This is a genomic window from Flavobacterium sp. HTF, assembly GCF_003105115.1.
Classification (GTDB): domain Bacteria; phylum Bacteroidota; class Bacteroidia; order Flavobacteriales; family Flavobacteriaceae; genus Flavobacterium.
In genome coordinates this window covers 1-57,671 of record NZ_QETH01000022.1, presented here as the reverse complement: position 1 = coordinate 57,671, position 57,671 = coordinate 1, and the positions used below count along the sequence as shown (strand labels likewise).

55 protein-coding genes (1 of these 55 running past the window's edge) are annotated in these 57,671 nt (G+C 34.1%); 32 read left to right on the top strand and 23 right to left on the bottom strand.

Features of this window, described 5'->3' with window-relative positions:
- Window positions 1-2,161: the 5' portion of a T9SS type A sorting domain-containing protein gene (locus DCO46_RS09245; RefSeq protein ID WP_116752269.1), read on the bottom strand. It extends 110 nt beyond the left edge of the window; only the first 2,161 of its 2,271 coding nucleotides appear in the window; its start codon is at window positions 2,159-2,161; its stop codon lies beyond the left edge, outside the window.
- A 163-nt stretch (window positions 2,162-2,324) separates the two neighbouring features.
- Window positions 2,325-3,668, bottom strand: a complete 1,344-nt coding sequence (gene gdhA / locus DCO46_RS09240) for an NADP-specific glutamate dehydrogenase (protein WP_116752268.1) — start codon at window positions 3,666-3,668, stop codon at window positions 2,325-2,327.
- A 324-nt stretch (window positions 3,669-3,992) separates the two neighbouring features.
- Between gdhA and DCO46_RS09235 the strand changes: the two genes are divergently transcribed.
- Entirely contained in the window at window positions 3,993-4,781 is a 789-nt protein-coding gene (locus tag DCO46_RS09235) for a THC0290_0291 family protein (RefSeq protein ID WP_116752267.1), read from the top strand.
- Between the two features lie 58 nt (window positions 4,782-4,839).
- Here the strand turns inward: DCO46_RS09235 and DCO46_RS09230 are convergent, their stop codons facing one another.
- A complete protein-coding gene (locus DCO46_RS09230) occupies window positions 4,840-5,982 on the bottom strand; it encodes a cystathionine gamma-synthase (RefSeq protein ID WP_116752266.1) in 1,143 nt (380 codons plus the stop codon).
- A 105-nt stretch (window positions 5,983-6,087) separates the two neighbouring features.
- Between DCO46_RS09230 and DCO46_RS09225 the strand changes: the two genes are divergently transcribed.
- A complete protein-coding gene (locus DCO46_RS09225) occupies window positions 6,088-6,831 on the top strand; it encodes a DUF3298 and DUF4163 domain-containing protein (RefSeq protein ID WP_116752265.1) in 744 nt (247 codons plus the stop codon).
- A 33-nt stretch (window positions 6,832-6,864) separates the two neighbouring features.
- Here DCO46_RS09225 and DCO46_RS09220 read toward each other — a convergent pair whose 3' ends face one another.
- From DCO46_RS09220 to DCO46_RS09210, 3 genes are all read right to left on the bottom strand, one after another.
- On the bottom strand, window positions 6,865-8,004 hold the full coding sequence (locus DCO46_RS09220) for an ATP-binding protein (RefSeq protein ID WP_116752264.1): 1,140 nt from the start codon (window positions 8,002-8,004) through the stop codon (window positions 6,865-6,867).
- Between the two features lie 100 nt (window positions 8,005-8,104).
- Window positions 8,105-8,860, bottom strand: coding sequence for an SDR family NAD(P)-dependent oxidoreductase (locus DCO46_RS09215; RefSeq protein WP_116752263.1), 756 nt, complete (start codon window positions 8,858-8,860; stop codon window positions 8,105-8,107).
- 87 nt (window positions 8,861-8,947) lie between these two features.
- On the bottom strand, window positions 8,948-9,823 hold the full coding sequence (locus DCO46_RS09210; RefSeq protein ID WP_116752262.1) for an aldo/keto reductase family oxidoreductase: 876 nt from the start codon (window positions 9,821-9,823) through the stop codon (window positions 8,948-8,950).
- Between the two features lie 223 nt (window positions 9,824-10,046).
- On the opposite strand from DCO46_RS09210, the gene DCO46_RS09205 reads away from it, so the two are divergent.
- The 8 genes from DCO46_RS09205 to DCO46_RS09170 all read left to right on the top strand — a co-directional run bounded on the left by DCO46_RS09205 (window position 10,047) and on the right by DCO46_RS09170 (window position 19,309).
- Window positions 10,047-11,051, top strand: coding sequence for an AAA family ATPase (locus DCO46_RS09205; RefSeq protein ID WP_115887541.1), 1,005 nt, complete (start codon window positions 10,047-10,049; stop codon window positions 11,049-11,051).
- Window positions 11,052-11,131: 80 nt separating this feature from the next.
- The gene (locus DCO46_RS09200; protein ID WP_116752261.1) at window positions 11,132-11,995 is read left to right on the top strand and encodes a DUF58 domain-containing protein; all 864 of its coding nucleotides are present in this window, start codon (window positions 11,132-11,134) and stop codon (window positions 11,993-11,995) included.
- A gap of 64 nt (window positions 11,996-12,059) precedes the next feature.
- Window positions 12,060-13,691 carry a hypothetical protein gene (locus tag DCO46_RS09195; protein ID WP_116752260.1) on the top strand — a complete coding sequence of 544 codons (1,632 nt, stop codon included), beginning with the start codon at window positions 12,060-12,062 and terminating at the stop codon, window positions 13,689-13,691.
- Window positions 13,691-14,692: a vWA domain-containing protein gene (locus DCO46_RS09190; RefSeq protein ID WP_116752259.1), complete on the top strand. Its 1,002-nt coding sequence runs from the start codon at window positions 13,691-13,693 to the stop codon at window positions 14,690-14,692. Before DCO46_RS09195 ends, DCO46_RS09190 begins: the two co-directional genes overlap by 1 nt.
- 152 nt (window positions 14,693-14,844) lie before the next feature.
- Complete coding sequence (locus DCO46_RS09185) at window positions 14,845-15,879, top strand: vWA domain-containing protein (RefSeq protein ID WP_116752258.1); 1,035 nt, start codon at window positions 14,845-14,847, stop codon at window positions 15,877-15,879.
- A gap of 39 nt (window positions 15,880-15,918) precedes the next feature.
- Complete coding sequence (locus DCO46_RS09180) at window positions 15,919-16,695, top strand: tetratricopeptide repeat protein (protein ID WP_116752273.1); 777 nt, start codon at window positions 15,919-15,921, stop codon at window positions 16,693-16,695.
- Between the two features lie 38 nt (window positions 16,696-16,733).
- Entirely contained in the window at window positions 16,734-18,482 is a 1,749-nt protein-coding gene (locus tag DCO46_RS09175) for a BatD family protein (protein ID WP_116752257.1), read from the top strand.
- Window positions 18,483-18,562: 80 nt separating this feature from the next.
- Window positions 18,563-19,309 carry a tetratricopeptide repeat protein gene (locus DCO46_RS09170; RefSeq protein ID WP_116752256.1) on the top strand — a complete coding sequence of 249 codons (747 nt, stop codon included), beginning with the start codon at window positions 18,563-18,565 and terminating at the stop codon, window positions 19,307-19,309.
- 341 nt (window positions 19,310-19,650) lie between these two features.
- On the opposite strand, the gene DCO46_RS09165 is transcribed toward DCO46_RS09170, so the two are convergent.
- Entirely contained in the window at window positions 19,651-20,220 is a 570-nt protein-coding gene (locus DCO46_RS09165; protein ID WP_116752255.1) for a 5-formyltetrahydrofolate cyclo-ligase, read from the bottom strand.
- Entirely contained in the window at window positions 20,207-21,190 is a 984-nt protein-coding gene (locus tag DCO46_RS09160; RefSeq protein ID WP_116752254.1) for a succinylglutamate desuccinylase/aspartoacylase family protein, read from the bottom strand. Before DCO46_RS09160 ends, DCO46_RS09165 begins: the two co-directional genes overlap by 14 nt.
- A gap of 137 nt (window positions 21,191-21,327) precedes the next feature.
- Between DCO46_RS09160 and uvrC the strand changes: the two genes are divergently transcribed.
- The 11 genes from uvrC (at window position 21,328) to DCO46_RS09105 (ending at window position 37,500) form a co-directional block, all read left to right on the top strand.
- A complete protein-coding gene (gene uvrC, locus DCO46_RS09155; RefSeq protein WP_116752272.1) occupies window positions 21,328-23,121 on the top strand; it encodes an excinuclease ABC subunit UvrC in 1,794 nt (597 codons plus the stop codon).
- 11 nt (window positions 23,122-23,132) lie between these two features.
- Window positions 23,133-25,502 carry a patatin-like phospholipase family protein gene (locus DCO46_RS09150; protein WP_116752253.1) on the top strand — a complete coding sequence of 790 codons (2,370 nt, stop codon included), beginning with the start codon at window positions 23,133-23,135 and terminating at the stop codon, window positions 25,500-25,502.
- A gap of 212 nt (window positions 25,503-25,714) precedes the next feature.
- Complete coding sequence (locus DCO46_RS09145) at window positions 25,715-26,872, top strand: homogentisate 1,2-dioxygenase (RefSeq protein WP_116752252.1); 1,158 nt, start codon at window positions 25,715-25,717, stop codon at window positions 26,870-26,872.
- Window positions 26,873-27,041: 169 nt separating this feature from the next.
- Window positions 27,042-28,202, top strand: coding sequence for a 4-hydroxyphenylpyruvate dioxygenase (gene hppD / locus DCO46_RS09140; RefSeq protein ID WP_116752251.1), 1,161 nt, complete (start codon window positions 27,042-27,044; stop codon window positions 28,200-28,202).
- 298 nt (window positions 28,203-28,500) lie between these two features.
- Window positions 28,501-29,271 carry a DUF3108 domain-containing protein gene (locus DCO46_RS09135; RefSeq protein ID WP_116752250.1) on the top strand — a complete coding sequence of 257 codons (771 nt, stop codon included), beginning with the start codon at window positions 28,501-28,503 and terminating at the stop codon, window positions 29,269-29,271.
- The gene (locus tag DCO46_RS09130; protein WP_116752249.1) at window positions 29,271-30,212 is read left to right on the top strand and encodes a tryptophan 2,3-dioxygenase family protein; all 942 of its coding nucleotides are present in this window, start codon (window positions 29,271-29,273) and stop codon (window positions 30,210-30,212) included. Before DCO46_RS09135 ends, DCO46_RS09130 begins: the two co-directional genes overlap by 1 nt.
- A 23-nt stretch (window positions 30,213-30,235) precedes the next feature.
- Complete coding sequence (locus DCO46_RS09125) at window positions 30,236-31,456, top strand: M23 family metallopeptidase (RefSeq protein ID WP_116752271.1); 1,221 nt, start codon at window positions 30,236-30,238, stop codon at window positions 31,454-31,456.
- Window positions 31,457-31,603: 147 nt separating this feature from the next.
- On the top strand, window positions 31,604-33,247 hold the full coding sequence (pgi, locus tag DCO46_RS09120) for a glucose-6-phosphate isomerase (RefSeq protein ID WP_116752248.1): 1,644 nt from the start codon (window positions 31,604-31,606) through the stop codon (window positions 33,245-33,247).
- Window positions 33,248-33,563: 316 nt separating this feature from the next.
- On the top strand, window positions 33,564-36,395 hold the full coding sequence (locus tag DCO46_RS09115; protein ID WP_116752247.1) for a TonB-dependent receptor: 2,832 nt from the start codon (window positions 33,564-33,566) through the stop codon (window positions 36,393-36,395).
- 105 nt (window positions 36,396-36,500) lie between these two features.
- Window positions 36,501-36,926: a hypothetical protein gene (locus tag DCO46_RS09110; protein WP_116752246.1), complete on the top strand. Its 426-nt coding sequence runs from the start codon at window positions 36,501-36,503 to the stop codon at window positions 36,924-36,926.
- Window positions 36,927-37,008: 82 nt separating this feature from the next.
- Entirely contained in the window at window positions 37,009-37,500 is a 492-nt protein-coding gene (locus DCO46_RS09105) for a septal ring lytic transglycosylase RlpA family protein (protein WP_116752245.1), read from the top strand.
- Between the two features lie 30 nt (window positions 37,501-37,530).
- On the opposite strand, the gene DCO46_RS09100 is transcribed toward DCO46_RS09105, so the two are convergent.
- Window positions 37,531-37,986 carry a DinB family protein gene (locus DCO46_RS09100; RefSeq protein ID WP_116752244.1) on the bottom strand — a complete coding sequence of 152 codons (456 nt, stop codon included), beginning with the start codon at window positions 37,984-37,986 and terminating at the stop codon, window positions 37,531-37,533.
- A 76-nt stretch (window positions 37,987-38,062) separates the two neighbouring features.
- Between DCO46_RS09100 and DCO46_RS09095 the strand changes: the two genes are divergently transcribed.
- The 6 genes from DCO46_RS09095 (at window position 38,063) to nadD (ending at window position 41,700) form a co-directional block, all read left to right on the top strand.
- Window positions 38,063-38,413, top strand: a complete 351-nt coding sequence (locus DCO46_RS09095; RefSeq protein ID WP_116752243.1) for an arsenate reductase family protein — start codon at window positions 38,063-38,065, stop codon at window positions 38,411-38,413.
- A 207-nt stretch (window positions 38,414-38,620) separates the two neighbouring features.
- Complete coding sequence (locus tag DCO46_RS09090; RefSeq protein ID WP_116752242.1) at window positions 38,621-39,481, top strand: YicC/YloC family endoribonuclease; 861 nt, start codon at window positions 38,621-38,623, stop codon at window positions 39,479-39,481.
- A gap of 3 nt (window positions 39,482-39,484) precedes the next feature.
- Window positions 39,485-40,087, top strand: coding sequence for a hypothetical protein (locus tag DCO46_RS09085; protein ID WP_116752241.1), 603 nt, complete (start codon window positions 39,485-39,487; stop codon window positions 40,085-40,087).
- Between the two features lie 21 nt (window positions 40,088-40,108).
- On the top strand, window positions 40,109-40,681 hold the full coding sequence (gene gmk, locus DCO46_RS09080; protein ID WP_116752240.1) for a guanylate kinase: 573 nt from the start codon (window positions 40,109-40,111) through the stop codon (window positions 40,679-40,681).
- Window positions 40,682-40,784: 103 nt separating this feature from the next.
- The gene (locus DCO46_RS23055) at window positions 40,785-41,087 is read left to right on the top strand and encodes a four helix bundle protein (RefSeq protein WP_317048046.1); all 303 of its coding nucleotides are present in this window, start codon (window positions 40,785-40,787) and stop codon (window positions 41,085-41,087) included.
- A 31-nt stretch (window positions 41,088-41,118) separates the two neighbouring features.
- Window positions 41,119-41,700 (top strand): nicotinate (nicotinamide) nucleotide adenylyltransferase, encoded by a 582-nt coding sequence (gene nadD / locus DCO46_RS09065; protein ID WP_116752238.1) that lies wholly within the window; start codon window positions 41,119-41,121, stop codon window positions 41,698-41,700.
- An 86-nt stretch (window positions 41,701-41,786) separates the two neighbouring features.
- Here nadD and DCO46_RS09060 read toward each other — a convergent pair whose 3' ends face one another.
- From DCO46_RS09060 to DCO46_RS09020, 9 genes are all read right to left on the bottom strand, one after another.
- Complete coding sequence (locus DCO46_RS09060) at window positions 41,787-43,253, bottom strand: nicotinate phosphoribosyltransferase (protein ID WP_116752237.1); 1,467 nt, start codon at window positions 43,251-43,253, stop codon at window positions 41,787-41,789.
- 84 nt (window positions 43,254-43,337) lie between these two features.
- A complete protein-coding gene (locus DCO46_RS09055; RefSeq protein ID WP_116752236.1) occupies window positions 43,338-44,414 on the bottom strand; it encodes an adenylosuccinate synthetase in 1,077 nt (358 codons plus the stop codon).
- Window positions 44,415-44,417: 3 nt separating this feature from the next.
- Window positions 44,418-45,272, bottom strand: coding sequence for a hypothetical protein (locus DCO46_RS09050; RefSeq protein WP_116752235.1), 855 nt, complete (start codon window positions 45,270-45,272; stop codon window positions 44,418-44,420).
- Between the two features lie 2 nt (window positions 45,273-45,274).
- Window positions 45,275-45,610, bottom strand: coding sequence for a hypothetical protein (locus DCO46_RS09045; RefSeq protein ID WP_035681459.1), 336 nt, complete (start codon window positions 45,608-45,610; stop codon window positions 45,275-45,277).
- Between the two features lie 32 nt (window positions 45,611-45,642).
- Window positions 45,643-46,188: an RNA 2'-phosphotransferase gene (locus DCO46_RS09040; RefSeq protein ID WP_116752234.1), complete on the bottom strand. Its 546-nt coding sequence runs from the start codon at window positions 46,186-46,188 to the stop codon at window positions 45,643-45,645.
- Window positions 46,189-46,193: 5 nt separating this feature from the next.
- Window positions 46,194-46,664, bottom strand: coding sequence for a macro domain-containing protein (locus tag DCO46_RS09035; protein WP_116752233.1), 471 nt, complete (start codon window positions 46,662-46,664; stop codon window positions 46,194-46,196).
- A gap of 17 nt (window positions 46,665-46,681) precedes the next feature.
- Window positions 46,682-47,515 carry a ribose-phosphate diphosphokinase gene (prs, locus tag DCO46_RS09030; protein WP_116752232.1) on the bottom strand — a complete coding sequence of 278 codons (834 nt, stop codon included), beginning with the start codon at window positions 47,513-47,515 and terminating at the stop codon, window positions 46,682-46,684.
- A 74-nt stretch (window positions 47,516-47,589) separates the two neighbouring features.
- The gene (locus DCO46_RS09025; protein ID WP_116752231.1) at window positions 47,590-48,282 is read right to left on the bottom strand and encodes an NUDIX hydrolase; all 693 of its coding nucleotides are present in this window, start codon (window positions 48,280-48,282) and stop codon (window positions 47,590-47,592) included.
- A 2-nt stretch (window positions 48,283-48,284) separates the two neighbouring features.
- Window positions 48,285-49,190 carry a LysR family transcriptional regulator gene (locus DCO46_RS09020; RefSeq protein ID WP_116752230.1) on the bottom strand — a complete coding sequence of 302 codons (906 nt, stop codon included), beginning with the start codon at window positions 49,188-49,190 and terminating at the stop codon, window positions 48,285-48,287.
- Between the two features lie 86 nt (window positions 49,191-49,276).
- On the opposite strand from DCO46_RS09020, the gene DCO46_RS09015 reads away from it, so the two are divergent.
- From DCO46_RS09015 to DCO46_RS08995, 5 genes are all read left to right on the top strand, one after another.
- Window positions 49,277-50,038 (top strand): type 1 glutamine amidotransferase domain-containing protein, encoded by a 762-nt coding sequence (locus DCO46_RS09015; protein ID WP_165828890.1) that lies wholly within the window; start codon window positions 49,277-49,279, stop codon window positions 50,036-50,038.
- Between the two features lie 171 nt (window positions 50,039-50,209).
- On the top strand, window positions 50,210-51,367 hold the full coding sequence (locus tag DCO46_RS09010; RefSeq protein WP_116752229.1) for an iron-containing alcohol dehydrogenase: 1,158 nt from the start codon (window positions 50,210-50,212) through the stop codon (window positions 51,365-51,367).
- Window positions 51,368-51,759: 392 nt separating this feature from the next.
- The gene (locus DCO46_RS09005; RefSeq protein ID WP_116752228.1) at window positions 51,760-52,755 is read left to right on the top strand and encodes an NAD(P)H-dependent glycerol-3-phosphate dehydrogenase; all 996 of its coding nucleotides are present in this window, start codon (window positions 51,760-51,762) and stop codon (window positions 52,753-52,755) included.
- Window positions 52,756-53,022: 267 nt separating this feature from the next.
- Complete coding sequence (locus DCO46_RS09000; protein WP_116752227.1) at window positions 53,023-53,607, top strand: Crp/Fnr family transcriptional regulator; 585 nt, start codon at window positions 53,023-53,025, stop codon at window positions 53,605-53,607.
- A gap of 62 nt (window positions 53,608-53,669) precedes the next feature.
- Window positions 53,670-54,293 (top strand): FMN-dependent NADH-azoreductase, encoded by a 624-nt coding sequence (locus tag DCO46_RS08995; protein WP_116752226.1) that lies wholly within the window; start codon window positions 53,670-53,672, stop codon window positions 54,291-54,293.
- Window positions 54,294-54,394: 101 nt separating this feature from the next.
- Here the strand turns inward: DCO46_RS08995 and DCO46_RS08990 are convergent, their stop codons facing one another.
- The 5 genes from DCO46_RS08990 to DCO46_RS22655 form a co-directional block, all read right to left on the bottom strand.
- On the bottom strand, window positions 54,395-54,802 hold the full coding sequence (locus DCO46_RS08990) for a hypothetical protein (RefSeq protein ID WP_116752225.1): 408 nt from the start codon (window positions 54,800-54,802) through the stop codon (window positions 54,395-54,397).
- Window positions 54,803-54,898: 96 nt separating this feature from the next.
- Complete coding sequence (gene pheS / locus DCO46_RS08985; protein ID WP_116752224.1) at window positions 54,899-55,918, bottom strand: phenylalanine--tRNA ligase subunit alpha; 1,020 nt, start codon at window positions 55,916-55,918, stop codon at window positions 54,899-54,901.
- Between the two features lie 105 nt (window positions 55,919-56,023).
- Complete coding sequence (locus tag DCO46_RS08980; RefSeq protein WP_243416282.1) at window positions 56,024-56,536, bottom strand: hypothetical protein; 513 nt, start codon at window positions 56,534-56,536, stop codon at window positions 56,024-56,026.
- Between the two features lie 69 nt (window positions 56,537-56,605).
- Window positions 56,606-56,962: a hypothetical protein gene (locus DCO46_RS08975; protein WP_116752222.1), complete on the bottom strand. Its 357-nt coding sequence runs from the start codon at window positions 56,960-56,962 to the stop codon at window positions 56,606-56,608.
- A gap of 165 nt (window positions 56,963-57,127) precedes the next feature.
- Window positions 57,128-57,671: hypothetical protein (locus tag DCO46_RS22655; protein ID WP_165828888.1), on the bottom strand; the 544-nt coding region annotated here is incomplete at its 5' end.

Genomic DNA, 57,671 nt, shown 5'->3' with positions numbered 1-57,671 from the left:
CCCATTCTATTGTTCCGCCCTGCGAAGTCGTTTCATAAACAAGATTTCCTTCTATATCTGTAATTTTTATGTTTGCCTTATCTATTAAACCGGCCACTTTTACAGTTCCTCCATAATTAGGACGTAGCGGATTTGGATACACATATACATTATTCAGATCATCATTTGCAGCAGTAGAGGCTCCTTTGAATGAAATCAATCCTTTGTCTGTCGCAATAAAAACTTCTCCTGTTGCACTATTAATGTCAATGTCATTTATAGTATTACTTGGCAATGGTGAATTGTTTATGGTAAAATGATATTTGGTTTGCTGTCCATCGGGAGATACTAAAAACACTCCTGAATCTGCAGTTGCAATCCATTTGTTATTGGCTCCGTCTACGACAATATCTGTAATAAATTGTTCATACATTAATTCCTGGGCCAGACCGTCTTCAACAATAATAATTGATTTTGTTGTCGGTTGGCTATCGGTCTGAAAACTATTGACATTTGACAAAACCCTTAAGCCTTTTGTGGTCCCAATCCAAAGCTGATTGTTATTGTCAGGCGTTGCCACACGCGCATCTACAGAAGGAAGGTTACCCGCATCTGCACCCATTGTGATTTTCTTTAACACATTTCCCTTTTCATTAAACCCAACTATTCCATTATTAAAAGTTGCCATCCATTTTGTTCCATTCTTATCAATAGACATTCTTCCGAAAGGACAGCTTGGTATATTCATTATTATTGACTTTGTGGGATAAACCTGCCAGTCTCCATTTGGCTTAAGCACTTTTAAAGCGTTATCCACCAAACTATTATTCATCCATAAATTTCCGGCATTATCAAATACGGTTCCGTTTACCCAAACATCGTTTGTATTCGGAACTGCATCTAATGGACTATTTTCTGTACCATAAAGCAAAGTTGGAACGTCATTTTCTACTTTTAGTAACCCCGCATCGTAAGAACCTATATACACTTTATTTTGATTATTAGGATCTACAGCAATACGGACTAATGATTTTGCGCCCAAAACTTCTTCGTAAGGAATATTTGTCCATTGTGACTGACTAAATTTACTTATTCCGTAATTGTCTTTCGGGTATGGATTATAAACTCCTGAATAGTCTCCAAAAACAGTCCAAAGTGAATTTGTGGTAGCCTGAAGTGCAAAAACACTATTTCTTAAAGGTCCGGCCGGCGTACTGTTCTCAAACGTTGAAACTGATGCAAGACCTGAAGAAAACATTCCGTTTTCCTTTGTTCCGATAAAAATCAAATCACCAATCGCAGTTGCAGCTGTAAAACTCAGTTTATCATCCAAAACCTGAGTATTACTAATCTGACGGTTTAGAATCATCTGATTATTATAGATAAAAATGGTATTTGGCGTGGTCACAATCAAATTGTTATTTCTTGCGCGCATGTCTGTTGAAGGCTGCGGAAGCTGTATAAGACCAATAAATACATTTGAATTATACCGATGAATATAACCGGAGGAATTTATAGCTATTAATTCTGCACCTAATGTTTCAACACTTGACCAGTCGCCCGAATTTACCAAACTCCATTGACTGAAGTCAACTAAATTGGCATTGGCAATATCTGCTTTTCTGATTCCGCCTGAAGTTGCAGCGTAAATAAATCCGTTAAAAAAAGCGGTTTGTTTTATACTTATTTCTGCTCCGTTATCACCTATAAAATAAGTATCGCCAAATTGTGCTGTTTTTAAATTAAACTGCACGATTCCAAAATCACAAGAGACATAAACTAAATCGTTATACTCCATAAAATGATTGATTTTCTTGAGATTTGGCGCTAACTGTTTGTTAATGATATCTACTTTTTTTACAATACTTCCATCGCTTTCATTAATAATTATTAATAAACCGTTCTCATACCCAACTAAGGTTTTTTTAGATTTTTCGCTATAATAAAGTGCAGAAATGGTTTGCCCCGAAAGACCATCAATAGTGGTAGTTGTTTTTAAGATATTGGTAGCTGTATTTTTAGAAAACAATGCGTTTTCTGAAGCGGCAAAAACGGTTGTTGAGCTTTCTGAAATATCTTTTATTTCATTAAAAGAAAAATATCCCTGCCAGGACAGTGCATTCTGAGCAAAACTCAATTGCGCGAGCAATAAAAACAAAATATAGAAAAATCCTTTCTTCATTATAAATATGTTCAGATAGACAAATATACTACAAACGCCAGTATTTGAATTTTGTTCTCTTAAATAAATAATTGGATAAAATTCTCTTCTTTCCTTCATTGCATAAAATAAAAAAGCCTTCTATTCGGGATGAATGAAGGCTTTCTTTATTTTTTTGCAAAAATTACACTACACCCTGAGCGAGCATGGCGTCTGCAACTTTAACGAATCCGGCGATGTTTGCACCTTTAACGTAGTTTACATATCCATCTTCATCTGCACCGTATTTTTTACATTGGTTGTGAATTCCAACCATGATATCCTTTAATCTCAAGTCTACTTCTTCACTTGTCCAGTTAAGACGGATTGAGTTTTGGGTCATTTCTAATCCGGATGCTGCAACCCCTCCGGCATTGGCCGCTTTTCCGGGAGCAAATAATACTTTATTATCTAAGAAAAGTTTAATTGCATCTAATGTAGAAGGCATATTTGCAGCTTCAGTTACACACAATACACCATTATCAATTAGTTTTTTAGCATCTTCTCCGTTTAATTCATTTTGAGTAGCACATGGTATAGCAATATCAACTTTTACTTCCCAAGGGCTTTTTCCTTTATGAAAAACAGCATTTGGATATTTCTCTAAATATCTTTCTGCTCTGTTATCTCCGGTAGCTCTCATTTCGACCATATAATCGATTTTCTCACCAGAAATTCCTTCTTCGTCATAAATATATCCGTCAGGTCCAGAAATAGTAACTACTTTACCGCCAAGTTCGTTGATTTTTAAAGCAACACCCCAGGCAACGTTTCCAAATCCGGAAATGGCAACTCTTTTACCTTTAATATCATGTCCGATTGTACGCAACATTTGATCTGTAAAATATACAACTCCGTATCCTGTAGCTTCAGGACGTATTAATGAACCTCCGTAAGCCAAACCTTTACCGGTTAAAACTCCTGTAAATTCATTTCTGATTCTTTTGTACTGACCAAATAAATAACCAATTTCTCTGGCACCAACACCGATATCTCCGGCAGGTACGTCTAAGTCTGGTCCGATATGGCGGCATAATTCGGTCATGAATGACTGGCAGAAACGCATAATTTCAGCATCAGATTTCCCTTCAGGATCAAAATCAGAACCTCCTTTTCCACCTCCCATAGGAAGTGTTGTCAAACTATTTTTAAAAACCTGTTCAAAAGCTAAAAATTTCAATACAGATAAATTTACTGTATGGTGAAACCTGATTCCGCCTTTGTAAGGGCCTATTGCAGAGTTCATTTGAATTCTAAAACCTCTGTTTACAATTATTTCTCCTTTATCATCTACCCATGGAACTCTGAAAATTATTGAACGTTCCGGCTCAGCAATTCTAAGAAGTAAGTTTTTTCCATCATACTTTTTTCTCTCGGCAATAAATGGAATCACCGTTTCTGCAAATTCTCTAACGGCTTGAAGAAATTCTGGCTCGTTTGGATTTTTTGACTCAACAAGAGCCATAAATTCATTTATTTTTTGTTCCATTTTTTAAATAAATTATTCTAGTAAATTATTTTATTTTCACTCTTATAAACTCAGAAAATACGTTTAAGAAAACGTTTTCGTTTTGACACACAAAGATATGCTAAAATGATATCGGAATGTTATTTTTTTTCGTTTTCCTGACCGATTTGTATATTTTTCAAACAATCGGAAAAATAGTATTTTACACTTCTGAAATTACATCTAAACAACCGAATTAAAGTTAACAAATTAAGTATTTTGATACTTATTTTCTAATACGTTAATTTTAAATTTTGAATCGTATATGTTTTTTATATATTTGCCAAGATTTGAAAGCCCAAACTCATGTTTAAACCTATAGTACTCACATTATTCGCCTTGTTCGGAATCTCAACAACTACAAGTGCCCAATCTATTGCACACGAAGTAGGAATAATATTCGGCCCGTCTGTTTTTCAATCTGATTACGGCGAAAGACACGATTTCGAAACCAATATTGGAAACAAAGGATTTGGTGCCGGAGTTGTTCACTTTATTAACTTTTCTGCAAATAACAACCGCGACCGTTTTTTTTCTGAACATTTTAAAGTAAGATCTGAATTATCATTTAATAAAACGGAATTTAAGCATTACGGAATGTACGTCGACAGAAATCCCCCTAAGTTATCTACACTTCAACTTTTGGGAATGAAAGGGAGTACAACTTTAGTAAACGTTGGATCGCAGTTAGAATTTTCATTCATAAAAATACATGACTTCGAAAACAGTGTAGGCAGTTTTAGTCCTTATTTAAGTTTAGGATTTCAGGCAAGTTATTATTCAACAAAAGTGGGATCCTCTTTGGGGCCTTTAGGAATTTCTGACCATACCTACTTTAAGTACTTAACCCCTTCTGACGGACATAGATACGGATTTTCTACAGAACATGGTTTGGTTTTATCAGTCGTAACTGGTGTAGGAGTACATTATAAATTAACAAAAATGAGTGATTTAATGCTTGATGTCCGTTATCAGGGATTTGCTTCTGACTGGATTGATGGTATTAATATCAATAAAGATATTTATAAAGAAAATAAATCAAATGATTCACAAGTTTTATTAAACGTTGGTTACATATTTTACCTTGAATTCTAGATTTATAGTTTACATATAATTAAAAACCCCAATTCTTTCGAATTGGGGTTTTATTTTTTTATGCCAGTGCCTGTTCTAAATCGGCTATTAAATCTTCTGCATCTTCAATACCAACACTTAAGCGAACTAAGTCATCTGTGATACCCACTTCGGCTCTTTTATCTGCCGGAATAGACGCGTGCGTCATTAAAGCAGGATGATTCGCCAGAGACTCTACTCCTCCTAATGATTCTGCCAAAGTAAAAACTTTTAGCTTTTCTAAAAAAGCAATTGCGTCTTCCTTTTTACCTGAAGTAAAAGTGAAAGACACCATTCCTCCAAAAGCTTTCATTTGTTTTTTTGCAATTTCATGAAAAGGATGATTTGGCAATCCAGGATAATAAATTGTTTTTATTTTAGGGTGGTTACTTAAATACTCCACAATTTTTTCTCCGTTTTCACAATGTCTCTGAACTCTTAAAGAAAGCGTTTTAATTCCTCTCAAAACCAAAAAACTATCCATTGGTCCAAGTGTTGCACCGGTTGCAAACTGCTGAAAATGTAATTGTTCTCCCAAAGCCTCGTCTTTTACGATCAAAGCTCCTGCAATAACATCAGAATGCCCTCCTAAATATTTTGTAGCAGAATGCATTACAATGTCTGCACCCAGATCCAAAGGTTTTTGTAGATAAGGTGTAGCAAAAGTATTATCTACAGCAAACCAGATTTTTTTCTCTTTGGTAATTTTTGCAATTTCCTGTATATCGGCCAGTTTCATTAATGGGTTTGTTGGAGTTTCAACCCAGATTAATTTTGTATTTTCATTAATTAATGATTTCAGTTTAGCGATATCTGTCATATCAACAAAATGAAATTTAATTCCTGAATCTTTATAAACTCTTGAAAACATTCTGTATGTTCCGCCGTATAAATCGTCCATTGCAATTACTTCGTCTCCTGCTTTAAAAGATCTCAGGATACAATCTGTTGCTGCCAGACCAGATGAAAAAGCTAATCCGCGGGTACCATTTTCAATACTTGCTAAAGCATTTTCTAACGCTGTACGCGTAGGATTTGAAGCACGGCTATATTCATAATCACCCAAAGGCTTCCCCGGACTTGTCTGAATATATGTAGAAGTTTGATATACCGGAGGCATAACCGCCCCTGTAGTTGGATCATGATGCTGACCGCCATGTATTACTTTTGTATCGAATTTCATATTGTTTATATTTTAAAAATCGTAATTTTAGATTACAAATTTACCGTTTAATTTATTTTTCCTGCCTTTATACCTCATCTTTTAATATAATTAACACTTTCAGTCATGAAACCACATATATTTTTAGTCTCTTTATTTTTGACATGTATAAGCTGTAATAAAGAGCTTTCATTTGAAAATGAAACATTTGACAAAAAAACCTCTTTAGGCTGTAATAAAGATTGCCCGGAAATTTCTATTGATATCCCGATAGCAAAACAAAAAGGGATTACATCTGACAGCATCAATAAAAAAATCTTTTCTGTGATAAAAGATATTGTTTATTTTGGAGAAAAACCATTGAAATCTATTGATTACGATCTATTGGCATCATCATTTATTGATTCTTATGAAGAAATGCATAAAAAATTTCCGAGTGAAACTTTTGGCTGGGAAGCCAAAATTATTGGAAATATAGAATTTCAATCCGATCAGATTTTAAATATAAAAATTGACCATTATACTTTTACCGGAGGGGCTCACGGTTATCAGGGTTTTCGTTCGCTATTATTCGATCCGAAGACAGGAAAAGTAATTTTTAACGACCAGATTTTCAAAAATCCAAAAGAATTCAAGGCTTTCGTCGAAAAAGAATTCAGAATTAAATATGAAATTCCCGAAAAAGAAAACATAAATGCAACCGGGTTAATGTTTGAAAATGATAAATTTCAATTGCCGCAGAATATTTTTTATACCGATGAAGGACTGCTTTTGTATTATAACGCATACGAAGCTGCTTCGTACGCTGACGGTCCGAAAGAAATTCTGTTCCCTTACGAGAAAATCAGCAGCTATTTATTGTATCAATAATTCCGGTTTAACCTTTAGCACGGCAGTGCGCGTCTACGGTACATCATATTTCATTTTTCTCAAAATACGCAACGCTTCCTTAAACGATAAATATACCTGCCCGAAAGGTTTTAAAAGCAATTTAGAATCTATTAATTTTTGTTTGGCATCATCAAATCCGTTCAGATAACAAATCATAAAAGTAGAAGGAAGGTTTTCTAAGTCTGTCATTTCACGTTCAGAAAGTGCAAACCCTTTTTGGAGTTTCTGAAGTAATGCTATATTTGAATTGTAGATATGAAATAACATCCTTTTATTAAATTCAGGTGGCTGAAAAAGGATTTTACGGTCAATTTTATAATAACCGTTATCAAAAAACCGAATGGTCTGCTCTTCCAGAGGATAATAACTTGTTTTATCATTGAGTCCCAGCGGAACATATTCTGTTATTATAAAACTATCGTCATCGTATACAATTGTAACTACATCCTGAGCCGAATAAAAAAGTTTAATCTGCTCATTGATTAATTCAATATCAACACGGGATAAGAACGTTTTATCTCTTGATTTTTTAGGAACTCCAGCCCAGCAAATCACAAATAACTCTTTAAAAACATGGTATTTTGGCGACATGTCTTTGTGCCGGAAATTCATAAAATCAATAACGCCGTCGAGTGTATACTGAATACTGTTTCGGGAACTGTTTTCAATTCCGATAACGGTTTCCGTATTCTGATAATTCTTTTCAAATTCACCTTCTACGGGAATAGAATTACTGCCGCGTCTCACAAAAACACTATTGGCGAGAATGGTATGAATTCCTTTTTTAAAATAAGAGACTTTATTTTTGGGTTTTATAGTAACGAGTCCGATTACTTTGTCTTTTGGAAGATTCGGAAACGGAACATTTTCATACTGGATTTTTGGCGGATTTTCTAAAAAAGCATTTACCAGGTTCTGAATCCGGCTGTCATCAAAGAAATCATCGCCCACAATTTCGTTATCCTGGTCTTCTACCCCAACAACGATATACGAATTATTGGTTGGATTTGAGTTTGACAATGCGCAGATGTGTTTCAGAAATTTTCCTTTTCCTTCGCGGGTATGCAGATTCAACTGTCTTTTTTTATCATAAAAACTGCTCTCGTCGTTATGGGCAAGCAGGTTTTTTATTAAAAGGCGTTTGTTGATCATACTACGAGTTTATTTGCCACGAATTACACTAATTTACACTAATTTAATCTATTAAACCTTAAAAATAAAAAAAGACGCACTAGTGTGCGCCTTTTTTATTTTAAATATTTTTCTTTACAATTGTCGACGATGCCTGCGCCGTACTCATGACAACCAAATCGGCTATATTTACATGGTAAGGCCTTGTCACTACAAAATGAATAATATCTGCAATATCTTCTGCCTGCAACGGATCGAAACCTTTGTACACATTTGAGGCTCTGTCTGCATCACCTTTAAAACGTACTTCGCTAAATTCTGTTGCCACCATTCCGGGATGAATGGCACCCACTCTGATTCCGAAAGGATTTAAGTCAATTCGCATTCCTGCCGTAATCGCATCTACAGCGTGTTTTGTTCCACAATACACATTCCCGTTTGGATAAACTTCTTTTGCAGCGGTTGATCCGATATTAATAATATGCCCGGATTCTTTTGCTGTCATCTTCGGAATTATCGCTTTAGAAACATACAAAAGTCCTTTCACATTAATATCAATCATGGCATCCCAATCTTCTAAATCTCCGGTCTGAATCGGATCTAAACCATGTGCGTTTCCTGCATTATTGATTAAAACATCAATATTTGAAAATTCTTCAGGCAATGAATTAATACCTTCAAAAACATCATGTTTATCACGAACATCAAAACACAAAGTATGCACTTCTGTAAAGGCAGAAAGTTCTTTTTTGAGTTCATTAAGACGATCAGAACGTCTTCCGCAAATAATAACTTTAAAATTATTTTGGGCTAATATTTGAGCAGTGGCTTTACCGATTCCGCTTGTAGCTCCGGTTATTAAAACTGTTTTTTTCATTATTATTATTTTATTTTTTTGTCACAGATTAAATAATTCTGATTTTTAATTTCTAGTAATCATTTAATCCGTGGCTACTATTTTTATTTAAGCAACATCGTCACCCATACTTTCTGTCCAGATGGCAAACCAGTCTTCTTTATCCATTTCTAATTCTACAGCTTTCATTAATGACTGAATTCTGGCGATATTGACTGTTCCCGCAATAGGAATAACTTTCGCCGGATGTTTTAAAATCCATGAAAGTAAAAGTGTATCGGAACCAAAATGGTATTTTTCGACCAAAGTAGAAAGTAATTTTTTCAGACGTCGTGTTTTCTTGGTATCTTCTCTAAAAACTGTCCCAAGCGGATTCCATGATAACGGTCTGATTCCGTGTGTCTGCATATAATCCAGGCTTCCGTCAATCATTGGTTCAAAATGTGTTGCAGAAAATTGCACCTGATTATAACTTACTTCTGTTTTGCTTCGAATTAATTCGGTTTGAGAACTGGTAAAATTAGAAAGTCCAAAATCAATAATTTTCCCTTCCGATTTTAATTTCTCAACCGCCTCCGCAATTTCGTCTGCCTGCATCAACGGGCTTGGCCTGTGCAATAAAAAGACATCAACATAATCTGTTTTTAATTTTTTTAATGATTCTTCAACCGACCAGACAATATATTCTTTAGAATATTCGTAATGTTTAATTTTGTTTTCAGGGCGTTTTTCAGCAATCATCTGAATTCCGCATTTGGTAATTAACTGTAATTTTTCGCGATCAATTTTACTGGCATGAAATGCTTTTCCGAAATCGGCTTCAGTGGTATAAGATCCGTAAATATCGGCGTGATCAAAAGTGGTGATTTTATTTTCGATACAGACTTGTATCGTGTGTTCCATTTCTTTTGGTGTAAGATTTTTATCCCAGACACCCCAATTCATAGTGCCCGAAATTATAGGCGATAATGCTGTTTTGCTCATGGTAGTATTATGTTATTTTTGGTATAAATTATGCTTTTCTGAAACATAATCACCAAAGTTCTTAAAAATATAAAAATAGATTCACAATTCGTCCTTAAAATTAGGCCATTGGTCGAAGTTTTAACCATTCTTTAACATCTTACTTCTCAAAAAATATTCAATTTGCACTCTCAAAAGTTTGGCTTAAAAATCAACGTTTCAAAAAGGTTTTAAAAATATTTATATGGAAGAAAATACAACGACTTTAGACATAAGAGCGATTAATGAAAAAATTGAGAGAGAAAGCGCTTTTATAGACCTTCTTACAATGGAAATGAACAAAGTTATTGTGGGCCAGAAACACATGGTCGAACGTTTATTAATCGGGCTTTTAGGACAAGGACACATCTTACTGGAAGGAGTTCCGGGACTGGCCAAAACTTTAGCAATAAATACTTTATCACAGGCGGTACAGGGGTCGTTCAGCCGTATTCAGTTTACGCCCGACTTATTACCTGCCGATGTTATCGGAACAATGATTTATAACATCAAGGCAAATGAATTCTCAATAAAAAAAGGGCCTGTTTTTGCCAACTTCGTACTTGCCGATGAGATTAACCGTGCTCCTGCAAAAGTACAATCTGCCCTTTTGGAGGCGATGCAGGAAAAACAGGTTACGATTGGTGACACTACATTCAAATTAGATCGTCCGTTTTTGGTACTGGCAACTCAAAATCCTGTTGAGCAGGAAGGTACATACCAGCTACCTGAAGCTCAGGTCGATCGTTTTATGCTAAAAACAGTTATCGATTATCCAAAAATTGATGAAGAACGTTTTGTAATCCGTCAAAACCTGAAAGGAAGTTACGAAAAAGTAAATCCGGTTGTTTCGGTTGAACAAATTTTGCGTGCGCAGGAAGCTGTCCGCGAAGTTTACATGGACGAAAAAATTGAAAAATATATCTTAGATATCATCTTTGCTACCCGTTATCCGGAAAAATACAAACTTGCAGACTTAAAACCTCTTATCAGTTTTGGAGCATCACCGCGTGGAAGTATCAATTTGGCAAATGCTGCAAAATGTTACGCTTTCATCAAACGTCGTGGATATGTAATTCCAGAAGATGTCCGCGCAGTTGTACATGATGTGTTACGACACAGAATTGGGATAACCTATGAGGCTGAAGCCGAAAACATTACTTCTGTAGACATTATCAACAAAATCGTAAACGAGATTGAAGTACCTTAAAAATTTGTTTCAGGTTTCAGGTTTCAGGTTGTTGCAAGACTAACCTGAAACTTTTAAACTTTAAACTTTAAACAAATAAAATGGATACAAAAGAGCTTTTAAAAAAAGTACGAAAAATAGAAATCAAAACCAAAAGACTCAGCAATCATATCTTTTCGGGAGAATATCATTCTTCTTTTAAAGGACGGGGTATGACATTTAGCGAAGTGCGCCAATACCAATATGGTGATGATATTCGTAACATTGACTGGAATGTAACGGCTCGCTACAATGAAGCTCACGTAAAAGTTTTTGAAGAAGAACGCGAGCTGACCATGGTTTTAATGGTTGACATTTCGGGTTCTGAAAGTTTTGGTTCGAAAAATCAGTTTAAAAAAGACATTGTGACCGAAATTGCGGCAACAATGGCTTTTTCGGCTACACAAAATAATGACAAAATTGGTCTGATCTTATTTTCTGACAATGTCGAGTTATACATTCCGCCAAAAAAAGGGCGTTCCCACGTTTTGAGAATCATTCGCGAATTGATCGAGTTTGAACCAAAAAGCCAAAAAACAGATATTGCCCAGGCTCTAAAGTTTTTATCGGGAACCCAAAAGAAGAAAGCTATTGTTTTTATGATTTCCGATTTTATGTCTGAGAATTATGAGCAAACGCTTAAAATTGCTTCTAAGAAACATGACCTTACGGGTGTACGTGTGTATGATATTCGCGAAGAAAAAATTCCAAATTTAGGAATGGTAACCATGCTTGATGCCGAAACCGGAAAAACACAATTGGTTGATACGGGGTCAAAAACAGTGCGAATGAATTATGAGAAACATTATCAGGATAGACTAAATTATTTTAAAGATACATTTCGTAAATCAGGAGCAGGAATTGTCAACACCAGAGTTGACGAAAATTATGTAACCAAACTATTAGGCTATTTCAAATCACGATAAAAATCTGGCAATTTTGATTAACAAATCAAAAATCGTTAATCTAAAATCAACAATCGTTAATCAAATGAAATTTAAACTTTATATATTTTTATTTCTCTTTTCTACTATAGTTTTTGCCCAGCAGAAACAAGTAGAAACCAGTATTGATACCACAAAAAATAAAATTGGGGCCGAGTTTAAGTTAACGCTTAAAACAGTCGTAAGTTCAAAATCAAAAGTAGTTTTCCCTAATCCGAAAACTATCGGATCATTGGAAGTTATTCAATCTTACCCTATTGATACGGTTAAGAAAAATGACACGTATGAACTAATCAAAAAATATGGATTAACTCAATTTGATTCGGGAAGATATACAATTCCATCCATCAAAATTTTAATCGATAAAAAACCTTTTTTATCAGATTCCCTTAAAGTTGAAGTTGCCAATATAAAAGTAGATACTTTACAGCAGAAAATGTATGACATTAAAGACATCACTACTGTTGAAAGCGGTATTGGTAACTGGTGGAAATATGTTTTAGCAATAGTACTGATCGTCGGTATTGGTGTTTTTGTTTACTGGTATGTCAAAAAAAACCAGAAGAAAAAAATCGAAGAAGAAGTTTATAAAACACCTATTGAAAAAGCAACAAGTTTGCTAAACAATCTGGAAAAAAAAGAACTTTGGCAAAAAGGCGAAATAAAAGAATATTACAGTGAATTAACTGATATTGCAAGAAATTATATTGAAGAAGCAATTCATATTCCAGCGATGGAAAGCACTACTTCTGAGTTGATTCAGGCAATCAGAACTGCTACCAGCAAAAAGAAAATGGCGCTTACTCCGGAAATTGTGGAGAATTTAGAGCGTGTTTTGCGTCAGGCGGATTTAGTAAAATTTGCAAAATCTAAACCTTTGGATTTCGAAATTACCGAAGACCGAAACAAAATCCAGAAAGTAATCTTAACGTTTGATAACGCAATTCCAACGGAAGTTCCAAATGAAGAAGACGAATTACTAAATGAAGCCCAGAGACAAAAACAAATCAAACTTCAATTGCTGAAAAAACGAAACAAACGTATTGCAATTGCGGTTGGAACTGTTTTCCTTTTATTATTAGGAACAACAGCTTTTTTTGTTATCACTAAAGGTTTCAGCTACGTTAAAGACAATATTATCGGTCATCCGACAAAAGAATTATTAGAAGGGGAATGGGTTAAAAGCGAATACGGAAATCCTGGTATTTTAATTGAAACTCCAAAAGTATTGAAACGTATGGACACTCAAAAAGCGTTACCAAAAGAAGCTATGGCTTTGATTAAGGAGATGCAGCTTTTTGCTTATGGAAGTATGATTGATAACTTTTATATCGCAGTTTCTACCAGTAAATTCAAAAATCCTGTCGAAATAGATTTGGCAAAAGCATTAGAAGGTTCATTAAAAATTATTGAATCACAGGGTGGTCAGAATTTAATTGTAAAACAAGAAGATTTTCAGACGAATGAAGGTGTTCAGGGGCTAAAAGGTTATGGAACAATGACAATTTTAAACCCTGTTAATAAAACAAGTACAAAAGCTTACTATGAAATTCTGCTTTTTAAACAAGATCAGGGATTACAACAAATCATAGTCCTGCACGAAGAAGGTGATACTTATGCAAATGATATCACAACCCGTGTTTTAAATTCTGTTGAACTTAGAAAAGCAAGTAACTAATGAGTAAAATAACTTTTTTAAATCCGGAATTTTTCTGGTTGTTTCTGTTAATTCCAATTGCAATCATTTGGTTTTTACTAAAACGCAACCAGCAGTCGGCTACCTTAAAAATGAGTTCTACGCAGGGTTTTAAAAATAGTGAATCACTACTTGTAAAACTAAAACCATGCTTATACGTTTTTAGGGTTATTGCTTTATCTTCTTTAATCATTGCACTGGCAAGACCAAGAACTGTTGATATCAGCAATCAGACAAAAACGACAAAGGGAATTGATATTGTTATGGCAATTGACGTTTCGGGAAGTATGCTGGCAAAAGATTTAAAGCCAAACCGTATGGAAGCTTTAAAAAGAGTAGCAGCCGATTTCGTCGAAGAAAGACCAAATGACAGAATAGGATTGGTTTTGTACGCTTCTGAAGCTTATACCAAAACACCGGTTACAAGCGACAAAGCAATTATTTTAGAAGCGATTAAAGGAATTAAATACGATACAACACTACAGGACGGAACCGGAATTGGAATGGGACTGGCAACTGCGGTAAATCGTTTAAAAGATAGTAAAGCAAAAAGCCGTGTAATTATATTACTTACTGATGGTGTCAACAATGCCGGTTTTATCGAACCGGAAACGGCTGCCGATATTGCAAAACAATACGGAATAAAAGTCTACACAATTGGTCTGGGAAGTAACGGAATGGCAGAATCGCCATACGCATATGCGCCAAACGGAGGATTTTTATTTAAAATGCAAAAAGTAGAAATCGACGAGCAATTAATGAAAAGCATTGCCCGCAAAACCGATGGAACTTATTTCAGAGCAACCAGCAATGACAGGCTGGCTCAGATATATAATTCGATTAACAAATTAGAAACAACTGAAATCCAGGAGCTAAAATTCTACGATTACGACGAAAAATACAGAAGTTTTGTTTTACTCGCAGCGTTTTTATTATTGCTGGAAGTGGGTTTAAGAAACACCGTTTACAGAAGCTTTATTTAATTTTTTCAAAATTAAAAAATTCCAAATTTTAAATTCCAAACTCCAAGTTGAAATTTAGAATTTAAAATTTGGGACTTAATTCAGTATTAAAGCAAAAAGTTGGAAGTTGGAATTTATCCCCGCAATGATGGGATTGGAATTTTAAAAATTATATGGAATTAGACGAAAAAAAATATTTATACCTTTTATTCTTACTCCCAATGTTGGTGTGTGTTTTCCTTTTCAATATGTATTGGAAAAGAAAAAAACAACGTGAATTTGGTGATCTCGAAATGGTAAAAAGACTGAGCCCTGACCGTTCTGTTTTTAAACCCGTGTTAAAAATATCGGTAATCCTTCTTGCTCTTGCCTGCTTAATTATTGGGTTAGTAAACCCGAAAATTGGTACTAAAATGGAAACCGTAAAACGTGAAGGTATAGATATCGTTTTTGCTGTTGACGTTTCAAAAAGTATGCTCGCCGAAGACGTGGCACCAAGTCGTTTAGAAAAAAGTAAACAGCTTGTATCGCAAATTATCAATCAGTTGGGAAGTGACAGGATCGGAATTGTAGCCTATGCAGGCAGTGCTTTTCCTGTTTTACCAATCACAACAGATTACAGCGTTGCCAAAATGTTTCTGCAAAGTATGACTCCGGATATGGTTTCATCTCAGGGAACTTCGCTTGACGAAGCGATCAGGCTGTCTTCTACTTATTTTGATGAAAAAAGTAAAACCAGCAAATTATTAATCCTGATTTCTGACGGGGAAGATCATTCTGAAGGCGCTTCTGCAGCTGCAGAAGAAGCCAATAAACTTGGAATGAAAATCATTACTATCGGGATTGGAACTGAAAAAGGAGGAACAATTCCGTTAAAAGAAAATGGTATTGTAAAAAATTACCAAAAAGACCAAAACGGCGAAACAGTAATTACCAAACTAAATCAGGAAGGATTAAAAACTATTGCGAAAGCGACCAAAGGCGGTTATGTATATGGCGGCAATACAAAGGAAGTTTTAGAGTATGTGAAAAATGCATTAAACAACATCCAGAAAACAGAATTTGAAGCGACACAAATGGCCGATTTTCAATCACAGTTTCAGTGGTTTATTGGTTTTGCATTTCTGCTACTGTTTTTGGATATTTTCCTTTTGGAAAGAAAAACAAACTGGATAAAAGAGTTGAATTTATTTAACGAAAAGAAATAATTGTTCCAAAATTCAAGGACAAAAATTAAAAAAATTAGAATGAAAAATTTACTTCTTTATATTTTACTAACGGTTTCTCTGGCGGTTTCTGCCCAGGAGAAAGACAAGACATTGCCTAGTGCCAATGAAGAATATAAGCAGAATAAATTTGTTGATGCTGAGGCCAATTACAGAATTTCAGAATCTAAATTTCCAAAACGCGGTATTGCTTCTTATAATTTAGGGAATACAATTTACAGGCAAAATCAGGCTTCAGAAGCCAAACTGGCTTACGCGAAAGCAATAAAAAATGCCAAAACGAGACCTGACAAACACAAAGCTTTCCACAATCTTGGAAATGTCTTTATGAAAGAGAAAGATTATACGCAGGCGGTTGAAGCATACAAGCAAGCGTTACGCAATGATCCCACAGATGATGAAACCCGTTACAATTATGCTTACGCAAAACAAAAACTAAAAGAGAATCCTCCGAAAAACGATAAAAACAAAGACAAAAATAAAGATAAGGACAAGGATAAAAATAAAGACAAAGACAAGGACAAGGACAAAGATAAAAACAAGGACAAGGACAAGGATAAAGATAAAAAAGACGACAAAGGCGATAAAGACAAGGATAAAAAAGATGGTAAAAACGATCCGAAGAAAGATGATAAATCAGACAATAACGGACAGCCAAAACCTATGCCGGGAGGAATACCAAAAGATCGTGTTCAGAATTTATTAGATGCCGTAAATAACGAGGAAAAGAAAGTTCAGGATAAAGTTAACGCCCAAAAAGTAAAAGGAAATCCTAGAAAAACAGAAAAAGACTGGTAGTTTTTAGTTAAACCCTTTAAAAAACGATTAAACAATTAATGAAAAGATATTTAATTTTATTACTATTCACTTTTCAAGGGCTTTTGGCTCAAGTTCAATTTGAAGCCAAAGTAAGCAAAAACACGCTTGGCCTAAATGAAAGGCTTCGAATTGACTTTATCATGAATGTTGATGGAGACAATTTCGACCAGCCTTCATTTGACGGATTCAGAGTTGTTGCCGGACCAAGCCAACAGGTAAGTCAATCCTGGATAAACGGAAGAAGCTCTTTTCAAAAAATATATTCTTATATCTTACAACCGGCTCAAAAAGGAACGGTTATCATCAAACAGGCCTCGATTGAATTTAATGGGCAGGTATATAAAACCTCACCTATAAAAATCGTTGTTACAAATGCAGTTGCGCAGGAAAGAGACCCTAATGACAGACCTCAGGGATCCGGAAGTGAAACGCTGAATCTTGTGGCGGAAATTTCTAAAACCAATCCGTACCTGAATGAACCTATTACAGTGGTTTATAAATTATATTTCAATAATATTGGTGTTACCGGTTTTAAAGAATTGGCAAAACCAAAATACAATGATTTCTGGAACCAAAATATTGACATTAAACAATTGACGATTGAAGAAGGAAGTTATCAGGGTCAAAGATGTTATTTTGTAGTTCTGAAAAAGACTATTTTATATCCGCAGAAATCCGGAAAACTTACTATTGAACCACTTTCATTAGACATTGGTGTTCAATTGCCAACAAATCGTCGTGATATGTTTGGTCAGATGATTCTTTCTGATGACAATAAAATTGTTTCTGCAGGAGCTAAAACAATCAATGTAAGACCACTTCCTGAATCAGGCAAACCGGAAGATTTTAGCGGTGCTGTTGGTAAATTCACTTTTACTGTAACACCAACCAAAACAACTCTGAAAAATGGTGAAAGCCTGGATCTTGTGGTAAGTGCTACCGGTGCCGGAAACATGAAATTATTTACTTTACCAAAACCTGTTGTACCAAATGCATTAGAAATGTACGATCCGGTTCATGATGAAAAAGTAACCACTTCACTGGCAGGAATGTCCGGAAGAATATCAGATAAATATACGATCATTCCGCAGTATAAAGGAAAATATGCTATTAAACCAATGCAGTTTTCTTATTTTGATCTGAATACCGGTTCTTATAAAACGATTACATCTCAGGAAATCATGATCGATGTATTAGACGGGCCAATGCAGGCTGAGGCTAATACCACAGCAAACGCATCCAAAAATGTAATTTCAAAAACAGAACAATTCAAATATGTTAAGTTAAAAACAACATTGGTAAGTATAGACAAAAACGATTTTTACGGATCTGATCTTTATTATGCCTTGTTGTTTGCACCTTTTATAATTCTGCCGATCATTATTTTGGCTAAAAAGAAAAAAGAAGCAATAGACGGTGACGTAACAGGCAACAGAATTAAAATGAATAACAAATTGGCGAAGAAATATTTATCTGAAGCCAAAAAACAAATTAATAACAAAGAACCGTTTTATATCGCTCTGGAAAAAGCAATGCACAATTTCCTAAAAGCAAAATTACATATTGAAACCTCCGAAATGAGTAAAGACAATATCAGGGAATTGCTTTTATCAAGAAACGCAAATCCGGAAGCTGTACAAAGTTTTATTACACTGACAGAAAACTGTGAATTTGCCCGATATGCTCCGGCATCAAGCGCGTCTATCCAGCAGGATTATAATAAAGCTGTTGTAATCATTTCTGAATTAGAAAAACAAATTGTTTAATTTTTTTAACCGCAAAGCTCGCTAAATTGATTTAGATTGCGATTTAAGTTCGCAAAGTTGAAAATTTATTACACAAGAAAATGAAAAATATATTATATCTCTTTCTGTTAATCTCTCAGGTTTTCTTTGCTCAGAACAGCTTTGAAAAAGGAAATACTTTGTATAAAAACGGAGAATATCAGCAAGCTATTGATGTTTATGAAGGCATTATAAAAGAAGACAAACAACAGTCGGCAGAATTGTATTTTAATCTGGGCAACAGTTATTATAAATTGAATAAAGTTGCGCCTTCTATTTACAATTATGAGAAAGCTCTGGTTTTAAAGCCGCATGACCCCGAAACATTGAATAATCTGAAATTTGCCAAAAAGCTAACAATTGATGAAATAAAAGAAGTCCCGAAAGTGGGTTTTGCAAAGCTGATTCAGAACTTTACGGGAATTTTTGATTACAATACCTGGGCAAAAATTTCTGTTGCCATTGGTTTTGTTTTTTTACTGTGTTTTATTGGCTATTATTTCTCACAGCTTACACTTTCAAAAAGAATCTATTTTATCGGAATGTTTTTTCTTCTGGTTGCGTTACTTTTAAGTGTCGCCGCCGCAATGACTGAAAAAGATCATTTTGATAATGATCGCCCGGCGATTGTTTTTTCTGAAATAAGCGAAGTCCGAAGCGAACCACAAAAAGCAGGATCTCCTATTTTCTTATTGCATGAAGGAGCAAAAGTCTATGTCAAAGAAACTTTGCTGAACTGGAAAAAAATAGAATTAACAGACGGAACAGAAGGCTGGATTGATTCTTCTACAATTAAAGAAGTAAAATAACAATTCTTTAAATTTCTAAATAAAAAAAATCCCAAATTCCAATTGAAACACAGTTAGGATTTGGGATTTCTTCTTTCTTATAATTTTCTTTAATTCTTTTTACTTCATCAAAGTTTGTTATTCTAAAGGAACAAAGAATCTTCGTTGCAAAATCGACAAAGAAAGAATTATATTGTGGAACTAGTTACTAAGATCCCTCGTTCCTCAGAATGAAAAGTTTTAGCTTATTTAACGTTAAGTATTTGTTCTTTCTTAGACTTTCTTTTAAAATGATATAATTAAATTTTAATTCAATTTAAATCAAAACTTAAATTAGCTTATATCACTTATATGGTTAAAACCTAAAAAGTGTAGGTTTTTAAAGGCGTGACGCAATAATCTAATTTTACATCAGATTCAAAGACATCTTCAATCTGATTTTCGGACTCGAAGAACGAAAGTCCAATTTTTAGTGTTTCAGGTTTACATTCAGACAGGAATTTATCATAAAATCCTTTTCCGTAGCCAACACGGTTTCCTAAACTGTCAAAAGCCAGAAGCGGCACAAAAACAACTTCTATCATTTCCGGCGCAACGGGCAAACCGTTTACAGGTTCAGGAATATTATATTCGTTTTTTTTTATTTTAGTATTATCCGTTAATAAAAAATGAGACATTCCGCGGGTTTGAAAATCACTTTTAGAAACCACAATTTCTTTGTCTTTTCCAGAAAGCAAATGCAAAATATATTCTGTATTTACTTCTTTCTGTTCTTCAATCGGAAGAAAAACATGATAATAGGTTTTATCCCAAATTGGCAACTGAATCAAATTATTGGCAATTGCCAGACTTTTTTCTTCGATTGCATCAGTCGAAAATTCTTTTCTGAATCCTTTATATTCTAATCGTAATTCTTTTTTATTCTTCGGCATCTTCTTCTGGGGAATTTTTAGAAATGTGATAAATCGCGTCACCTTCATACACTATTGGCGAATGATTGGCATTAATCACAAACCCATCGTGAGGTGCTTTTACTTTTTGTTCAAATTTACCAAACGGATCGGTTATGATGGCCAGGATTGTTCCTTTGGTTACAAATTTACTTATCATATTAAAATCATGCAGCAAACCGGAACATTTGGCACGCAGCCAAACTGAATTTTTAATATAGATGGAAGGTTCTTTTGCTTCTTCGACAACCTGATTGGGATCCAGCATATTTAGATAATTCAGTAAACGCTTCACTCCCATCACGCCTTCATTGGCAATTTCATTATTAATGTCTAATGATTTACCACCTTCAAAAAGCAGCATTTTTACATTTGCTTTCTCAGAAGTATTTCTAAAAGACCCGCTGATATTTTTAGAATACAAAGTAAAAGGCGCATTAAAAACATCTGCCAAAATTTTCAGTTCCGGGTTATTTTCTGTGATTCGAATTTGTGGCGCATTAAAACGGCTTGCCCCTCCGGCATGAAAATCGACCGCATAATCTAAAATCGGTAAAATTTCTGCCACTATATGAAATGCAAAACGACTCGCCAGCGAACCTTTTTTACTTCCGGGAAAAACACGGTTTAAATCTCTACCATCAGGAAATTCACGTGACTTATTTACAAATCCATAAATATTGATAATCGGAATACAAATAATAGTTCCGCGGGTTGGTCTGTTTATTTTTTTGCTAATAACCTGACGTACAATCTCAATTCCGTTTATTTCATCTCCGTGAATACCGGCTGAGAATAAAACTACCGGGCCGTCAAGTTTTGAACGGCGCACAATAACCGGAATATTAAGCTTTGTGGTTGTATGTAACCTGGCAATTTCAACGTTTATTGTTCTATGTTCTCCTGGCAAAATCGACTCGCCAAAAATAATCATGGGTTTGTTATTTTTCATATAGAATTATAAAATCTAAATATAGAAATTATTCTTTTGATTTCGTAAATTTGGAACTAAATCACTGTCAGGCAAATTATCAAAATCGGAATGGTTTTTGAAAAATGTTTTTCAGCTATCTTCAGAAACAAAACAGAATGTCAAAACCGTCTTTAGATCTTCAAATTCAAACCTTGCCCGACAATCCCGGCGTGTATCAGTATTACGATAAAGACGATAAAATATTATATGTCGGAAAGGCAAAAAACTTAAAAAAAAGAGTTTCTTCCTATTTTAATAAAATTCACGATACCCGAAAAACAAATGTTCTGGTTAGGAAAATCGTAACCATAAAACATATTGTCGTTCCGACGGAAACCGATGCTCTTTTATTAGAAAACAATTTAATCAAAACTTTACAGCCGCGCTACAATGTATTGTTGCGTGACGACAAAAGTTATCCCTGGATCTGTATCAAAAAAGAGCCTTTTTCGAGAATATTTTTGACACGAAGAATGGTCAAAGATGGCTCTGAATATTATGGCCCGTACACCAATTTCAAAATGGTGTATACTATTCTTGATTTAATTAAAGAATTATATCCATTGCGAACCTGCAATTACGATTTAAGTGAGTCTAATATCAATGCCGGAAAATTTAAAGTCTGTCTGGAATATCATATCGGAAATTGCAAAGGCCCGTGTGAAGGTCTGGAATCTCTGGAAGATTATCAGAGACAAGTTGACGCTATCCGCGAAATTCTGAAAGGAAATTTTAAGGAGAGTATGAAAGATTTCAAACGTTTAATGACAAACTATGCACAGGATTTACGTTTTGAAGAAGCTCAGAAAATCAAAGAAAAAATTGATATTCTCGAAAATTATCAGTCGAGATCCACTATTGTAAATCCTAAAATAACCAATATTGACGTCTTTTCGATTGTGTCTGACGAAAGTGCCGCTTATGTCAACTTTCTTCAGATTTCACACGGATCGATTATTCGTTCGCATACTTTAGAAATAAAAAAGAAACTGGACGAAAGCGACGAAGAGTTGCTCGAGCTTGCTATAATTGAACTTCGTGAACGTTTTCAGTTATTGTCTAAAGAAATCATTGTGCCGTTTGAAATCAATTTAGGTGAAAACATCAGGGTAACAGTTCCACAACATGGAGATAAAAAACAGATTTTGGACCTGTCCATCAGAAATGCAAAATTCTACAGAATTGAGCAGCTCAAACAATTACAGATTGTAGATCCGGATCGCCATACCAACCGAATCATGGCACAAATGCAGAAAGATTTACGTCTTCCTGTAGAACCCCGTCATATAGAATGTTTCGATAACTCCAATATTCAGGGAACAAATCCTGTTGCGGCCTGTGTTGTTTTTAAAGATGGTAAGCCCAGCAAAAAAGATTATCGCCATTTTAATGTAAAAACGGTTGAAGGCCCGGACGATTTTGCTTCGATGACCGAAATCGTAGGCCGCCGCTACAAAAGATTATTAGAAGAAAACGAACCTTTGCCGCAATTGATTATTATTGATGGTGGAAAAGGACAGCTTTCTGCTGCCCTAAAAAGCATAGACGAACTCGGATTGCGTGGTAAAATTGCTATTATTGGAATCGCAAAACGCCTCGAAGAACTTTTTTATCCCGGAGATTCTATTCCGCTTTATTTAGATAAAAAATCGGAAACGCTAAAAGTAATCCAGCAGTTGCGAAATGAGGCGCACCGTTTTGGAATTACTTTTCATCGCAACAAACGAAGCAAAGCGGCACTTAATTCTTCGGTAGAAAGTATTCCGGGAATTGGAGAAAAAACAATGCTTACATTAATACAACATTTTAAAAGTGTTAAGAGATTAAAATTGGCTACAGAAAAAGAAATTTCGGATGTTGTAGGAGTATCAAAAGCCAAAAAAATTGTCGACTTTTACAAAACCAATTAGTACTTTTTTTTATGCGCCTAATCCAGCTGTCCATTTATAATACTCAGTCAAACAGATTTTTTTATTCTTTAAAAAAAGGAACTTCTGCTTTCGTTCTTTTTTTGCAGGAAAAAATATCTTTTTGTCTCTCACAGCTTTTCATTTCCATCTGGGCCGTTCAGGTGATTTTTTGTGCACTTTTATTTCTAAATCCGGAAAATTCTTTTTCTCAGGAAAATGAAAAAAAAGCGGAACAGGATAGTGTCAGAAGACCAAAAATTGGTTTGGTCTTAAGTGGCGGAGGCGCAAAAGGTTTTGCACATATCGGAGTTTTAAAAGTTTTGGAAGAGGCCGGAATAAAAATAGATTATATCGGAGGAACCAGTATGGGATCAGTAATTGGCGGACTTTATGCTTCCGGATACAATGCTGCTCAAATTGACTCTATTTTCAAGAAAACCAATTTTGATGAATTGATAAACGACTATATTCCGCGGTCGTCCAAAAATTTCTATGGCAAAAAAAATGATGAATTATATGCGATTGTTTTGCCCTTTAATAAATTCAGGGTTGGTATTCCGGAAGCACTTTCAAAAGGTATGTATAATTATAACTTACTGACCAGCCTGACCCGAAACGTTCGTCATATTCGTGATTTCAATAAATTGCCAACTCCTTTTTTGTGTATTGGAACCAATATAGAAACAGGCGAAGAAGTATTGCTTAATAAAGGAAACCTGGTTCAGGCTATGGTGGCAAGTGCCGCTTTCCCTTCGTTATTTACGCCGGTAGAAATTGACGGTAAATTATTAGTTGATGGCGGAGTTGTCAATAATTACCCTATAAAAGAAGTCCGAAATCTTGGTGCTGATATTATCATTGGGGTTGATGTTCAGGATGATTTACTCAACAGAAAAGGCCTTAAAAATGCTACCAGAATATTGGTTCAGATTACCAATCTTCAGTCTATTGATAAAATGAAAAACAAAATAAAAGACACCGACGTTTATATAAAACCAGATATTCGTGATTATGGTGTTATTTCTTTTGATAAAGGTGAAGAAATAATCAGAAAAGGTGAAGAAGCTGCTTTTGCCGTTTATGAAAAAATCAAATCGCTGACAGATGAAAATCATTTTTATAAAAAACCAAAATTAAAAATAAGTTCAGATACCCTTGAAATAAAATATATAAATAGTGATCGTCTTGATAATTTTACCCGCGAATATATTCGTGGTAAACTACGTTTCAAACCTGGAAGTACTATAACTTATGATGATCTGAAAACCGGAATAAACAATCTGAACGCTACACAAAACTTCAGCACAATCTCTTATTGCCTGCAGCCAAACGGAGATAAAGACGATTTGGATCTTGTCCTTCGTGAAAATCCAACCCATACGTATTTAAAACTTGGCCTGCATTATGACGGCCTTTATAAAAGTGCCATTTTATTAAATCTTACTCATAAAAAAACATTCTTAAAAAATGATGTTACCTCGGTAGACATTATTTTGGGAGATAATTTCAGGTATGATTTAAACTATTATGTCGAAAATGGTTTTAATATCAGTTTTGGATTTCGTTCCAGATTAAATCAGTTTAACCGAAATGTGGCTAATAGTTTTAGCTCTCTGCTTCCTGAAAATCCAAACGGAAATCAGATAAATGTTGATTTTCTTGATTTGACAAATCAGGCTTATTTTCAAACCATATTTGTTCAGAAGTTTTTAATGGGCGGTGGTTTAGAACATAAATATTTAAAAATAAACTCACCTACCCTTTCAGATGATGATAACGTAATTGAAAAAAGCACTTATCTTAGTGTTTTTGGATATTTGAAATATGATTCTTTTGACAACAAGAGTTTTCCGCATTCGGGATTATATTTCTCTACCGATGTGCAAACTTATCTGGCTTCATCAAATTTCACCGGTCAATTTAAACCATTCTCAACAGCAAAAGCAGAAATCGCATTTGCCAATAAACTTTTCAGAAAAGCGACTTTTAAAATTGAGGCAGAATCGGGATTCAATATTGGCAGTGACAGTGTTCCTTTCTTCGATTATATTCTGGGTGGTTATGGTTATAGCAAAATCAATAACTTCAATTATTTTTACGGATACGATTTTCTGAGTATCGCAGGAAACAGTTATATAAAAACAGGTCTGACACTGGATTATGAAATCCTTAAAAAGAATCACGTAAACATTTCTGCCAATTATGCCAACCTTGGTGATGATATTTTCAGCACTGTTGACTGGATCTCAATGCCTAAATATTCTGGATATGCCGTAGGTTACGGACTTGAAACTATTATTGGCCCAATTGAGGTTAAACATTCCTGGTCTCCTGAGATGTCAAAAAGTTTTACCTGGTTTAGTATTGGATTTTTGTTTTAATTTGTAATTTAAATCAATAAAAATTACGACATTTGTTATAATGAAAACAAAATGGACAGGTTTATTGGAGTATCTTCAATTTCTCATTAAGAGAAACCCGGAGTAATGCTATCGAATTGAATAATTAGCCAATTTAGAAAATGGGCTGATTATCTGTTCACAATTCACATTTTCTAATTATCTAATTTATAAATTATCTAATTGAAAAAGCCATGCCATTATATCATAAACTTGGAGATTTTCCTCAAAAAAGACACACCCAGTTCGAAAAACCAAACGGAGGTTTTTACTACGAACAATTATTTGGAACTGAAGGTTTTCACGGACATTCGTCATTATCTTACCATGTTCACAGACCAACACAGGTAAAAGAAATTCTAAATTCTTATTCGGTTGAACCTAAAATTGCAATCGGAAAAAATATAAAATCATTATTATTTAAAGGTTTTGAATTAAAACCCGAAAATGATTTTCTGGACAGCAGAAAAGCAATGATGGTCAATAAAGACTGTATTATTGGTCTTGCTGCTCCAAAAGAATCGCTTCGAAATTATTTCTACAAAAATGCCGATGCCGATGAAATGCTTTTCATCCATAAAGGAAAAGGAAAGCTACGCACCATGCTCGGTAATATTCCTTTTGAATATGGGGATTATTTAATTATCCCAAGAGGGATTATTTATCAGATCGAATTTGAAACAGAAGAAAACAGACTCTTTTATGTAGAATCTTATTCTCCTTTCTATACTCCAAAACGGTATAAAAACCAATCAGGCCAGCATTTAGAACATTCTCCATTTTGTGAGCGTGATTTTATTCTGCCAAATGAATTAGAAACACATGACGAAAAAGGTGATTTTTTAATTAAAATCAAAAAAGAAGGCATGATTCACGAAGTGGTTTATGCTACGCATCCTTTTGATGTTGTGGGCTGGGACGGCTACAATTTCCCTTACGGTTTCTCAATTCATAATTTTGAACCTATAACGGGGCGTGTTCACCAACCGCCTCCGGTACACCAAACTTTTGAAACGGCAACTTTTGTTGTTTGTTCTTTCTGCCCAAGACTTTACGATTATCATCCGAAAGCAATTCCGGCGCCCTACAATCATAGTAATATAGATTCTGACGAAGTTCTTTATTATGTTGATGGCGATTTTATGAGCCGTAACAATATTGAGCAGGGCCACATCACTTTACATCCAAAAGGAATTCCGCACGGTCCCGCACCAGGTGCAATGGAACGCAGTATTGGTCACAAAGAAACGCTGGAATTAGCCGTAATGGTTGATACTTTCAGACCGCTTATGGTTACGGAAGAAGCAATGGGTCTTGACGATGGTCAGTACTATAAGTCGTGGACGGAGTAATTAGTCTTTTCGATCTAACCGCAAAGTCCGCAAGGATTTTACGCAAGGATCGCCATGAATAACTTAGCGAACCTTGCGATTTACTTAGTGTCTTTGCGGTAAAAAAACATTTAAACATCAATTTCGGTTTAATCAAATAAACGATTAACCGGTTAAACAAATAAACATCATGTCAAAAGAAGTAAAATCAGTAGAATACGGATTAGAGAAAATATTCGAAGGAGCACAGGATTTCCTTCCTTTATTAGGAACAGACTATGTAGAATTCTATGTAGGAAATGCAAAACAATCTGCACATTATTATAAGACTGCTTTCGGATATCAGTCTCTGGCCTATGCGGGATTAGAAACCGGAGTAAAGGATAAAGCATCTTATGTTTTGAAACAAGATAAAATCAGAATTGTTTTAACTACCCCATTAAACGCAGACTCTCCTATAAATGATCATCTTAAAAAACATGGTGATGGTGTAAAAGTTGCCGCACTTTGGGTTGAAGATGCCAGAAGTGCTTACGAAGAAACTATGAAACGCGGAGCCCGTTCTTTTATGGAGCCAACTGTTGAGAGTGACGAATTTGGAGAAGTAGTACGTTCGGGAATTTATACTTACGGAGAAACCGTTCATATTTTTGTAGAAAGAAAAAACTATAATGGTATTTTCTTACCAGGTTATAAAGAATGGAAATCAGATTACAATCCGGAACCAACAGGATTAAAATATATAGATCACATGGTAGGAAATGTGGGCTGGAACGAAATGAACACCTGGGTAAAATTCTATGAAGAAGTAATGGGATTTGTTAATTTCCTGTCTTTTGATGATAAACAAATCAATACTGAATATTCCGCTTTGATGAGTAAAGTAATGTCAAACGGAAACGGAAGAATTAAATTTCCAATTAATGAACCGGCAGAAGGAAAGAAAAAATCTCAAATCGAGGAGTACTTAGATTTCTATGGCGGTCCCGGAATTCAGCATATTGCCATCGCAACCGATGATATTATCAAAACCGTTTCGGCATTAAAAGCCCGCGGTGTAGAATTTTTATCACCTCCGCCACATACTTATTATGAAGCAATTCCTGAAAGACTTGGAGTTCATATGGACATGATGAAAGAAGATATTAATGAAATTGAAAAATTAGCCATCATGGTTGATGCCGATGAAGATGGTTATTTATTACAAATATTTACCAAGCCAGTTCAGGACAGACCAACACTATTTTTTGAAATTATTCAAAGAATGGGTGCAAAAGGATTCGGTGCAGGAAACTTTAAAGCACTTTTTGAGTCAATTGAAAGAGAACAAGAATTGAGAGGAACTTTGTAAAATCGCAATATTTTTACATTATATAGAAAAATTCTCGGTAAAACGATGCTTTTTATGCAAATGTTATGTTAAACTCACTTTTTGCTATTTATTTTTTGAACTTTGTATCTATCTTTGCACTCGCAAATCAGGAAGGGGTGGTTTCCTTCCGAATTGATATAAATTTCATAATTTATAGTTTTTTGGTTAGTTAATAGCATAAAAACTCAGTCATTATTTGACTGAGTTTTTTTGTTTTAGTAACTTTTGGAATAAAATTTGTCATTATCTTTATATATATAACTGTCAAAATTGTCCTATGAAAAAAATAGTCCTACTCCTTATAATCCTCACCACCTTTAGTTTTGATTCATTTAAAGAAGATGCATTCGATGTCGGAGAGTATTTTAAGTTTCGTATTCATTACGGAATCGTAAATGCCGGATATGCAACTCTTGAGGTAAAAGATGCCACAATAAATAACAAAAAAGTGTTTCATGCAGTTGGTAAAGGCTATACCACCGGTATGTCAAAACTTTTCTTCAAAGTTGAAGATTTATACGAAAGTTACTTTGACAAAGAAAACGGAAACCCATATCGTTATGTTAGAAAAATTAATGAAGGAGGATACACCAAAAACCAGGAAGGTTTTTTTAATCAGAGTGAAAACCGAATTTTGGTTAAAGATTACAAACGAAAGTCAGAAAAAACTATCTTAATCACTGAAAATGTGCAGGATATTGTTTCGTCATTCTACTACTTACGAAACCATCCAAATATAGACAAACTTAAATCGGGAGAAGCGATTACCATCGACATGTTTTTTGATGAGGAAATCACAAAATTTAAGTTAAAATATGTAGGTCGTCAGGATATTACAACTAAATTTGGAACCGTTACTACAATGGTTTTTAAACCACTGGTACAAACGGGAAGAGTTTTTAAAGAAAAAGAAAGTTTAACACTCTGGATCACAGACGACGACAACAAAATCCCTGTTAGAATAAAAGCAGATCTTGCCGTTGGAGCGTTAAAAGCTGATTTAGATGAATACAAAGGATTAAAGAATCCATTTAAAGTAAAAAAGTAATGAACACCACAGATAATTCTGAATCAATTTTAAGAGAAATTGATCTTAAATTTCAAGCTATAAATCAAAAAACCGATGTTCAGCTTGAAGGTTTGCTTTGGTCAAAACCAATCACTTATTGGGATTATATCCAGACCGATGCTCTTTTAAACCTTCAGATACAACGCACTACTCTTCCTGACGAAATGGTATTTATTATGTACCATCAGGTTAATGAGCTGATTTTTAAAATGATTTTATGGGAAATCGATCAGATTGCTGACACCGAAAATATTCAGGTTGATTTTTTCAGTGAAAGACTTTCCAGAATTACCCGCTATTTTGATATGCTGACCAATTCGTTCAGTATTATGGAAAATGGAATGGACATAGATCAATACATGAAATTCAGAAATACGCTTACTCCTGCAAGTGGTTTTCAGAGTGCACAATACAGAATGATTGAATTTGCATCTACAGATGTAATCAATCTGACCGATCACAGATACAAAGCAAACTTTGACGCAAATACAGATCCTGAAACCACTTTTGAACATTTATACTGGCAGGCTGCAGGAAAAGATTATCAAACCGGACAAAAATCATATTTGCTAAACGAGTTTGAAAAAAAATACAAAGGTCAGTTTTTAAGACAAATGTCTTCGTTCAAAACGAAAAACATCTGGCAAAAATTTACACAGTTACCGGTTGAAGACCAGCAAAATGAGGCATTGATTTCTGCTATGCGCCACTATGACAAAACGGTAAACATAACATGGGTAATGCAGCATCTTAATACAGCAAGAAAATACATTCTGGAAAGCGGAAAAGGTAATGGTGAAGCCACAGGAGGAAGTGACTGGCAAAAATATATGCATCCAAAATACCAAAGACGCATCTTTTTTCCTAAATTGTGGACCGAAGAAGAATTGTCCAATTGGGGAAACGAAACCACCGTTTAATTTCTCAACAAAAATTTAAGAGTTTGAAAAGAGCAGTCGTAATTGCAATAATATTGTTTTCAATATTTTCATGTAAAAAAACAGAAGAAAAAGTCGAAACAAAAATTACAAAACCAAAGACTAAAAAAGTAGAATTTGGTTTTAATTATGCTGATTATAATGTTGTACAGGATACTATTAAAAAAGGAGATTCTTTTGGATCCATTTTTCAGAGCCAAAATATCGGAGACAAAAAAGTCTATGATATTGTAGAACAGGTAAAAGATTCTTTTGATGTAAGATCGATCCGATACAATAAACCTTATACATTACTTCGTTCAAAAAACAAAACCAACAAGCTGGAAGTTTTTATTTACCAGCCCGACGCATTAACTTATTATGTTGTTGATTTCAGGGACAGTATAGCAAAAGCTTACAAAAAAATAAAGCCTGTTACCTTTAAACGCAAAATTATTGGCGGGGTTTTAAAAAGTTCATTATCCGAAACTTTAGGAAATGAAAGTGTTGAAACTGCACTTGCCAATAGAATTACAAAAGTATTTTCATGGTCGATTGACTTCTTTAAACTAAAAAAAGGAGACCGTTACGGACTAATATTCACCGAGCGTTTTATAAACAACAAAGTTTACGACGGGGTTGAAGATCTTCAGGGAGCCTTTTTTGAATATAAAGGCAAAATTATTTACGCTTTCCCTTTTGAAAAAGATACCCTTTCAGGAAAAATAGAATATTATGACGATCAGGGAAAAACTTTAAAAAACTTCTTTCTGAAAACGCCAATCAAGTTCAGCCGAATCACTTCAAGATTCACAATGAACAGATTCCATCCTGTACAACATACCTGGAAAGCGCACAAAGGAACAGATTATGCAGCACCAACAGGAACTCCTATCTCAACCACTGCTTCGGGAGTTGTAGAAGCCACCGGATATACTGCCGGAAACGGAAACTTTGTAAAAGTAAAACACAACGGTACCTATTCTACCCAATATTTGCACATGTCCAGAATTCTTGTTCGTCGCGGACAACGTGTGACACAAGGACAAACTATTGGTTTAGTCGGAAGCACCGGACTAGCTTCCGGCCCTCACGTTTGTTATCGTTTCTGGAAAAATGGCGTTCAGGTAGATGCACTACGTCTTAATTTACCAACCGGAGAATCTTTAACCGGAAATGACAGAACCCGTTTCATGAGTCAGATTGAACCCCTGAAAAGAGAATTGGACAGTATTGGAAATTTATAAATGATTATTTAGAACTACGTTCAAACGCTTATTAATTTACGCAAACGTTTCCGTCACTTTTTGTTATATAATTGTGAACCGACAGGCTATTAAAACTAATTTCAGTATTTTTGCTTTTCATAACCACTTTTATAATTAAACAAACAAATGGCTTTAAACACAACAAACCCAACCGGGACTGAAGCGTGGAAAAATCTGCAAAATCACTATAACGCAATTCACGAAACAACAATACAGGAATTATTTCAACAGGACAGTGCGCGTGTTGAAAAATTCAATTTACAATGGAATGATTTTTTATTAGATTATTCTAAAAATAATATCAGCGAGGAAACTATTTCTCTTTTATTAGAACTGGCAAATTCTATTGGATTAAAAGACGCGATCTCTCAATATTTTGGGGGAGAAATCATAAACCAGACAGAAAACAGAGCGGTTTTACATACCGCTTTGCGAGCACCGCAATCTGCAACTGTAAAAGTTGATGGCGAAAATGTAATTCCTGAGGTTTATGAAGTAAAAAACAAAATCAAAAACTTTACACAGGAAGTTATTTCCGGAGAAAGAAAAGGTTATACGGGAAAAGCTTTTACAGATATTGTTAATATTGGTATTGGAGGTTCTGACCTTGGACCTGTGATGGCGGTTGAAGCTCTTCAGTTTTACAAAAATCATTTAAACATACATTTTGTTTCGAATGTAGATGGTGATCACGTAAATGAAGTAATCAAAAAGTTAAATCCTGAAACGACACTTTTCCTTATCGTTTCTAAAACTTTTACAACACAGGAAACCTTAACCAATTCTGAAACTATCAGAGAATGGTTTTTAAAATCTGCAAAACAGGAAGATGTCGCAAAACATTTCGTGGCCGTTTCTACAAATATTCAAAAAGTTACAGAATTCGGAATTAATCCGGACAATGTTTTCCCGATGTGGGACTGGGTTGGAGGAAGATTTTCTTTATGGAGCGCTGTTGGTTTAAGTATTGCATTGGCAATTGGTTTTGACAATTACAATGATTTATTGAATGGTGCCAATGAAACCGACGAACATTTTAAATCGGCAGAATTTGACAAAAACATCCCGGTAATATTGGCTTTATTAAGTGTTTGGTATAATAATTTCTTCGGAGCAGAAAGTGAAGCTTTGATTCCATACACACAATATTTGCAAAAATTAGCGCCTTATCTACAACAGGCAACGATGGAAAGTAACGGAAAAAGTGTTGGTCGTGACGGGAAGCCCGTAAACTATCAAACCGGAACCATTATCTGGGGAGAGCCGGGAACAAACTCCCAACATGCATTTTTCCAACTGATTCATCAGGGAACAAAAGTAATCCCAACAGACTTCATCGGATTTGTAAAACCTTTATACGGAAATGAAGATCATCATGATAAATTAATGTCAAACTTTTTTGCTCAGACAGAAGCCTTGATGACCGGAAAAACAGAATCGCAGGTTCAGGCAGAATTTGACAAACAAGGATTGTCTGCAGAAAAAGCTTCGTATTTACGTCCTTTCAAAGTTTTTACAGGAAACAAACCAACGAATACTATTTTGATTCAGAAGCTGACACCTAAAAGTTTAGGATCATTAATTGCTTTGTATGAACATAAAATTTTTGTTCAGGGTGTAATCTGGAATATCTTTAGTTTTGATCAGTGGGGAGTAGAATTAGGAAAACAACTGGCGAATTCTATTTTAGATGAGATAAATACTAAAACAGTTAAAACTCATGATAGTTCTACTTCATTCTTATTGAATCATTTTTTGAAGAATAAGTAAATTTATAATTTTCATAACTTACTGGAAACGTCTTAATTTAACACAAATTAAGGCGTTTTTTCGTATAAACTACTATGATTTTCACCTTAAACCATTGATTTTTGCACGTTTTAGACTACAATCCTATTCACATTATTATGATTTTAACAAAAAACTCCCCTTAAAATTCAAAAAAAAGATATTTTATCTAATACAAAAAAGGAAAATCATTTTAATGTTCAACGGATTAAACAAAACTGTCTTTTCTTAACATTTTGATAACATTATCTGATTTTATTGTTATAATTTTGCCAAAAACAATAAACTAAATAAACAAATGAAGACAATGAAAAATTGGTTACTTACTGGACTATTGTTCATGATAGTTTCAACCGCATTTTCTCAAGGTAAAGTTACAGGTATGATTACCGATGACGCAGGTGCAACTCTTCCTGGCGCAAACGTAGCTGTTAAAGGTGCCGCAGGCGGAACTTCAACAGATTTCGACGGTAAATTTACAATTGATGTTAAATCAAGTGTTGGGGAATTGGTTATTACTTATCTTGGATTTGACTCCAAAACAGTAAAATTTTCAGTTTCAAACGGTGCAACTACAAATTTAGGTTCTATCGTATTAGTTAGTAACTCAAATGAATTGAGTGAAATCGTAGTAAAAAGTACTGTAGTTGATATCGCTAAAGATAGAAAAACTCCTGTTGCTGTTTCAACAATTAAAGCTGCTGAAATTAGAGAAAAACTTGGTACTCAGGAATTTCCGGAAATCTTAAGAAACACACCTTCAGTATATGTTACTAAATCAGGTGGTGGATTTGGAGATTCAAGAATTAATATTCGTGGTTTTAATCAAAACAATATTGCTGTTATGATTAATGGTATGCCAGTTAACGATATGGAAAACGGTTCTGTTTACTGGAGTAACTGGGCTGGTTTATCAGATGTTACTTCTGCTATGCAGGTTCAAAGAGGTTTAGGTTCTTCAAAACTTGCTACACCTTCTGTTGGAGGTACTATCAACATTGTTACTAAAACTTCTGACATGAAAGAAGGTGGGTCTTTCTCATCTGGTTTCGGAAATGCAAGAAACTTTAAAATTCAGGGTTCATACAACACAGGAAAATTAGAAAATGGATTTTCTGCTTCTGTATTATTATCTCAAACAATGGGAGATGGATACGTGAATGGAACTCCGTTTGAAGGATCAAACTATTTTGTAGCTTTAGGATACGGAACTAAGGATGACAAACATAACTTCCAACTTACTGTAACTGGTGCTCCACAATGGCACAACCAAAGATCTACAGTATCTACTATTGCAACTTACCAAAAATATGGTTCTCTTGATGAGCCAAACATTAAATACAATGCTGACGCAGGATATTTAAATGGTGAAGAGTATAATATCAGAAAAAACTATTACCATAAACCAGTTGCTTCTTTTAACTGGGATTATAAAATCAACGAAACTACAAAACTATCTTCTGTTCTTTACGCATCTATGGGTCGTGGAGCCGGAGCAAGTGCAACAGGTGGTGTAGGAGGAAATACATACAATAGTTCTGTTTTCTTATTACCAAACGGAATGGTTGATTATGACAAAATACAGGCTTGGAACTCTGGTCAGGGAAGTGTTTTCTTCAATGGCGCTAACAATACAAGAACAAAAATTGGTGGTGTTTACCAAAACAGTTCTTCAACAGGTAGAACAGGATCTGGAACTACAGCTTCACCATATGTTTACAACACTACATCAGGAATTTCTCAAACTTCATCTATCAACTCTCATGACTGGTTTGGTGCAGTAATCAATTTAAACAAAAAATTGAGCAATACATTAACATTGGACTTTGGTATTGATGCAAGAACATACACAGGATACCATTTTACAGTTGTAAATGATTTATTAGGAGGTGGAGAATTTTATGATAATACTGTTGCAGATTTAAAACCAGCAGGAAGACATATTACAGAAACTTATGCTACAGATGTTCAATGGAATGTTTTTGATAAAAAAGATTACGAAAAAATCGCATTTAACAGTACTGGAAAAGTTAGATGGTACGGTGCATTTACTCAATTAGAATATTCTAAAGATAATTTAACTGCTTTTATTCAGGGAGCAATATCTCAACAAGGATTTAAAAGAGAAGATAATTTCGTTTACAAATCAACAGATCCATTAAAATCTACTGATTATGAAAATATCTTAGGTGGTAACGTAAAAGGTGGTGCAAACTACAACATTGACGAAAAAAACAATGTTTATGTTAATGCTGGATACTATTCAAGACAACCATTCTTTAATTCAGTTTATCCAAACAACAAATCTACAGTAAACCCTAACCTTACTAATGAGAAAATCATTGGATTTGAGGCTGGATATGGTTTCCGTTCAAGATTATTTAATGCAACTGTAAACGTTTACAACACAACTTGGAACGACAGATATTTAAAAGGTAATGCATTACCAACTGACAACAATACTTACACAGAATACGTTGGACTAAACGAAGTACACTCTGGAGTTGAAGTTGAAGCAAATTCTAACATTACAGAAAAATTAAAACTTAATGCTATGTTCTCTTACGGTATTTGGGAATATAAAGGAAATGCTACAGTAAATGCTTACTACCAAGCAGATAATACTCCTGTTGCAGGATACACTGCAACTCCGGTTTACATGGACAAAGTAAAAGTAGGTGATGCTGCTCAAATGACTGCTTCATTAGGTGCTTCTTACGAAGTTTTAACTAGAGTAATTGTTGATGCTAACTACAACTTTAATGATAAATTATATGCAGGATTAAGCCCAATCAACTTCTCAGATCCAAACAACAAAGGAGCTTTAGAATTACCTTCTTACGGATTAGTTGATGCTGGTTTCTCTTACAAAATGTTAGTAGGTAAAGACAAAGATAAATCTGTTAACTTCAGATTAAACGTAAATAACTTATTTGACAAGATCTATATTGCAGAAGCAAGAACTAATACTTTTGCTGATGATAATCTTCCAGTGGCAACAGGACAAACACCAGGTTCAAAAGGTACATATGCATCTAATGGAATGCTTTATGACGGAATTGCCAATGTTAACACTGTATTCTTCGGTTTCGGAAGAACTTGGAACTTTAGCTTACGTTACGATTTCTAATATTTAGAATCTAAATAAATACCAAAAACGGCATTGACTTTTAGTTTAATGCCGTTTTTTTATATTCCTTTTTTGCTATATTTGTTTTAAACAAAATAATAATTTATGTACCATTTTATACAAAAACTCCACTCGGGCTGGGCTTATTTAGCATTGCTGCTTTTATTGGTTGCAGTTGTAAATGCCCTGATTGGTTTTAGTTCGAAAAAAGAATTTACTGCAAAAGACCGCAAAATTGGTTTGTTCGCTCTTATTGGAACACATACACAACTTTTAATCGGGATAATACTTTATTTCGTATCTCCATTAGGAAAAGCTGCATTCGGGCAAATGTCAAACGCAGAATTGAGATTAACTTCTTTAGAACATCCTCTTATCAACCTTATTGCTATAGTACTAATTACTATAGGATGGTCAAAACATAAAAAGCTGATAAATAGCGAAGCTAAATTTAAGACGTTTGCTATTTTCTATGGCCTGGGATTATTATTGATCCTTAGCAGAATACCGTGGAACCTGTGGTTTCAATAAAATCAAAGTCCTAAAATTGTAGGACTTTTTTTATCTCGGCACATTATTTGTACAAACTCCCCAAGTCTGAAAAAAATAAACTATGAGAATTAAAAAAAGCATTTCAACCAACCTATTTACATTGGTCTTTTTAAGTTGTTTTACTTATGTTACAAGTCAGAATAAAACAGCAGAAACACCTAAAATTGCTCAGGATACTGTAAAAATTGTTAAGCCAAACATTATCGAAATTCCAATCGATTCTGTATTTACAGACAAAGGCTTAAGATTAAAACCATACAAAAAAAACGCTCATGCCTCCTACTATGCAGATCGTTTTAATGGAAAAAAAACAGCAAACGGAAGCCGTTTCAACAATAGCAAATACACAGCTGCTCATAAAAAACTCCCTTTTGGAACAAGAGTAAAAGTGACAAACGAAGCCAACGGCAAATTTGTGATTGTAAAAATTACCGATCGGGGGCCGTTTGTAAAAACCCGTGAAATAGACCTTTCAAAAAGAGCGTTTATGGACATCACCAAAAGTAAAGGTGCCGGTGCCATGAAAGTCACGATTGAAACGATTATAGAATAAGAAAATCCCGCAAAAGCGGGATTTTTTTATTTAAACAAGCTTTCTAATACTCATCGCAATCCCGGTATGAATACCTTCGTGATAATTATTAAAACTTAAAGCGTCCTGCACATTATGAAGCGTAAATCCCATGCTGGTCGTGTATTCGTTAAAATCAACAAAAAGACCACTTGTAAAGTCATTTTTTGTTTTTTCTAATGTTTCTGAAAGCAATTCTTTGATTTCGTCAACTTCTTCCTGAGAAACATCTCCTTCCGGCTTTGTTCCTTTCTTATATTTCGCAATAAATTCTTCCGAAACCATAGTTGGCAGACCAGATAATTTATAAACCAGAACTTGCTGCGAAGAAATACAATGTCCAATATTCCAGATCAGATTATTATTGAATCCTGGCGGAATTTTATTTAATTGTTCTAACGAATGATTTTCTAAAATTTTCAGAAGAATACTTCTAATAGTTTTGTGCACTTCAAAAACTGAATCCATGTTTGTATTTTTTTTATAAAATTAGGCAATTTTAAGTTTCAAATGGATTTTCTTTGTATTCTAAAACTTCAAAATCATGAACAAAATATATTATTTAGCGTCTTGCGATACGTGCCGAAAAATCATTAAGAATTTACCGGAAAACGACCTGTTTTTTCAGGACATACGCCAGAATCCGATAACAGAGGAAGAATTGGAAGAGATGCATAAACTTTCCGGAAGTTACGAGGCTTTGTTTAGCAAAAAAGCGCAGTTATACAAATCAATGGATTTGAAAAACAAATCATTGACAGAAGCTGATTTTAAAAAGTACATTCTGGAACATTATACTTTTTTGAGCCGTACGGTTTTTATCATTGATGGTAAAATTTATATTGGCAACAGCCAGCCAAATATTCTTCAGGTTACAAAAGCTTTGCAAAAATAAGAAACCCAAAAGTTCTTAGAATTTTGACTGCGTTAGGGATAGAAGTGGAAATCCTTTTTTGGAGCTTTTTCTGCTCCAAAAAAGATTGGAACGGATAGCCCGACCGAAGGGAACGCCCAAAGACTTTTTCTTTTAATTCAGTACGGAAAAACTAGAAACCCTCGCTGTGAAGTTTTTTAGTATCTTTGCGCCTTTATATTCAATTATATGATACAATCTATGACAGGGTTTGGTAAAGCTTCTTTGCAATTGCCAACAAAAAAAATTACCGTTGAAGTAAAATCTTTAAATAGTAAAGGTTTGGATCTGAATGTCAGGATGCCGTCTGTTTATCGCGAAATGGAATTAGGTTTGCGTACTCAAATTTCTACCAGACTAGAAAGAGGAAAAATCGATTTTGGGATTTATGTAGAAAGTACCGCTGAACAAACTTCGACTAAAGTAAATGTTCCTGTTGTAAAAAATTACATCGCACAGCTAAAAGAAGTTTATCCGGATGCTGATGAAACTGAATTGATGAAAATGGCCGTTCGTATGCCTGACACGCTGAAAACCGAGCGTGAGGAAATTGACGAGAATGACTGGGAACAGATTCAGGGGATAATTGAGGAAGCGCTGCAAAATATCCTAAGTTTTAGAAAAGACGAAGGTGAATCTCTTGAAAAAGAATTTAATCTTAGAATTGGAAATATCCGCCAGTATATGAATGACGCTCTGGCACTGGATCCGGAACGCGTTCAGGCAATAAAAGACCGTTTGCAAACTGCCATTGCTGAATTGCAGGTAAATGTTGATGAAAACCGTTTTGAGCAGGAATTGATCTACTATTTAGAAAAACTGGATATTACAGAAGAAAAAGTTCGTTTGACAAATCACTTAGATTACTTTTTAGAGACTATTAAAGGAACTGAAGCTAATGGTAGAAAATTAGGTTTTATTACTCAGGAAATGGGCCGTGAAATCAATACTATGGGTTCAAAATCGAATCATGCCCAAATGCAAAAACTTGTGGTGATGATGAAAGATGAACTGGAGAAGATTAAGGAACAGGTTTTGAATGTGCTTTAAAACATGAAGTTTTATTTTCTTTTGTTTTTTCTAATGATATCCAATTGTTTTGGTCAAGAAATATCTGAAATAAATAAAGTTTTAGAAATACCTGACACACTGGGATTTGAAAAAGAAATTCGCATTTATAAAGATTACTCCATTACAAACACAATGGAAATATTTAGGATGTATGATGAAGGAAAAGACAATTGGATTGTATATATTTTTTCTTTTTCTAAAAAAGATAAAACTGTAACTAAAATCGATCAAATACAATTTCCTAAAGAGATTATTGGAAAATTAAAACCTAAAAATGCATATCTGATTTGGTTAAATTTACTTCTATCTAATGTAGAATATTTGCCAAGTCAAAAAAATATTGATTATAAACTCAAAACTGCTAAAGTAATATCTGAAGATGGAGAATATGGAATATCTAAAAATCGAAAACGTGCATTAGATGGTGAGTCTTATAAAGTATTCATCAAAAACGGGATCATTAAAAATGATTTTTCTTTTGACAATCCTACTATCTATTTGAAATTTTATCCAACAGTTGATGAGTTAGTCTCGTATAATGAATTATTATCAATCATTAAAAAGGAGTTTAACCTTTGGGAATGATTGATCACATATAAATAAATAATGAACAAAGGGAAATTAATTGTTTTTTCGGCACCTTCTGGATCAGGAAAAACAACTATAGTAAGACACTTACTTGGGAAAGAGGATTTAAATTTAGAATTTTCAATCTCGGCGGCTTCGCGTGATCCACGCGGGGAAGAAGTTAACGGAAAAGATTATTATTTTATTTCGTTAGAAGAATTTAAAAAACATATTAAGGCTGAAGATTTCCTGGAATGGGAAGAAGTGTATCGCGATAACTTTTACGGTACTTTAAAATCGGAAATTGAACGTATCTGGGCTTTAGGAAAGAATGTTATTTTTGACATTGATGTGGCAGGCGGATTACGTATTAAACATAAATTTCCGGAACAGACTCTGGCCGTTTTTGTAAAACCACCAAGTGTTGACGAACTTAAACGCAGACTGAAAGAACGTTCTACTGAAAGTGACGACAAAATCAATATGCGTATTGCAAAAGCCTCTGTAGAATTAGCAACTGCACCACAATTTGATGTAATTATCAAAAACTATGATCTGCCAGTAGCGCTTGAAGAAGCACACCAATTGGTTAAGGATTTTGTTTCTAAATAGTTATTTAGTAATTAGTGAATAGTAATTAGTGCATAGTATAAATGAGTGAAATAAAATCTTATAAAGATTTATTGATTTGGCAGAAAGGAATTAGAATTGTCTCCTGATTTATCAATTAGTAAAATCATTTCCTAAAGAGGAATTATTTGCTTTAACTAGTCAATTAAAAAGAGCTTCCGTATCTATTCCATCAAATATAGCCGAAGGTTATGGTAGAAATACAGATAAATCTTTTAGTCATTTTTTAAATATTTCCAGAGGCTCATTGTTTGAAATTGAAACTCAATTACTCATTGCAAATGATCTTGGTTTTGTAACCAATCAAACTCTTTATGAAGAAATTTTAAATCAAATTGAAGAAGAATCGAAAATGATTAACGCTTTTTCTAAGACACTAAAAGACTAAGCACTTTTTACTAATTACTAGTTACTTAACTATGAAAATAGGTCTTTATTTCGGCACTTATAATCCCATTCATGTTGGGCATTTGATTATTGCCAATCACATGGCAGAATTTGCCGATTTAGATCAGATTTGGATGGTTGTTACTCCTCATAATCCGCTAAAAAAGAAATCTACACTGCTTGATGATCATCAGCGTCTGGAAATGGTTTATCTGGCAACAAAAGATTTTCCGAAGATCAAGCCATCTGACATTGAATTTAAGTTACCTCAGCCTAATTATACCGTAAATACTTTGGTGCATTTACATGAAAAGTATCCGAACCATGAGTTTTCATTAATTATGGGTGAAGACAATCTGAAAACGCTTCATAAATGGAAAAACTACGAAGTGTTACTGGATCATTATGATATTTATGTTTATCCAAGAATTTCGTCTGAAGAAGAAAATACCGAATTAAAATCGCACCCGAAAATTCATATTATTGACGCGCCGATTGTAGAAATTTCTTCTACTTTTATTCGAAATAATATCAAGGAAGGAAAAAATATTCAGCCTTTATTGCCTCCAAAAGTTTGGGAATATATTGATCACAATAATTTTTATAAAAAATAATGATATGCGCAATCTTGTCATTCTGAATGCGAAAAAAACAAATTATAAAAAAAGCCTAAATGAAAATTCATTTAGGCTTTAACTTTTTAAGCTGTTGTAAGCTCTTTTTTAACGTTGTTTCTAATTTCAGAAAGTGATTGGTCGATTAATAATTTTCCGTCTCTGAAAACTTCTTTAAGTTCTCCTTTCTTTTCTTCTTCCCAGGAAACATTATCGGTTAAATGATACACACCGTCAACTAAATCAATTTTCATTAATCCTTTGGCTGATTTTTTGGTTCCGTCATCCGTAATCGGATCTTTGAAGATGGCTCTTCCCTCTCCGTTTACTTCTCCGTAAGTCGCTTTCATCGCAAAACCAAATGTATCTCTTGTATTGTATTGATAGGTAAAAGATCCTATTCCTAACACAACATTGGTAGAAGCAAATCCTTTTAGTTTTAATCTTTCGCAGATTTGAGTTGCTCTTGGTACCGTAATACTATCTCCGTAAATAGCCCCAATCTGTGGTACTAATTCTTTAAATCCTTTAGCATTTGTACTTCCTCCGAAAACATCCCAAAGCAATTCGATAACCCCTTTCTTTTCCTGTTCTGTTTTTCCGTTTGGATTTCCGCAGATGATATCTACCGGATCACCACTGTCAGGACGAATAACCACTTTACCTTCTCTTGAAACGATTTCATCTTTCAGACGAGGTAAATAATCGGTTAAAACTTTCCATAAATCCCAGGTATCGGAAACAATAGAAACAATTCCTTTTGGATAAACATCAGAAATTAATCTTCTGAAAGTCTCATATTCCCCTTCTGTAGTTCCCATACACATTACAGAATGTTCTGTAGCCGCAACTGAACCGGCAATTAATTCTTTATCTGAATCAGCTCTGTAATATTCCTCCATAAAATCAATGGCCGGAATTGTATCAGAACCTGTAAAACTCAATAAATGTCCTGCAGATGAAGTTAAAGATGCTTCGATTCCGCCCATTCCTCTCATAGAGAAATCGTGTGCCTGCCAATCTACAAATTCCGGAACTGATGACGTTTCGCCAGCGTATTTGTCCAGAACTTTTCTGTACTCTTTTGCAATTGTAGCAGAATTACAAGGAAGCCATACTACGGCAGAAAGAAGTGTTTCGAAATAATTTGTCAGCCAGAAAAATTCAGGCAGCGTATTGTACATCGTAAACATTGGTACACGAATCGGCACGCTTGTTCCTTCCGGCAATGCTTTAAAAACCATCGGAATATATCCTAAATCGTGTAAATCTTCGATATGTTTGGTTCCAACCAGGTTTTCGCCTAAATAATTATTAATTCTTCTTGAGTATTTTTTTACTACTTCTTCTTTTGGCTGTTTAAAAAAATGCAGTTCAAAATCCTGAATAATATATTTTTTGATGAAATATTGTAATCCGAAAAATACAACTTCATCGACTCCTTCGATTCTTGATTTTCTTGGTGTCCAGTTTGAGTACACTAATGTTGTTCCGTCCGGATATTGTCTTCTGTGGTCAACTTTGTAACCGTCTGTTAATAATAATGGATTCATAATTTTTAATGGCTTTTAGTTCTTTTTACTATTTTGGAACAAACATCCAAATCATAGCATTGGTAAATATATTTTTTATTTTAATTAGAATGGACTAAGTATCCTGAAATCTTTTGAATATGGAGAATAAGATCCATAAATAACATCAAATTTTGTTTGCAGATTTTCCGGTTTAAAGGCTGTTTCTGTCTGATCCAGACACGTTACAACAAGATTTTTTTTATTTGGACTAACGTAAGCTGCATCTAATTGTAAAGCATAATCCAGTAAATTATAATCTAAATCTCCAAACCTAAGTTCTTTTTGATATTCATTAAAAACACAGGTCTCTTCTTCGTTGTTTTTTAATACAATTTCATTTTCGCTACTCATCCAGCCGCTTCCGTGTCGAGTTGCATAATTTCTGGTGACATAAAACATTTCAATGTCGTCAATGTTTAAGAACTTACAAACTTCAAAAGCATTTTTTGAGGTGGTATTGGCATATGTAACATTCGGAAAAACTCCATGATCCATATCGAGTAAAATTCCCTGACTGCCTTCAAAAATAAGCGTATCAAATGATTTTAGAAAATTATAATCACTGATCTTCCAGTCTATTTTGTCAATTGCATGTAAGAAATCATCCAATTCCTGTTCGATCTTACTACTGTCAAGAAATCCGTAGAAATAAGCAATTGCTTTTAATTTTTCAATTAACATTGGTCTTGGTGCAATTAAATCTATGGCAAATAATTTATACGGACTTTCGTGTCTTTTCATTGTTGCACCGACGCCTTTTCCGCAGGTTCCGTGTTCTAAGTTTTTGACATTTTTGCGATTTTGCCAGACATCAAAAGGTGTTGTAATTTTTGCCAAAGGATGAATGTGCAATTCTGTATTTCCGTTCTTTTCTTCCAGTTCTTCTCTTTCATTAAATAAAAAAGTCGGATGAGTGGTGCAATGTTCTGTAAAATAAGAAGGTAATCCACGAAGCGCGCCGCTGGCAAAACTGGAATGAATGTGTTTTTTATTCTCAATCATAACGGTATGTGCTGCCTGTTGTCCTCCCGAAAATCTAATAACTATAGCACCCGGATTTTGCTCTGAAAGAAAATCTGTAGTGATTCCTTTTCCTTCATCACCAAAACCCAGACCTATAACTATTTTTGCTTTTTTCATTTTTTAAAGCATATCAATATTATCTAATCCTCCTAAGTTCACACTTCCTGCAGAACCGTTTTTAAATTTATCACAGATAATGCCTTTAATTACATTCGGGATTTCTCTATGGTCTTCTATAGACAAACAATTTTGCCCGAGCAATTCTTTCCAGGCAACATCTGATCTTACAGCCTGATCTGAATGTAAAACGCTGATGTGGTAAACATCATAATATTTTTTTGCTTCAGCCAAAAGTTCCTTAGCTGTATAAGTTTGCTGTCCGGCACCCATAATTTCACTAATTGCAGATGCAGGAAGAACTTCTAAGTTAGGTTCATCACCAACCGTAAAAAGCAATCCTTTTTGGTTTCTTTTTTCGAAAGCATCGGTTTTGGTATGAAAAGCGGCAAAATACCACGCCAAAAGGTAACTTTCTCCGGCATTTCCGCCACCACCTGATTCTATATAAGTACGTGTCAGCCACATATCTAATTCCTGATCTCCAGACTCAAACTGACCCACCTGCAACGGATAATTATCGCATTCGTGATCCCCAATTCCTAAAAATAAAAGGGCAGGATCGGGAACTCCGCCTTGTATAATTCCGCCCATCAGTTTAGGAAGACCTTCTTTGATTAATTCATGCGGAATATGTCCCATACTTCCTGTAACATCCAATCCTAAAATAATTGGAACTGAGTTTGGGTGAACAGCTGAATCTCTGGCTTCTCTAAAAGTTATCCCTTTAGGATTCATAGATTCGTGAGCCATTCTTTTTGCATTCTGCGTAAAAATTTCACTTGCAGATTTTTTTCCGTAACCTGCTGCTTCTGCTCTGCTCAAACGAGCACCTATATCATATCTTGTACCTCCCATAACTAAAATGTTTTACCAAATAAATATTCAAATCTCTTTTTTGTAACTTCTAACTGGATATTTAAATTTCTGATTGTTAATGATAATTCCATGTCTTTCTGCACAAATGCTTCGGGTTGAAAATCTGCAAATGTCAAACTGTTTTTATCCAAAGGGCTGATATCAATAAGGCCTTCCTGCTCGCGTTCAAGTCTTTTTATTTTTAGTTCGATATCTTCTACTCTTCGTCTGTATATTAATTCAGAATCCTCACCAATTGTTCGTGCCCTGTCTTCTCTAATCTGATCATTGTTTCTGCGTAATGACTCAATAAATCTTGGTTTTAATTCGTCTTCCATTTTTTTTAAATTTAGTTGTGTTGTTTTAAAATCTACTTAAATTCAATATATTTTGCAGGAACCTCATCGGTAAGCCAGACTTCATTTTCGGACAAATAAAATTTAAATCCGTCTGCGTACATTGCTTTGGAATCGACCGTCAAAATGATTGGTTTCCCTCTTCTGCCCCCAACTTTAATTGCTGTTTCTCTGTCTTTGCTGAGATGAACATGCTGGCGGCTCATTTTTTGCAATCCGTTTTCTTTTATTCCGTTAATGCTGGTTTCTACAGTTCCGTGATACAAATATTCAAGTGGTTCGGATTCTTTCAAATTCAGTTCAACTGAAATAGAATGTCCTTGGCTCGCACGGATTTTGGTTTTATCTTCGTTAAAAGCAAAACGTTTTTTATCATTCGTTTCAACTACAATATTCAGTAAATCTGAATTCAATTGTTTTTGATATTGATTACATTTTGCAATCAATTCGTCCACATCTGCCCAGCCATTTTCATCCAATTTTAACTGAATGGTTTCCGGTGAATGTCTCAGAACAAAACTTAAAAACTTGCTTGTTGATTTTATTTCTTTTTCATCCATAATTTTTAAAAATCATAAACTACAACTTCGATATCATGATCCGAAAGTGTTTGAAGAATAATTGGTTCAATCATTTCCCATTTCCCTCCGGCTAAACCACATCCAATCCTGGGCATATGTACAGCTGCTTTATTTGTTTTTGCAAAATCAGAAACGGCTTTTAGTCCTTCTTCAATGGCATTATACCGAATTGGTGCTCCGCCATTTTCATCTTTATTGATTTTGTGCTGTCCAATTAAATTTGCTACCCATAAATCTTCTTCGACCTGAACAAACTGTACTTTTCCCAATTCAAAATTATCTTTTGACTTAAACCAGCTTCTATACTGACTTTCCGGTTCTTTCCATCGTTTTGAAATTGCCATGACAAATCCTTTTCCCCATCCTCCAATATCATTGCATACATGTACAATTATTTTGTTGCCTGCTGTTTGAGGTGATGTAGCATCTCCTTTTGTATATTGAATGTCTTGCATCTCTTTTATTTTATAATTTAAATCAATCGATCTAAACCAACAACTTCAACTCTCTCATTATCAAAATCTTTAAAAGAGTTAGTTGTAAATATTTTTTCGAAACAGTCCAAAACTTCAAAACCTTTATTGAAAATTCCGTGGCTAACTGCTAAATATAATTTTCCTGCATTTTTGTTTTTTAATTCTTCCGCAAGACCTACAAATGTGCCGCCACCGTCGCAAATATCGTCTACAATTAAACAGTCGATTCCGTTTAGGTCATCTTCATAAACTTTAAAACCAGATAATTTTCCTGTTTTAACATCACGGCTTTTACTGCATTCTACCACTTCTACTCCGCCTAAAAATTCAGAAACTTTGTAGATTTTTTTTAAAGCTCCGCCATCAGGAGAAATCAGTTTTACATCGTTACCAATACTTTTAATTACTTGCTGAATAAAAGTATGATTCGGAATCACTTCGCAGTTATTTACCAAAGCTGGCGTCACTTCAGAATGGGCATCAAAAACATACACTTTATTTAACTGCATTGCGTTTAGAATATCTGCATACACTTTTACAGATAATGGTTCTCCTTTTATCATAACTCTGTCCTGGCGCGCTGCCGGAAAGTACGGAATAAAAAGATCAATGATCTTAACATCCATTCTTCTTAAAGCGTCAACTGCAAGGCATAACAAGCCGAAATCGTTAAAAGAATTTAGTCTGTGTGTAATGGTAATTTTTTGATTAACATCAAAATCAGGATTAATTTTGATATGGGGTTCACCTCCTGAAAAAGTAAAGTTTTTGAATTCTATCTCTTTTTGATTTGGAAATGGTCTGAAATTTTGGTCTAGATTAAGTATCATAGTTTTTTAGTTTGCGTTAATTATACGCAAATATAGATTAATATTTTTATTAAACAATTTATTTTGTGTAAAATTTACGCAAACTTTATTTCGAAGTGAAAACCTCCCTCTATTAAATCATTGTATTTCTGTTTATTGAATCGAAATAATTTGGCAGGACGCCCTGTTTTTACTGGAGAATAATGATCTGTTTCTTCTACTATTCCGAAACTGAGAATTTTTTTTCTAAAATTTCTACGTTCGATTTCCTTATCTAAAATCGTACAGTATAAGTTTTCAAGTTCAGAAAAAAGAAACTCTTTTGGCAATAAGTCAAAACCAATAGGTTCATAAGTCAGTTTTGCTTTTATGCGTTCTATAGCTTTTTTGAGAATTATATTATGATCAAATGCCAATGCGGGAACTTCATTTATCATACACCATTGAACATTTTCAGCATCGGAATCGGCTTTGATTTCTACTTTTGAGGGATTTACCAAAGCAAAATAAGCAACAGAAATAACACGATTACGAGGATCGCGGAAGATATCATCCCCAAACGTAAATAATTGCTCAAAATAATCTACCGAAACATTGGTTTCTTCTTTTAGCTCTCTTTGCACAGCATCCTGTAAAGATTCATCATCTTTTACCAATCCTCCCGGCAAAGCCCAGTATGAATCACTGGTGCCAAATTTCTGTTGAATTAAAAGCACATATAACTGACTGTTTTTATAACCAAAAACAATAGCGTCTACAGCAATTCTAATATTTTGTAATTTTTCCATATCTATAACCTGTTACCAAAAAACAACTTTAATTCTTTAGCAATAGTCTCAAAAAACGAATTTGCATTATTATTTTTTGCTGTCAATAAATACACGAACTCTTCGGGAACATGAAAACTATTCCATACTAACTGCAATTTATTCTCCTTAATAAGATCTCTTGCATTACAGTTCCATGTCACCGCTACTCCTTCATTTTTGGACAACAACCTTAACATCTCGGATTCTGTTGGAATAATATAATTTGGAACCATCGAAGGTCTTTTTTTATTAAAAGCATGAAGCCAGAATAATTTTATATGAGGAATTCGTGCATCATGACTGTACCATTTTTGCTCATTTAGCCATTGTTCGATTTCTCCATAATTATCTGCTTTCAGCCTCTGGCGGAATTCGGTTATATCTAAACTTGTGGGCGCCACCATTATCAGTTTAATTTTTCCGACAATTTCATACATCGTATCAAATGTCTCATAACCTTTTGTGACAATTGCAAAATCCAGTTTTTTGGAATCGACTAATTCAAAAAGCGCATCGTTATCGGCAAAAGTAAAATCGATTAAATCAAATTTCGAAATCAAAAGATTTCCGATACAACTAAAAAGGTGCTGCGATATACCAACCGAAATTAAACGATTGGCATCCTGGGCTTTTGTGCGAAAGCTTGTTTCCACATTTTCAAGCCTTTCCAATGCATCTATTATCAAATTATTCAGTAACTTAGCATATTCAGTCGGCTCTACTCCTTTTGATTTCCGATTAAACAATTTATTTCCTACGTGCGCTTCTAACATAGAAATTTGCTGACTAACCGCTGGCTGACTCATAAATAATTCCTTCGCAGCGACTGAAAAATTGCCGTTTTTATAAACTGCTTTAAAGGTTCTGTACCATTCTAGATTTACCATGATATAAATTAATTTATAACAAACATAGTTTATTTTATTTTTACTAATATCACATAAGACGTAAATTTGTTAAAAATTTAAATCATATGAAAAAAATAACATTACTAGGAATTACATTATTCACTGCAATTAGCTTTTCAGCTACAGCTCAAAAATCAAATAAAAAGATGAAAAAAGTATTATTTGTTGTTACCAGCAACGATAAACTGGGCAACACCGGAGAAAAAACCGGATTCTGGTCAGAAGAACTTGCTGCACCTTATTATGAATTGTTAGATAAAGGAGTTGAAATCACCATTGCATCTCCTCTAGGAGGACAGCCGCCAATTGACCCTAAAAGTTCAGATCCTGCTTCGGCAACGGAAGACACAAAAAGATTTGATTCGGATAAGGCTTTACAGGAAAAATTAAAGCATACTGTCAAACTTTCGACAATTAATCAGGCAGATTATGATGCTGTATTTTACCCTGGAGGTCATGGACCATTATGGGATTTGGTAGAAGATCAAAATTCAATTGCTCTGATCGAATCTTTTTACAACCATAAAAAACCGGTTGCTTTTGTTTGTCACGCTCCGGCTGTTTTAAAAAATGTAAAAGTAAACGGTAACTATTTGGTAAAAGGTAAAAAAATTACCGGATTTACAAACGAAGAAGAAGAAGCGGTTGGATTGACCAAAGTAGTTCCGTTTTTACTGGAAGATGCTTTATCATCAAAAGGAGGGATTTTTTCTAAAGGACCAAACTGGCAGCCATATGCTGTTGAGGACGGACTTTTAATTACAGGTCAAAATCCGGCTTCATCTAAACTGGTAGCTGGAAAATTATTGCACAAACTGAGTGAATAACGCGCTAAGGAACTGAGGCACTAAGGTTCTAAGTTTTTTCTTAGTTACTTAAAAACTCAATATCTTCTTTACTTCAAAAAATAAAAATAAACACCGATGCTAAGTTTTCTGGGTAAGTTCAAATAAAAACTTAGAACCTCAGAATCTTAGCATCTTAGAACCTCAAAAAAAATGCTAAACTTTGAATTATATAATCCGACGAATTTAATCTTCGGAAAAGGGCAGATAAAAAAACTTTCAACTTTAGTTCCAAAAGAGGCTAAAATTCTTTTGGCTTACGGCGGAGGAAGTATTTTTAAAAACGGAATTTACGATCAGGTAATCAACAATCTGAAAGGTTTTGATATTGTAGAATTTGGAGGAATTGAACCAAATCCAAGGTTTGAAACTTTAATGAAAGCTGTTGAAGTAATAAAAGCAGAGAAAATTGATTTTATACTTGCTGTAGGAGGAGGATCTGTAATTGACGGGGTGAAATTTATTTCGGCAGCCGTTTATTTTGCAGGAAATCCGATTGATATTCTTCAAAAAAAGATTTTAATTAAAGAAAACGTAGTGCCTTTTGGAACCGTTCTGACACTTCCGGCAACAGGAAGCGAAATGAATTCAGGATCTGTTGTTACTATTGGGGCAACACAGGAGAAACTGGCTTTTGGCGGAAGTTCACTGTTTCCTAAATTTTCAATCTGCGATCCTACAGTTATAGCTTCTTTACCAAAAAGACAAATCCAAAATGGTGTTGTTGATGCTTACACACACGTTATGGAACAATATTTAACCTATCCGCATGAAGGTTTTCTTCAGGACAGAATTGCTGAGGGAATTTTGCAGACTTTAATTGAAGTTGGCCCAGGAGTTGTAGAAAATCCAACAGATTATACATTAGCTTCTAACTTTATGTGGAGCTGTACAATGGCACTAAACGGACTGATTCAGAAAGGGGTGCCTACCGACTGGGCAACACACATGATTGGTCACGAATTAACCGCTTTATACGAAATTGACCATGCCAGAACTTTGGCAATTATCGGTCCTAGTTTATATAGTGTTATGTTTGAAACCAAAAAAGGGAAATTAGCACAATATGGAAGAAGAATTTTCAACCTGACGGGTTCTGATGATGAAGTTGCCAAAGAAGCAATCGATCATACTGTTGCATTTTTCCATAAAATGGGAATGGACACTAAGCTTTCACAATATACCAACGACTATGATAAAACAGCAGAGTTTATTGTAAAACGTTTTGATGAAAGAGGCTGGAAAGGTTTAGGTGAAAACCAATTGGTAACTTTAGACAAAGTAAAATCTATCGTTGAGATGAGTTATTAATAAATTACAAATCCTAAAACTCCAAATTCCAAGAATATCTAAATTATTGGAATTTGGAGTTTTTATTTGGAATGTAATTTTTGGTGTTTGGAAGTAAAACCGGAATTTAAATAAAAACAGAAAAGGCGTTCTTATGATTTATAGGAACGCCTTTTCAAAATACTAAAACAAAACTAACTAACTCAATTTTTGCTAAACTCATTAAAATTCTAATTTACAAATACTTATAACGTAAGCATCGTGTCTTTATTGCATCGCTACTGAATGTTTTTACATTTTTTTTTGAAACTGCCTGAAAACCATTGTAATTCAGTAGAGTTTTTAAATTTCTTAAATCAGATTTTGTATTATTACTACATAATTAAGTACTTTTGTTTTAAATTATTAAAATAATGAGCGAAAATTTAAAATTTGCAGTAATTGGAGGAGGGAGTTGGGCAACGGCAATTGCAAAAATGCTTTGTGTAAATCTATCTGAAATTTCGTGGTACATGCGCAACGATGCTGCTATAGAGCATCTTGAAAAATACAAACACAATCCAAATTATTTAAGTTCGGTAGAATTTGATACCAAAAAACTTAAACTGACCAATAATATAAATGAAGCTGTTGAATATGCAGATTATATAATTTTTGCTATTCCGTCTGCATTCTTAGATGCAGAACTTAAAAATCTTACTGTTTCTTTACAGGATAAAATCATCTTTTCAGCAATTAAAGGTATTGTTCCTGAAACAAGTTTAATTGTTGGAGAACATTTCCATATTCAATACGACATTCCTTATTACAATATTGGTGTTATTACAGGGCCTTGTCACGCTGAAGAAGTAGCGTTAGAAAGACTCTCGTATTTAACAATTGCCTGTGGAGATCCTGACAAAGCTTGCATTGTCGCTAAATCTCTTTCAGGAAACTATATCAAAGCTAAAATCTCAGACGATATTATCGGGACTGAGTATGCTGCAATGCTTAAAAACATTTATGCTATCGCTGCCGGAATTGCACATGGTTTAGGTTATGGAGATAACTTTCAATCTGTTATGATGAGTAATGGAATCCGTGAAATGAAGAAATTCATTAGAAAAGTGCATAAAATGAAACGTAATATTAATGATTCGGCTTATTTGGGCGATTTATTGGTTACAGGATATTCGGTCTTCTCCAGAAACAGAATGTTCGGAAACATGATTGGAAAAGGATATACGGTAAAAAGCGCCATGATGGAAATGAGCATGGTTGCCGAAGGATATTACGCAACAAAAAGTGCTTATAAACTAAATCAGGGTTACGGAGCAAAAACTCCGATTATTGATGCTGTTTATGCCGTTTTATATGAAGGAAAAGATGCAAAATCGGTTTTTAAGAAATTGACTGAGTCATTAGACTAATTCTATTTTTATAGACATAATAGAAGGAAGAGCCAGGAAAACAGACAAAACTTTAAAATTAAAAGAGCCGGAAAATATTTCCGGCTCTTTTAATTTCAATATAAATAGAAAAATTACCTCATACTAAACATCGAAAAATTTGTTTAGAAAGCTATTTAAGATTCAGGTTAACATTCTAATAAATCAGCTCATTATTACTCACTTCACAATTCTACAGTAGAAAGATTTATTTAATTTTGCTGTGGTAACTAAGTCATTAAATAATTTATGAGAATAAGTCTATTGATAAAAAATATTTCTAAACATATTACATTAAGTCCCGAAGAAATTTCGGTTGTCGAAACGTTTTGGACAGAAAAAACTTTTGAAAAAGACGAATATCTTTTACGAAATGGAGATATCTGTCGTTTTGATAGTTATGTGGTTTCGGGAGTATTAAAAGCATTCTACATCAATAGCGAAAACGGAAATGAAGAAATTATATATTTCGCTGTCGACGATTGGTGGGCAACCGATATCAATAGTTTTTCTAAACAAAAACCATCGATGTATAATATACAAGCCGTAGAAAAAACTACTGTTTTACAAATCAATTATCATTCTTTTCAAAAATTATTAAAAGAGATCCCTTCACTAGAACGCTTTTTCAGGATAATACTTGAAAATTATCTGGGAGCATTACAAAAAAGAATTATTGATAGCAAGGTTTACGATGCTGAATACAGATATTATGATTTTTTGATAACCTACCCAAACATAGCTTCCAAAGTACCTCAATATTTAATTGCTTCGTATTTAGGAGTGTCTGCTGAATTCATAAGTCGTATTCGAAAAAAAAATAAATCATCTTGAACTACATCAATTTTTACTAATTAAATAACCATGAATTTTGCTTCATTAAAATTTAAGAAGCAATGAAAATATTAATTATCAATGCCAGTACGAGAGAAGAAAAATCTCATAGCAGGGCACTTACAAAATTATTTGTAGAAACATGGTCAAAAAGCTATCCTAAAGATACTTACATATATCGCGAAGTTGGTTTAACGCCTGTTCCTCATATTACTAATGAATGGATTGGCGCTGCCTTCACAAAAGTTGAAAACAGAACTGAGGAAAACCAAAACGCTTTGGCTTTAAGTAACTTACTGATTAAAGAACTTAAAGAAGCAGATATTTATATTATTGGAACGCCCATGTATAATTGGTCCATTCCAAGTGGGCTAAAATCCTATATAGACCAAGTCATGCGAATAAATGAAACCTGGAAATTTAAGTCTGGAGTACCTGATGGTAATTATGTTGGTCTACTAGAAAACAAAAAACTATTTATTCTATCTAGCAGAGGGGATACAGGTTATGGAGAGAATGAGAAAAATGAAAAAATGAATTTTCAAACAACTTATTTAAAATTCATCTTCGGTATTATGGGTGTAAAAGACATTACTTCTTTGTCATTGGACAATGAAGAATTTGGAGGAGAAATATTTGCTAAATCTCAAGAAGAGATACATCGCCAAATTACAAAAATAAAATAACGAATGGTTTTGTTCCTATATTCAAAAAAAAGCGTCTAAGAAATATTTTTTTAGACGCTTTTTTTAATACTGTAAACCCAAAACTGCGATTGGCAAGTAAATTATTTAACCATAATCCCTTCAACAAAAAGAATCGGCACTTCTTCTGTATTGTTCTCGTTGATTAAATTCGATTTGAAAATAAACTTCTTATCGTACAATGTATTTCCGATGAAGAATGTTACCATAAATTCGTTATTCATTACCAAAAGGCTTTTCTCTATCATTTCTATTTTAACTACAGAAACAGCAGGAACTTCGACAAAAGCATGACGCAGGATCGACGTTTTCTTCATTTCTCCATCTATGGTTCCAAATGCTTTAGAAACGACCATTACACTGTCTAAATTAAAGTCACTGTCGTTTACCAAATAGGCATACCACACTTTTTCCATAAAATCGTCGCTCCATTCCTGAACAGCGGCCAGGAATACGTTTTCTACTTCTGGAATTACTATATCTTTTTTCATTTTTAAAAGTCATAAAGCCGAAAGTCATAAAGTCGAAAGTTATAAAGTTCCAATTTGAGACTTTTGACTTTCGACTTTATGACTTTTGACTTAAAATTAAATATTTGCTTTAAATTGCTCTAAGAAACGAACATCGTTTTCATAAAACATACGAATATCTCCAATTTGGTATAAAAGCATTGCGATACGTTCTACTCCCATTCCGAAGGCAAAACCATTATATTCGTCAGGATTAATATCACAGTTTTTAAGAACGTTTGGATCTACCATTCCGCAGCCTCCAATTTCCAGCCATCCTGTTCCTTTCGTAATACGGTAATCGGTTTCTGTTTTTAGTCCCCAGTAAATGTCGATTTCGGCACTTGGTTCTGTAAATGGAAAGTATGACGGACGAAGACGGATTTTTGATTTTCCGAACATTTCTTTAGTGAAATAAAGTAATGTCTGTTTTAAATCTGCAAACGAAACGTCTTTGTCAATATACAATCCTTCTACCTGATGGAAGATACAGTGCGAACGTGATGAAATTGCCTCATTACGAAAAACACGCCCCGGAGAAATAGTACGGATCGGCGGTTTGTTGTTTTCCATATATCGAACCTGTACAGATGATGTGTGCGTACGCAACAAAACATCAGGATTAGTCTGAATAAAAAATGTATCCTGCATGTCACGTGCCGGGTGATATTCCGGTAAATTCAATGCGGTAAAGTTATGCCAGTCGTCTTCGATTTCCGGACCTTCAGAAACATTAAAACCAATATTGGCAAAAATATCAATAATCTGATTTTTAACTATTGATATAGGATGGCGGGAACCAATAATAACCGGTTCTGCCGCACGCGTTAAGTCTCCAAAAATACCTTTAGATTCTTCTTTACTTTCCAAAGCCTCAACAATTGTTTTAACTTTTTCCTCAGCAGTATTTTTTAAAGCATTTATTACTTGTCCGAATTCTTTTTTCTGATCGTTTGGTACGTTTTTAAATTCAGCAAAAAAGTCATTCAAAACACCTTTTTTTCCTAAGAATTTAATACGGAATGCTTCTAGTTCAGCTGCGTTTTCTGTCGAAAAAGCTTCTGCTTCACCAATATAATCTTTTATCTTATCTATCATTTTCCTTCAATAATTGAGAGTACAAATTTAAGTAATTTGTTTTAAGTTTAAGGTGTAAAATTTCCTTTATATCCCGAGTTGAACCTTGTTAGCGAAAATTTATACTTATTTTACCAGACTTAACTTATTTTCAATTTCTCTGACCCTTTCCAGCCAATAATTTATACCTTCCTGATTAGAAATAATTTCTTTTCTGCTTTTTTGGGCTATATATCCCAATTCAGCCCAGTTTTTATTCCAGTCTTTATCTCTTTCTTTGTTATCGGAAGGCTCAATGCGGGCACGCCAGAAATCTATATTTTTAAGATAACCCGTTTTTAACTGTTCAAAATGTTCAATTAATTTTTCTTTTGAATTCGGAATATAACCGGGGCCGCTACATCCGCAGGAGTGAAATGTTATACCAACAGAATACAAGCTTTTGATATGTTCCCATTTTTTCAGATTTTCCATTTTTGGAGATTCAAAATCTAGTCCCATATTTGCCATTAATTCTCCACATTGTGGACATTTCGCTTCATAAACTGATTCTATACCGTCTTTTATATCCTTCTTAAGTCTTCTTTTAAAAGTTTTATGGCAATTAAAACAAGCATAATGTGGCTTATATAATGTCATCGCATATCTACACATCCCAATTTCTCTTCAGTTTTTTAATCCTGGTTTTAATTTATGCTGAACTGGAAACTATTCAATAAGATTTCTTTCTAAAAAATAATTTACAATCGCTTCTTTCATCAAAACAGATTGTTCTCCTGCTTTTAACGGCGGTAATTCTTCTTTTACTTTGTAATGCGGCCAGCCGTCTTCATCAAAATATTCGAATTCATAAAATCCGTATGGTTCCAATAATCTGCAGATGGCAATATGCATTAGGTTTAATTTTTCGTCTTTCTTGTATTCGCGGTGTATTTTGCCATATTCCTGAACTCCGATTAAGTAAATAATTGCATCTAAGTCAAGATCTTCACCTTGCGAAAATTGATTTGAAAGTATATCGACGAGCTTTTCCCAACGCTCTTTTAATTGTGTATCTCTGGACATTTTTATATATATGAATTTAGATTTCAGATGTTAGATTTGTGTAATCTAACATCTGAAATCTAAAATTAGTTTTGCAAAGATACGGAGTTGAAAATCCAATCAGACTTAAAAGAAATAATTATTGAGATTTTCAGGAATGTCTATATCATTATTATGCAGCTTATATTATTGATATTCAATAATAGTCTTTGAAATCAAAACATTATTTTGTTTAGCAATCTTTTTTATTTCTATTGGAAACTTATCATCATTATAAACTATTTGATATACAAAATAAGTTGGGACTTCTGCTGAAATCGGATAATAACTTTCTCTTGAAACGACATTATTGGTTGCTTTTCCATCAAATCCTTCAATAGAAAAAGTAAGTCGATAATATTTATTCATAAACTTCATAGGATGATTTTTATCATCATAGAAATATTTGTTTTTTGAAATTGTTTGGGAACCAGACGTAGATGATTTGTTTATTTTTTCTGTGATATTTTTAACCTGATCAAAATTATATTCTATTTCATTTTGAACTATATAACTCCCATTATTAAAGTACCCTGATATTTCTGAAACAAGAATTCCGTTATTATAAAAATATTCCGTTTTTTCATCCTGATTTTCGCCTGACAATGTGGAACTTAAAAGATTACCTGTGTAATTAAATGTTGTAAAACCGGAAGCAGTACCATTTTTAGAATAATTTATTTTACTTATT

Excerpts from the sequence above, each read along its gene's own strand:
- DCO46_RS09205 (WP_115887541.1), top strand. The coding sequence starts at position 10,047 with ATGGAAGAAAATACAACGACTTTAGACATAAGAGCGATTAATGAAAAA.
- DCO46_RS09090 (WP_116752242.1), top strand. The coding sequence starts at position 38,621 with ATGATACAATCTATGACAGGGTTTGGTAAAGCTTCTTTGCAATTGCCA.
- hppD (WP_116752251.1), top strand. The coding sequence starts at position 27,042 with ATGTCAAAAGAAGTAAAATCAGTAGAATACGGATTAGAGAAAATATTC.
- DCO46_RS09115 (WP_116752247.1), top strand. The coding sequence starts at position 33,564 with ATGAAGACAATGAAAAATTGGTTACTTACTGGACTATTGTTCATGATA.
- gmk (WP_116752240.1), top strand. The coding sequence starts at position 40,109 with ATGAACAAAGGGAAATTAATTGTTTTTTCGGCACCTTCTGGATCAGGA.
- pgi (WP_116752248.1), top strand. The coding sequence starts at position 31,604 with ATGGCTTTAAACACAACAAACCCAACCGGGACTGAAGCGTGGAAAAAT.
- nadD (WP_116752238.1), top strand. The coding sequence starts at position 41,119 with ATGAAAATAGGTCTTTATTTCGGCACTTATAATCCCATTCATGTTGGG.
- DCO46_RS09110 (WP_116752246.1), top strand. The coding sequence starts at position 36,501 with ATGTACCATTTTATACAAAAACTCCACTCGGGCTGGGCTTATTTAGCA.
- DCO46_RS09010 (WP_116752229.1), top strand. The coding sequence starts at position 50,210 with ATGCTAAACTTTGAATTATATAATCCGACGAATTTAATCTTCGGAAAA.
- prs (WP_116752232.1), bottom strand. The coding sequence starts at position 47,515 with ATGATACTTAATCTAGACCAAAATTTCAGACCATTTCCAAATCAAAAA.
- DCO46_RS09085 (WP_116752241.1), top strand. The coding sequence starts at position 39,485 with ATGAAGTTTTATTTTCTTTTGTTTTTTCTAATGATATCCAATTGTTTT.
- DCO46_RS09045 (WP_035681459.1), bottom strand. The coding sequence starts at position 45,610 with ATGGAAGACGAATTAAAACCAAGATTTATTGAGTCATTACGCAGAAAC.
- DCO46_RS09215 (WP_116752263.1), bottom strand. The coding sequence starts at position 8,860 with ATGAAAAAAACAGTTTTAATAACCGGAGCTACAAGCGGAATCGGTAAA.
- uvrC (WP_116752272.1), top strand. The coding sequence starts at position 21,328 with ATGTCAAAACCGTCTTTAGATCTTCAAATTCAAACCTTGCCCGACAAT.
- DCO46_RS08975 (WP_116752222.1), bottom strand. The coding sequence starts at position 56,962 with ATGTCCAGAGATACACAATTAAAAGAGCGTTGGGAAAAGCTCGTCGAT.
- DCO46_RS09210 (WP_116752262.1), bottom strand. The coding sequence starts at position 9,823 with ATGAGCAAAACAGCATTATCGCCTATAATTTCGGGCACTATGAATTGG.
- DCO46_RS09195 (WP_116752260.1), top strand. The coding sequence starts at position 12,060 with ATGAAATTTAAACTTTATATATTTTTATTTCTCTTTTCTACTATAGTT.
- DCO46_RS09105 (WP_116752245.1), top strand. The coding sequence starts at position 37,009 with ATGAGAATTAAAAAAAGCATTTCAACCAACCTATTTACATTGGTCTTT.
- DCO46_RS09175 (WP_116752257.1), top strand. The coding sequence starts at position 16,734 with ATGAAAAGATATTTAATTTTATTACTATTCACTTTTCAAGGGCTTTTG.
- gdhA (WP_116752268.1), bottom strand. The coding sequence starts at position 3,668 with ATGGAACAAAAAATAAATGAATTTATGGCTCTTGTTGAGTCAAAAAAT.
- DCO46_RS09060 (WP_116752237.1), bottom strand. The coding sequence starts at position 43,253 with ATGAATCCATTATTATTAACAGACGGTTACAAAGTTGACCACAGAAGA.
- DCO46_RS09095 (WP_116752243.1), top strand. The coding sequence starts at position 38,063 with ATGAACAAAATATATTATTTAGCGTCTTGCGATACGTGCCGAAAAATC.
- DCO46_RS09185 (WP_116752258.1), top strand. The coding sequence starts at position 14,845 with ATGGAATTAGACGAAAAAAAATATTTATACCTTTTATTCTTACTCCCA.
- DCO46_RS09005 (WP_116752228.1), top strand. The coding sequence starts at position 51,760 with ATGAGCGAAAATTTAAAATTTGCAGTAATTGGAGGAGGGAGTTGGGCA.
- DCO46_RS09130 (WP_116752249.1), top strand. The coding sequence starts at position 29,271 with ATGAACACCACAGATAATTCTGAATCAATTTTAAGAGAAATTGATCTT.
- DCO46_RS09160 (WP_116752254.1), bottom strand. The coding sequence starts at position 21,190 with ATGAAAAATAACAAACCCATGATTATTTTTGGCGAGTCGATTTTGCCA.
- DCO46_RS09000 (WP_116752227.1), top strand. The coding sequence starts at position 53,023 with ATGAGAATAAGTCTATTGATAAAAAATATTTCTAAACATATTACATTA.
- DCO46_RS09150 (WP_116752253.1), top strand. The coding sequence starts at position 23,133 with ATGCGCCTAATCCAGCTGTCCATTTATAATACTCAGTCAAACAGATTT.
- DCO46_RS09220 (WP_116752264.1), bottom strand. The coding sequence starts at position 8,004 with ATGATCAACAAACGCCTTTTAATAAAAAACCTGCTTGCCCATAACGAC.
- DCO46_RS09020 (WP_116752230.1), bottom strand. The coding sequence starts at position 49,190 with ATGGTAAATCTAGAATGGTACAGAACCTTTAAAGCAGTTTATAAAAAC.
- DCO46_RS09035 (WP_116752233.1), bottom strand. The coding sequence starts at position 46,664 with ATGCAAGACATTCAATATACAAAAGGAGATGCTACATCACCTCAAACA.
- DCO46_RS08980 (WP_243416282.1), bottom strand. The coding sequence starts at position 56,536 with ATGACATTATATAAGCCACATTATGCTTGTTTTAATTGCCATAAAACT.
- DCO46_RS09165 (WP_116752255.1), bottom strand. The coding sequence starts at position 20,220 with ATGCCGAAGAATAAAAAAGAATTACGATTAGAATATAAAGGATTCAGA.
- DCO46_RS09200 (WP_116752261.1), top strand. The coding sequence starts at position 11,132 with ATGGATACAAAAGAGCTTTTAAAAAAAGTACGAAAAATAGAAATCAAA.
- DCO46_RS09100 (WP_116752244.1), bottom strand. The coding sequence starts at position 37,986 with ATGGATTCAGTTTTTGAAGTGCACAAAACTATTAGAAGTATTCTTCTG.
- pheS (WP_116752224.1), bottom strand. The coding sequence starts at position 55,918 with ATGATAGATAAGATAAAAGATTATATTGGTGAAGCAGAAGCTTTTTCG.
- DCO46_RS09170 (WP_116752256.1), top strand. The coding sequence starts at position 18,563 with ATGAAAAATATATTATATCTCTTTCTGTTAATCTCTCAGGTTTTCTTT.
- DCO46_RS09135 (WP_116752250.1), top strand. The coding sequence starts at position 28,501 with ATGAAAAAAATAGTCCTACTCCTTATAATCCTCACCACCTTTAGTTTT.
- DCO46_RS09025 (WP_116752231.1), bottom strand. The coding sequence starts at position 48,282 with ATGGAAAAATTACAAAATATTAGAATTGCTGTAGACGCTATTGTTTTT.
- DCO46_RS09055 (WP_116752236.1), bottom strand. The coding sequence starts at position 44,414 with ATGAAAAAAGCAAAAATAGTTATAGGTCTGGGTTTTGGTGATGAAGGA.
- DCO46_RS09230 (WP_116752266.1), bottom strand. The coding sequence starts at position 5,982 with ATGAAATTCGATACAAAAGTAATACATGGCGGTCAGCATCATGATCCA.
- DCO46_RS09235 (WP_116752267.1), top strand. The coding sequence starts at position 3,993 with ATGTTTAAACCTATAGTACTCACATTATTCGCCTTGTTCGGAATCTCA.
- DCO46_RS09190 (WP_116752259.1), top strand. The coding sequence starts at position 13,691 with ATGAGTAAAATAACTTTTTTAAATCCGGAATTTTTCTGGTTGTTTCTG.
- DCO46_RS09050 (WP_116752235.1), bottom strand. The coding sequence starts at position 45,272 with ATGGGAGGTACAAGATATGATATAGGTGCTCGTTTGAGCAGAGCAGAA.
- DCO46_RS09040 (WP_116752234.1), bottom strand. The coding sequence starts at position 46,188 with ATGGATGAAAAAGAAATAAAATCAACAAGCAAGTTTTTAAGTTTTGTT.
- DCO46_RS08995 (WP_116752226.1), top strand. The coding sequence starts at position 53,670 with ATGAAAATATTAATTATCAATGCCAGTACGAGAGAAGAAAAATCTCAT.
- DCO46_RS09180 (WP_116752273.1), top strand. The coding sequence starts at position 15,919 with ATGAAAAATTTACTTCTTTATATTTTACTAACGGTTTCTCTGGCGGTT.
- DCO46_RS09145 (WP_116752252.1), top strand. The coding sequence starts at position 25,715 with ATGCCATTATATCATAAACTTGGAGATTTTCCTCAAAAAAGACACACC.
- DCO46_RS08990 (WP_116752225.1), bottom strand. The coding sequence starts at position 54,802 with ATGAAAAAAGATATAGTAATTCCAGAAGTAGAAAACGTATTCCTGGCC.
- DCO46_RS09225 (WP_116752265.1), top strand. The coding sequence starts at position 6,088 with ATGAAACCACATATATTTTTAGTCTCTTTATTTTTGACATGTATAAGC.
- DCO46_RS09015 (WP_165828890.1), top strand. The coding sequence starts at position 49,277 with ATGAAAAAAATAACATTACTAGGAATTACATTATTCACTGCAATTAGC.